This window comes from Fannyhessea sp., assembly GCF_986145555.1.
On the sequence record NZ_CFRCNA010000002.1, the window covers coordinates 1 to 57,671 of the forward strand.

45 protein-coding genes, 1 tRNA gene and 1 pseudogene (1 of these 47 running past the window's edge) are annotated in these 57,671 nt (G+C 41.6%); 20 read left to right on the forward strand and 27 right to left on the reverse strand.

Features of this window, described 5'->3' with window-relative positions:
* Positions 1–1,315: C69 family dipeptidase (locus AC5GD6_RS00625; RefSeq protein ID WP_491846009.1), on the reverse strand; the 1,315-nt coding region annotated here is incomplete at its 3' end.
* Positions 1,316–1,387: 72 nt separating this feature from the next.
* Between AC5GD6_RS00625 and AC5GD6_RS00630 the strand changes: the two genes are divergently transcribed.
* A complete protein-coding gene (locus AC5GD6_RS00630; RefSeq protein ID WP_491846010.1) occupies positions 1,388–1,759 on the forward strand; it encodes a hypothetical protein in 372 nt (123 codons plus the stop codon).
* Between the two features lie 43 nt (positions 1,760–1,802).
* Here the strand turns inward: AC5GD6_RS00630 and hisS are convergent, their stop codons facing one another.
* Positions 1,803–3,113 carry a histidine--tRNA ligase gene (gene hisS, locus AC5GD6_RS00635; RefSeq protein ID WP_491846011.1) on the reverse strand — a complete coding sequence of 437 codons (1,311 nt, stop codon included), beginning with the start codon at positions 3,111–3,113 and terminating at the stop codon, positions 1,803–1,805.
* A 50-nt stretch (positions 3,114–3,163) separates the two neighbouring features.
* Positions 3,164–4,204, reverse strand: coding sequence for a branched-chain amino acid aminotransferase (locus AC5GD6_RS00640; RefSeq protein WP_276799460.1), 1,041 nt, complete (start codon positions 4,202–4,204; stop codon positions 3,164–3,166).
* A 144-nt stretch (positions 4,205–4,348) separates the two neighbouring features.
* On the opposite strand from AC5GD6_RS00640, the gene AC5GD6_RS00645 reads away from it, so the two are divergent.
* Positions 4,349–5,881, forward strand: coding sequence for a polysaccharide deacetylase family protein (locus AC5GD6_RS00645; RefSeq protein ID WP_491846012.1), 1,533 nt, complete (start codon positions 4,349–4,351; stop codon positions 5,879–5,881).
* 594 nt (positions 5,882–6,475) lie between these two features.
* Here the strand turns inward: AC5GD6_RS00645 and AC5GD6_RS00650 are convergent.
* Positions 6,476–6,551: transfer RNA gene (locus tag AC5GD6_RS00650), tRNA-Phe, on the reverse strand.
* Between the two features lie 53 nt (positions 6,552–6,604).
* Between AC5GD6_RS00650 and AC5GD6_RS00655 the strand changes: the two genes are divergently transcribed.
* On the forward strand, positions 6,605–6,796 hold the full coding sequence (locus AC5GD6_RS00655; protein ID WP_491846013.1) for a hypothetical protein: 192 nt from the start codon (positions 6,605–6,607) through the stop codon (positions 6,794–6,796).
* On the opposite strand, the gene scrK is transcribed toward AC5GD6_RS00655, so the two are convergent.
* Together scrK and AC5GD6_RS00665 are read right to left on the reverse strand one after the other, a co-directional pair.
* On the reverse strand, positions 6,790–7,698 hold the full coding sequence (scrK, locus tag AC5GD6_RS00660) for a fructokinase ScrK (RefSeq protein ID WP_491846014.1): 909 nt from the start codon (positions 7,696–7,698) through the stop codon (positions 6,790–6,792). The two genes, AC5GD6_RS00655 and scrK, sit on opposite strands and share 7 nt — an antisense overlap.
* Before the next feature lie 100 nt (positions 7,699–7,798).
* Positions 7,799–9,688, reverse strand: coding sequence for a PTS sucrose transporter subunit IIABC (locus AC5GD6_RS00665; protein ID WP_491846015.1), 1,890 nt, complete (start codon positions 9,686–9,688; stop codon positions 7,799–7,801).
* Between the two features lie 324 nt (positions 9,689–10,012).
* On the opposite strand from AC5GD6_RS00665, the gene AC5GD6_RS00670 reads away from it, so the two are divergent.
* Both AC5GD6_RS00670 and AC5GD6_RS00675 read left to right on the forward strand, forming a co-directional pair.
* Entirely contained in the window at positions 10,013–11,464 is a 1,452-nt protein-coding gene (locus AC5GD6_RS00670; protein ID WP_311430957.1) for a sucrose-6-phosphate hydrolase, read from the forward strand.
* Positions 11,445–12,410, forward strand: coding sequence for a LacI family DNA-binding transcriptional regulator (locus AC5GD6_RS00675; protein ID WP_311430958.1), 966 nt, complete (start codon positions 11,445–11,447; stop codon positions 12,408–12,410). Before AC5GD6_RS00670 ends, AC5GD6_RS00675 begins: the two co-directional genes overlap by 20 nt.
* 276 nt (positions 12,411–12,686) lie before the next feature.
* On the opposite strand, the gene AC5GD6_RS00680 is transcribed toward AC5GD6_RS00675, so the two are convergent.
* The 11 genes from AC5GD6_RS00680 to AC5GD6_RS00730 form a co-directional block, all read right to left on the reverse strand.
* Complete coding sequence (locus AC5GD6_RS00680) at positions 12,687–14,183, reverse strand: alanine/glycine:cation symporter family protein (RefSeq protein ID WP_311430959.1); 1,497 nt, start codon at positions 14,181–14,183, stop codon at positions 12,687–12,689.
* A gap of 474 nt (positions 14,184–14,657) precedes the next feature.
* Positions 14,658–15,290 (reverse strand): DUF47 domain-containing protein, encoded by a 633-nt coding sequence (locus tag AC5GD6_RS00685; RefSeq protein ID WP_006302798.1) that lies wholly within the window; start codon positions 15,288–15,290, stop codon positions 14,658–14,660.
* A 108-nt stretch (positions 15,291–15,398) separates the two neighbouring features.
* Entirely contained in the window at positions 15,399–16,448 is a 1,050-nt protein-coding gene (locus AC5GD6_RS00690) for an inorganic phosphate transporter (protein WP_048596486.1), read from the reverse strand.
* Between the two features lie 403 nt (positions 16,449–16,851).
* Positions 16,852–17,304, reverse strand: coding sequence for a hypothetical protein (locus AC5GD6_RS00695; RefSeq protein ID WP_276769208.1), 453 nt, complete (start codon positions 17,302–17,304; stop codon positions 16,852–16,854).
* Between the two features lie 342 nt (positions 17,305–17,646).
* Positions 17,647–18,831 carry an ABC transporter ATP-binding protein gene (locus tag AC5GD6_RS00700; RefSeq protein WP_048596484.1) on the reverse strand — a complete coding sequence of 395 codons (1,185 nt, stop codon included), beginning with the start codon at positions 18,829–18,831 and terminating at the stop codon, positions 17,647–17,649.
* A 96-nt stretch (positions 18,832–18,927) separates the two neighbouring features.
* Entirely contained in the window at positions 18,928–21,189 is a 2,262-nt protein-coding gene (locus AC5GD6_RS00705) for a glycogen/starch/alpha-glucan phosphorylase (protein ID WP_491846016.1), read from the reverse strand.
* A 118-nt stretch (positions 21,190–21,307) separates the two neighbouring features.
* Positions 21,308–22,954, reverse strand: coding sequence for a 4-alpha-glucanotransferase (malQ, locus tag AC5GD6_RS00710; protein WP_491846017.1), 1,647 nt, complete (start codon positions 22,952–22,954; stop codon positions 21,308–21,310).
* Between the two features lie 57 nt (positions 22,955–23,011).
* Positions 23,012–24,034, reverse strand: a complete 1,023-nt coding sequence (locus tag AC5GD6_RS00715; protein WP_491846018.1) for a LacI family DNA-binding transcriptional regulator — start codon at positions 24,032–24,034, stop codon at positions 23,012–23,014.
* 5 nt (positions 24,035–24,039) lie between these two features.
* Complete coding sequence (locus AC5GD6_RS00720; RefSeq protein ID WP_061102802.1) at positions 24,040–24,879, reverse strand: carbohydrate ABC transporter permease; 840 nt, start codon at positions 24,877–24,879, stop codon at positions 24,040–24,042.
* Positions 24,879–25,721: a carbohydrate ABC transporter permease gene (locus tag AC5GD6_RS00725; RefSeq protein ID WP_006302790.1), complete on the reverse strand. Its 843-nt coding sequence runs from the start codon at positions 25,719–25,721 to the stop codon at positions 24,879–24,881. Before AC5GD6_RS00725 ends, AC5GD6_RS00720 begins: the two co-directional genes overlap by 1 nt.
* A gap of 124 nt (positions 25,722–25,845) precedes the next feature.
* Positions 25,846–27,189 carry an extracellular solute-binding protein gene (locus tag AC5GD6_RS00730; protein ID WP_491846019.1) on the reverse strand — a complete coding sequence of 448 codons (1,344 nt, stop codon included), beginning with the start codon at positions 27,187–27,189 and terminating at the stop codon, positions 25,846–25,848.
* A gap of 484 nt (positions 27,190–27,673) precedes the next feature.
* On the opposite strand from AC5GD6_RS00730, the gene AC5GD6_RS00735 reads away from it, so the two are divergent.
* From AC5GD6_RS00735 to AC5GD6_RS00765, 7 genes and pseudogenes are all read left to right on the forward strand, one after another.
* Complete coding sequence (locus AC5GD6_RS00735; protein ID WP_491846020.1) at positions 27,674–28,105, forward strand: hypothetical protein; 432 nt, start codon at positions 27,674–27,676, stop codon at positions 28,103–28,105.
* 13 nt (positions 28,106–28,118) lie between these two features.
* Positions 28,119–28,208 (forward strand): annotated as a pseudogene (locus AC5GD6_RS00740) (hypothetical protein); the annotation flags it as partial.
* Between the two features lie 102 nt (positions 28,209–28,310).
* Positions 28,311–29,210, forward strand: coding sequence for an SHIRT domain-containing protein (locus tag AC5GD6_RS00745; RefSeq protein WP_491846021.1), 900 nt, complete (start codon positions 28,311–28,313; stop codon positions 29,208–29,210).
* Positions 29,211–29,379: 169 nt separating this feature from the next.
* Complete coding sequence (locus AC5GD6_RS00750) at positions 29,380–29,982, forward strand: ECF transporter S component (RefSeq protein WP_006302786.1); 603 nt, start codon at positions 29,380–29,382, stop codon at positions 29,980–29,982.
* Positions 29,983–30,015: 33 nt separating this feature from the next.
* Positions 30,016–32,517: an ATP-binding cassette domain-containing protein gene (locus tag AC5GD6_RS00755; protein ID WP_491846022.1), complete on the forward strand. Its 2,502-nt coding sequence runs from the start codon at positions 30,016–30,018 to the stop codon at positions 32,515–32,517.
* A gap of 329 nt (positions 32,518–32,846) precedes the next feature.
* The gene (locus tag AC5GD6_RS00760) at positions 32,847–33,155 is read left to right on the forward strand and encodes a PTS fructose transporter subunit IIB (protein ID WP_311430967.1); all 309 of its coding nucleotides are present in this window, start codon (positions 32,847–32,849) and stop codon (positions 33,153–33,155) included.
* Between the two features lie 82 nt (positions 33,156–33,237).
* Positions 33,238–34,317, forward strand: a complete 1,080-nt coding sequence (locus AC5GD6_RS00765) for a PTS fructose transporter subunit IIC (RefSeq protein WP_311430968.1) — start codon at positions 33,238–33,240, stop codon at positions 34,315–34,317.
* A gap of 126 nt (positions 34,318–34,443) precedes the next feature.
* On the opposite strand, the gene AC5GD6_RS00770 is transcribed toward AC5GD6_RS00765, so the two are convergent.
* The 4 genes from AC5GD6_RS00770 to AC5GD6_RS00785 form a co-directional block, all read right to left on the reverse strand.
* Positions 34,444–35,277: an energy-coupling factor ABC transporter ATP-binding protein gene (locus AC5GD6_RS00770; RefSeq protein WP_491846023.1), complete on the reverse strand. Its 834-nt coding sequence runs from the start codon at positions 35,275–35,277 to the stop codon at positions 34,444–34,446.
* A complete protein-coding gene (locus tag AC5GD6_RS00775; protein ID WP_311439316.1) occupies positions 35,274–36,128 on the reverse strand; it encodes an energy-coupling factor ABC transporter ATP-binding protein in 855 nt (284 codons plus the stop codon). Before AC5GD6_RS00775 ends, AC5GD6_RS00770 begins: the two co-directional genes overlap by 4 nt.
* A complete protein-coding gene (locus AC5GD6_RS00780; RefSeq protein ID WP_491846024.1) occupies positions 36,122–36,910 on the reverse strand; it encodes an energy-coupling factor transporter transmembrane component T family protein in 789 nt (262 codons plus the stop codon). Before AC5GD6_RS00780 ends, AC5GD6_RS00775 begins: the two co-directional genes overlap by 7 nt.
* A gap of 71 nt (positions 36,911–36,981) precedes the next feature.
* A complete protein-coding gene (locus tag AC5GD6_RS00785; RefSeq protein ID WP_276769183.1) occupies positions 36,982–37,584 on the reverse strand; it encodes an ECF transporter S component in 603 nt (200 codons plus the stop codon).
* Between the two features lie 120 nt (positions 37,585–37,704).
* On the opposite strand from AC5GD6_RS00785, the gene AC5GD6_RS00790 reads away from it, so the two are divergent.
* Positions 37,705–38,268, forward strand: a complete 564-nt coding sequence (locus tag AC5GD6_RS00790; RefSeq protein ID WP_311430971.1) for a Maf family protein — start codon at positions 37,705–37,707, stop codon at positions 38,266–38,268.
* An 80-nt stretch (positions 38,269–38,348) separates the two neighbouring features.
* Here the strand turns inward: AC5GD6_RS00790 and AC5GD6_RS00795 are convergent, their stop codons facing one another.
* Positions 38,349–39,383 carry a glycosyltransferase family 2 protein gene (locus AC5GD6_RS00795; protein ID WP_006302777.1) on the reverse strand — a complete coding sequence of 345 codons (1,035 nt, stop codon included), beginning with the start codon at positions 39,381–39,383 and terminating at the stop codon, positions 38,349–38,351.
* Positions 39,384–39,500: 117 nt separating this feature from the next.
* On the reverse strand, positions 39,501–40,703 hold the full coding sequence (gene glf, locus AC5GD6_RS00800; RefSeq protein WP_311444473.1) for a UDP-galactopyranose mutase: 1,203 nt from the start codon (positions 40,701–40,703) through the stop codon (positions 39,501–39,503).
* A gap of 452 nt (positions 40,704–41,155) precedes the next feature.
* Here glf and pta point away from each other — a divergent pair, with 452 nt between their 5' ends.
* Positions 41,156–42,130: a phosphate acetyltransferase gene (gene pta / locus AC5GD6_RS00805; RefSeq protein ID WP_048596470.1), complete on the forward strand. Its 975-nt coding sequence runs from the start codon at positions 41,156–41,158 to the stop codon at positions 42,128–42,130.
* A gap of 165 nt (positions 42,131–42,295) precedes the next feature.
* Here the strand turns inward: pta and rnhA are convergent, their stop codons facing one another.
* Both rnhA and polA read right to left on the reverse strand, forming a co-directional pair.
* Positions 42,296–42,847 (reverse strand): ribonuclease HI, encoded by a 552-nt coding sequence (gene rnhA / locus AC5GD6_RS00810; protein WP_491846025.1) that lies wholly within the window; start codon positions 42,845–42,847, stop codon positions 42,296–42,298.
* A 9-nt stretch (positions 42,848–42,856) separates the two neighbouring features.
* Entirely contained in the window at positions 42,857–45,937 is a 3,081-nt protein-coding gene (gene polA, locus AC5GD6_RS00815; RefSeq protein ID WP_491846026.1) for a DNA polymerase I, read from the reverse strand.
* Positions 45,938–46,198: 261 nt separating this feature from the next.
* On the opposite strand from polA, the gene AC5GD6_RS00820 reads away from it, so the two are divergent.
* A complete protein-coding gene (locus AC5GD6_RS00820) occupies positions 46,199–48,289 on the forward strand; it encodes a glutamine synthetase III family protein (protein WP_311430975.1) in 2,091 nt (696 codons plus the stop codon).
* Between the two features lie 247 nt (positions 48,290–48,536).
* Positions 48,537–50,141: an MATE family efflux transporter gene (locus tag AC5GD6_RS00825; protein ID WP_311430976.1), complete on the forward strand. Its 1,605-nt coding sequence runs from the start codon at positions 48,537–48,539 to the stop codon at positions 50,139–50,141.
* A gap of 137 nt (positions 50,142–50,278) precedes the next feature.
* On the opposite strand, the gene AC5GD6_RS00830 is transcribed toward AC5GD6_RS00825, so the two are convergent.
* Both AC5GD6_RS00830 and aspS read right to left on the reverse strand, forming a co-directional pair.
* The gene (locus tag AC5GD6_RS00830; RefSeq protein WP_491846027.1) at positions 50,279–51,220 is read right to left on the reverse strand and encodes a hypothetical protein; all 942 of its coding nucleotides are present in this window, start codon (positions 51,218–51,220) and stop codon (positions 50,279–50,281) included.
* A gap of 248 nt (positions 51,221–51,468) precedes the next feature.
* Positions 51,469–53,250, reverse strand: a complete 1,782-nt coding sequence (aspS, locus tag AC5GD6_RS00835; RefSeq protein WP_491846028.1) for an aspartate--tRNA ligase — start codon at positions 53,248–53,250, stop codon at positions 51,469–51,471.
* A 456-nt stretch (positions 53,251–53,706) separates the two neighbouring features.
* On the opposite strand from aspS, the gene AC5GD6_RS00840 reads away from it, so the two are divergent.
* The 4 genes from AC5GD6_RS00840 to AC5GD6_RS00855 all read left to right on the forward strand — a co-directional run.
* Complete coding sequence (locus tag AC5GD6_RS00840; RefSeq protein WP_006302767.1) at positions 53,707–55,068, forward strand: efflux RND transporter periplasmic adaptor subunit; 1,362 nt, start codon at positions 53,707–53,709, stop codon at positions 55,066–55,068.
* A gap of 11 nt (positions 55,069–55,079) precedes the next feature.
* Positions 55,080–55,811: an ABC transporter ATP-binding protein gene (locus AC5GD6_RS00845; protein ID WP_491846029.1), complete on the forward strand. Its 732-nt coding sequence runs from the start codon at positions 55,080–55,082 to the stop codon at positions 55,809–55,811.
* Positions 55,808–57,160 (forward strand): ABC transporter permease, encoded by a 1,353-nt coding sequence (locus AC5GD6_RS00850; protein WP_480018812.1) that lies wholly within the window; start codon positions 55,808–55,810, stop codon positions 57,158–57,160. The genes AC5GD6_RS00845 and AC5GD6_RS00850 overlap by 4 nt, the downstream gene beginning before the upstream one ends.
* Positions 57,161–57,367: 207 nt before the next feature.
* Positions 57,368–57,671 carry the start of an HAD family hydrolase gene (locus AC5GD6_RS00855; protein WP_480018811.1) on the forward strand. It continues 518 nt past the right edge of the window, so only the first 304 of its 822 coding nucleotides appear in the window; its start codon is at positions 57,368–57,370; its stop codon lies beyond the right edge, outside the window.

The following is a 57,671-nucleotide window of genomic DNA, read 5'->3' on the forward strand; positions in this document are numbered from 1 at the left end:
GATTCTCTTTTGTCAAAAACGCTGTTAACTCATCACCCGTAAGATTACGGCTTTGCTCAATAATTTCTTCAACACGCGCACGGTACCAACGATTAAGCTCATCAAGATACGCGGCATTTGGCAACGCAAAGTGAGCATAGTGACTCTCTACAAGCGCGGCAAGCGATTTGTAATACCACCATGCGTCACGCGCGTTATACGTCATACTGGTGTTTTTAAACGAAGCATCGGTATCATTCATATTGGTGAAAAATGGAATAAACGGTGTAAAGGTAGGGCCTCCAATACAAAGCCACATAATTGCCGCTCTATCGTCTGCAACATCGTTTCTAATCTGCAAGATATGAGCATTTTGAGTTCTGTTAAGGCCAATGGGACGAAACTTATGTTTGTCGGCATCCTGGCCATGACCTAGTGGGTCGTATGGAGTGTTTTGATAATGCGAGCCCAACAAAAATTGGATGTCCTCACGCGTAATAAGCTTTTGCGCACGAGAAATAAACGGAAGATCAAAATCTTCAGGATCTTGGGCACGCTCGGGATTGAAATATTTTTGAACATACCACGTACGAGAGGTATTGTAATGCCTGTCCTCATCGGTTGCGGTACCAAAAATATGGCGCACGTTCCAACAGCTACGATCAGGATTAAGACGATGTGTATCCACAAATTCGCGAATCCCTTCGCTGTACATAAAGTTGTCGGGATCGTCAAAATCAACGCATTCAATAGAAACGCAGTTAGGAGCAACAGCATAGCAATCGTCAGGAATACGCTGTGCAACCCAATGATGGCCTGTTACAATTTCCATGTACCAGATATCATCTTTATCACTGAATAACACCGAGTTACCTGCAGGACTACCATACTTTTTTATAAGCGAACCTAAATATTCAACACCGTGGCGAGCCGAGGTAATATAAGGAAGCACGGCGGTTTGCATGCAGTCTTCATCTAAACCATCGCGAACAAGAGGATCAAATGCAAGCGTTAAAGAATTACCATAAGTAGACTCGGTACATGACATGCAAACATTATGCTGGTTGATTCCGCTTTCATCGTAATAACCGCATTTTTTATAATCAACATTAGGAACTGCAGGAACTCTATCAGCATCAGGTGGAAGCTCCATGCTAAATTTATTAAGCCAAGATTTTAAAATTTTTCCTTTATCGTTTGTGCGCGCGGGTTCAATAATAAACTTTTGCGGCGTAATAGGTCTAAATGTATCATCGTTACGCGCGATCATGGTTGAACCGTCAATAGAAGCTTTCTTCCCTACTAAAATGGTGGTACAGGCACTATGGTGTCTCATAGCCGCTCCTCTCATGTAACAATTTAGCTATAGTATACTGTACATGTATCAAAAGACATAGAAAGGTCAGAGATGAAAAATCTTACACGCATATCGCAAGTCTTACATGCTCTATCTCTTATCTTAATGCTTGCAGTAATCTCTTTTAAATTTTTACCGTTTTCACTAGCTCTACCAACATTCGACGTACTCTATGTTATTATTGGCGTTAACTGTGTTGCGTATATCTTGCTTGCAATTTCGATAGGAATCAAAGTTTATCAAAACCTAGCTCAAAAAGACGATACACAAAACCATAAACCAACGAGCACGCAACAACGCATAGTAACTATCGTATGGAAGACGATATACTTTGCAATAACGGTAATGACGCTTGTTTATTCGGCGCTCATAACAATCGTGTCAATATTTATGGTTCTGTACTTAGGCTATGCATTTGAATAATGCATAGCCATTCAACACGCACATATTGCAGCACGCGCACTTGTTAGAGTTTTGCCATAAGCTCTGAAACAAGATTGGCTAATGGAATTTCTGTTTGCTCATGCGTTTGCATATCGCGCACGGTAACCGATTGATTTTGAGTTTCATGCTCGCCGATGACTACACATAAACGAGCACCTAATTTATCGGCTTGCTTAAACTGACTCTTAAGGGAACGCCCCTGATAATTGGATTCGGTACGAATACCTGCTTTTCGCAGCTGTGCACAGACGTTAAACGCATACATGCGCTCGGCATCAGACGTAAATGCAACATACACACAAGCAGGTGCAGTCTTCCATGGCTGTGTGCCAAATGCTTGGAGTGCCAAAATCATACGCTCAAAGCCAAGCGCCCAGCCTAAACCACAGGTAGGACGGCCTCCTTCGAGCTCAACCAGTCCATCATAGCGACCGCCGCCACCAATGGAACCAACGTGTGCTTGCGGACATTCAATTTCAAAGACAGTGCGCGTGTAATAATCAAGTCCACGCACAAGCGTTGGATCCTCAACGTAGGTAACACGTGCTTCATCAAGAAATGCTTTAACACGTTCATAATGAGTTTTACACTCAGCACAAAGATTATCTTTTGCAAGAGGAGCATCAGACATGATCTCATGACAATGCTCATTTTTACAATCAAACGCGCGCAAAGGATTGATAGTTGCGCGCTCAAGACAATCTGGGCACATCTCGTCTTGGTGATCATTGATAAAAGCACGAACAGATTCACGATAAGCTGGTCTACAAGCTTGATCGCCCATAGAGTTGATATGTAAAACAAGCTGGTTGGACTCAAAACCCATCCGCGTGTAAAATTCCATAAGCATCATAATGCACTCGGCATCAGCACATGGATCATCAGCACCCAACCATTCGCAACCTATTTGATGAAACTGACGAAGACGACCTTTTTGAGGACGTTCTCCACGAAACATTGCTTCACCATACCAAACTTTAAGCGGAGAAGCACCTTGTGGAATAAGATTGTGTTCAACCACAGCACGCACAACGCCTGCGGTTCCTTCGGGACGAAGTGCCATACGCTGTTTAGGTTTAAGATGTTGTTCAGATTGAGAACTTAAAAGGTTTTCTAACAAAGCGCCAGAAAAAACTCTGAACATTTCTTTACGCACAACGTCTGAAGATTCGCCAATACCATGAACAAACGTATCAACTTGCTCAAGCGCAGGAGTTTCTATCATGTCAAACGCATGCGTATTAAAAAGCTCAGCCGCACAGGTAAGCGCAAAGTTCCATGCACGCATGTTGTCGCCGTACAAATCCTCTGTTCCTTGAATCCTTTGTGCCACAATCATCATCCTTTTACCATCAGTATATGGACAAACTATAACGTTCCTTATTATACCTCAAGAGTAATTTCGTGAACCCAACCAAAGGTATCTTCACGCTCTGATGACTGAATGTCGGTAAGCGTTTTACGAAGAAGCTTCATAACAGGTCCAACTTCTTTCATGCCAGCGCCAAATACGATGGTTTCTTCCCCATTTTGCACTTCACCAACAGGTGATATAACAGCTGCTGTACCGCACATACCGCATTCAACAAAATTGTGAACTTCATCAAAGCGCACCGGACGCTCTTCAACGGTGATGTTAAGAAGTTTTTCTGCAACATCAACTAATGATCTACGGGTAATAGAAGGCAAAATAGAATCAGTTGCCGATTGAGGAACAATAAGATGTCCTTGCGCATCAACAAACAGGAAGTTTGCGCCGCCTGACTCCTCTACAAAGGTATGTGTTTGAGGATCAAGGTACATGTTATCGGCAAAACCTAAGCTATGAGCCTCAACTGATGGATACATGCTCATAGCATAGTTAAGACCTGCTTTAATGTTTCCGGTACCATGAGGTGCTGCACGATCATATTTTGGCACGCGTACGCGAACTGGCTTAACGCCACCTTGATAGTATGGACCTACTGGCGTTACTAAAATACGGAATTGGTATTCATCTGCAGGCTTAACACCTATTACGTCACCAGTTGCGATCATAAATGGACGAATATAAAGCGTAGCCCCAGATCCAAAAGGTGGAATCCAAGCAGCATTTGCACGAACAACTTCCTCAACTGCTGCTACAAAACGCTCCTGAGGAAATGAAGGCATGCACAGACGCTTTGCAGAATCACTCATGCGTTGTGCATTTTGATCGGGTCTAAAGCAAACAACGCGGCCATCCTTTGTTGAATAAGCTTTGAGCCCTTCAAAAACCTCTTGACAATAATGAAAAATACCAGCACATTCAGAGATAGTAAGGCTGTGTTGTGTTGTAAGACAACCCTCGTCCCATGCTCCATCTTTATAGTTTGATACATAACTATAATCGCAGGGTTTGTATGCAAATGTGAGCGCAGACCAATCCAAATTTTTCTTATGCATTTTATATAAACTCCTATTCTATATATCAATACAACGCTAAACTTACGGGTAGTAATATAAGAGGTGTATATCCTCTATTTGACTTACTATAGTACCTTTTAGATACTATATTGTTTGTAACTATATTGTAAGAAGTGTGTAAAAATGTCCATTGGAAAACGTATGCAGAGTAAACATTCACACCCTCGTCATGCAGCATCTTTTGTCAAACAGGAAGAGCAAAAAGAGTTGCAGCAGCAAGCTTATCATCAAGATACAATTCATGAAAAGCCTACAGATGTAGTAGATAATAGCGGTGAACCAGCATCTTATACTAATCAGGATACACAGACTACCTTTGGCTCTTTTTCTAATCATGTTGAAGCGCCACTTGATGTAATGAGCCACTATAAAAGAAATTCTGTTGATAGCGATCGCGGTGTACTTACCGAGCTTGTAGAACCAAGCGCTGCGTATGCAGCACAAGCGTACAAAAAAGCTCCCGTAACCAGAAGACGCTTTATCTGGGGATGTATTGGCACTGCTGCTGTTGGAGCTGGCTTATTTGCATGGTTGCAGCGTAAAGTTGACGTCTATGTTAACGACCAAAAGATATCGGTTCGTCCAGGTACAACGCTTGACGATCTCTATAAGCAGGCTGGTCTTTCTGTGGAGCCAGGTAACTACATTGCAGTTGACGGTAGTGTTTTGCAAGATGCGCAAGGTTATCCCTATAGTGTTTCTATAGATGACAGTGACCTTGAAGAAAAAGAGTTTGCCAATTGGCGCGCTGCTGGTGGTGAGCATGTAAACTTCGCTAACGGTAACAATCGCATGGAAGACTACGACGTACAAATTGAAGAAACCCAACCAAAGCTTGCAACAACCGGTGTAGCATGGGCAACGGTGCGCTATGTTGCACAATGGGGCAAAGTCGGTAAAAAAGAAATCCGAACTGGTAAAGAATCTGGTATCACCGCAGATGGCGATGTAATTCAAGAGGTACAAAATTGTATCATTCACGGACAAAATATTAAGCCCGATAATGGCGAAAAACTCATTTCTGTTACGTTTGATGATGGCCCAAGCATTTATACCGATCGATACCTTAAAATTTTGTCAGACAGAGGTATCAAAACTACATTCTTTAACATTGGTCAAAATGTTGACAACATGAAAGAGCAGCCTAAGAAGGTACTGGACGAAGGCCACTATATTGCGGGGCATAGTTATACGCATCCACTTTTATCGAAGAAAAAGCCCGATCAGCTACGTGAAGAACTTAGTAAGGTGAAAGAATCGCTTTCAGAGGCAACTGGCATTACAACTACAATGTTTAGACCACCTTATGGCGATTTTACAACTAAGACATGGCTCGATAGCCAAGGCATTGTATCATCCGAGATTTTATGGACACAAGATACACTTGATTGGAAACAGCCTGGCGTGAACAAAATTATTGATGGCGCGTTAAAAAATGTTACTCCTGGTAGCGTAGTCTTGATGCATGACGGTGGCGGAAAGCGCGATCAAGACCTAGAAGCTCTTCCTCAAATCTTGGATAAGCTTATTGCAGATGGATTTAAGATTGTAAGTATCCAAGAACTTATGAAGTCGGATAGCTCAATTCCTTCTGATATTGCCGATGGGTCTGCAACCATGCCCGACGATTGTGTATGGCCAACAGAGCTTGCATAGGTAGTCTAGACCGTTTGTGTTGACTGTGGCACAGGCGGGTGTACCATGAAATTAATAATGCCCACGCTGACTCACTCGAGACACCGTGGGCTTATTTTTCACGATTTGTTTGCTTGCTGCCATGCATGTGTTTGCATGTATACCTATTTGTAGTATATTAAGAGCGATAGGTGTTCGGTGGACTGAGTCCGCTTTTTCGCCTATTTTTTAACGAAACGAGCTCCCCCCGTGGCAACGCTGCGGCGTGGGGCTCTTTTTTATATAGATTCTCCTGAATGTTTTGTCTTGAAGCACAAAAGTTATATCAAGGATATCTAGATAAAACTTTAAAAAATGCCTCATACACATCCAGCGAATATATGTAAAACGGCAAATATAGTTGATAAAGTTAGTGATTTATAGGCTGTTTATGCATATAAAAAATTGTCACATGTTTTGTCACATGAGGATTTTTTGGTGTATCGAGCGCAACCTGTCACACCAGTTAAACACAGTAATTCACACTTTTTAACACTGAGCGCAATTGAGGAATATTTACGTATTAAACTGTTTGCGTTTGCGATGGTAGATTATGTAAAAAGGGAAGAAAAAAACTGGTGGCTGGGAAGGGAATTGAACCCCTGACACGGGGATTTTCAGTCCCCTGCTCTACCAACTGAGCTACCCAGCCACGTTGCTACTTCCAAAAAAGCAAGCTTGTTTACTATAACAAAAATAGAAGGAATGTCAAAGTGTAATTTGAATATTTCTTATAAATATGTGCAAACAGTAGTTAAACTCCACAATTTAAAAATTGAAATGCAGACCAAGCTAGAAGAAGCTATCAAAACACCTGCTAATCCTAGAAATAGCATAGGCGCAACCATTGACTCATCTGCTAATAGACAGTCCATAAAAGACAACACGTATCAGTAACGGTCATGACTACAAGAACTGAATATGTTTTGCGCGAGTATAAAATTACCTAAAGTAGCGGATCCATTTTCTTTTACATACGGTACATCAATATAATCATGATTAGCTGGAATAGAGATATATCCATTCAAAAGCTTTAGGAATTCTCTGTTTACGCGACTAAGCATATGAGGCTGAGCCATAACTCCACCACCGAAAACAATCATGTCTGGGCGGAATGAAACTGTTGCAAGAACTGCCGCCTGTGCAAGATAATATGCCTCTATATCCCATACGGGATTATCTTCGCTTAAATTCTCTCCGGCTACACCACAACGAGCCTCAAGGCTTGGTCCACAACAAAGGCCTTCAAGACAACCAGTATGAAAGGGACAAACACCCTTGAAGTCATTTTGTATATCAGTTGGATGCTTTGCAACATATACATGTCCCATTTCTGGATGGCCAACTCCACCAATAAACGCGCCTCGTTGAAGAATGCCGGCACCAACACCTGTCCCAACGGTATAGTAAACAAGGTTTTCTATAAATTGCCCTGCCCTATTGCGGGCAAAAACCTCACCATATGCAGAACTATTAACGTCTGTTGTAAAGTAAATGGGTACATGTAACACATCTTTAAGCAAACCAACAAGATTAACGTTTTTCCAACCTTGCTTTGGGGTATTAGTTATAAAACCATATGTTTCTGACGCTGTGTCAAGATCAATAGGACCAAACGAGCCTATAGCTATACTCTTTAAATCTTTAAACTTTGCAAAAAAGACAATGACACTTTCAATAGTCTCCTTAGGTGTTGTGGTGGGGATCTTTTCTTGTTCAATGATATCTCCTTGTTTGTTGCCAATAGCCACCACAAACTTGGTTCCACCTGCTTCAAGACTCCCGTAAAATTCTGTCATAAGACACCTCGTAATGCTAAATTTACCAAAACTTTAGTTAGAGTACTACATATATTGTACTGTAACATGCAACTATCGTGAGTAAGTATGGTCACACTGATTACTGTTTTATTTCTATGATGTTGTCATTTTTCCCAATAGTGCCGTTCGCTAACACGGTAAAAGCATGATAACTATCCATGTTCGTAATAATGACCATCGTAGTGTTATCTAACCCGCAAGATACAATTTTTTGTGAATCAAATGTTCCTAATACATCACCTGCACAAACCTTATCGCCTTGAGAAACTCTTGAGTTAAAGCCTTCGCCATTCATTGAAACCGTATCTATACCAATATGTATGAGAATTTCAACTCCTTGAGTTGTCTTTATTCCATAGCAATGCCCCGTGTCAGAAACAACAGTCACTACCCCATCAGATGGTGCATAAACGGTATCGTCTGATGGTGCAATAGCCACACCTGGGCCCATAAGACCCTTTGAAAAACAAGGATCGGCTACATCTTCAAGATTTATCACTTTACCACTAACAGGTGTTTTAAGAATTTGTATATTGGACTTCGTCTGTTTTTGTATTTTATTACATGTGTTGTTATCGTCAGATACATGATCGTCCGTTGAGTTGGTATTATTTTCATCTTCATACCCAAATAGATACGTTAATATGAAACCTAGCACGAAAGACACAAAAACTAAGAAAATATATTGAAGCAATTGTCCATTACCAATGTACAACATTGCACCAGGGATAATAGTGATTCCGTTTCCAGTTCCAGCCAAGCCAAGATTTGATGCTAAACAACCACCTAACGCTCCCGCGATCAATGAAAGGAAAAACGGTTTACGAAAACGAAGATTCACGCCAAAAATAGCGGGTTCTGTAATTCCTAAAAACGCCGAAAGCGCTGCTGGGAAAGCCAGAGTCTTTAATTTAGGATTATGTGTTTTAACACCTACAGCCACGGTAGCAGCGCCTTGGGCGGTCATTGCAGCTGTAATAATCGCATTAAAAGGGTTTGCATGATCAGCTGCTAATAATTGGACCTCTAAAAGATTAAAAATATGATGAACCCCAGACACCACGATTAATTGATGAACACCACCGATTAATAGTCCTCCTAAGCCCAACGGTAAATTAAGCACAGTTTTTGTAAAAACAAGTATATATGTCTCAACAAGATGAAAAACAGGACCGATTATAAACAACCCTAATATAGACATAACTAACAGCGTAGTAAAAGGAGTGATCAAAAGATCAAGCACATCGGGTACCATTTTTCGAATAAATTTCTCGAAATGGGCACCAATAACACCAATGATAAAAGCAGGCAATACTGAGCCCTGTAAACCAACAACAGGAATACATCCAAAAAATTGCATAGCATGTACTTCACCGCCAGAAGCGACCGCCCATGCGTTAGGCAAAGATCCTGAAACAAGCATCATACCCAGAACAATGCCAACAGACGGACTTGCCCCAAAAACACAAAATGTTGACCATACAACCAATCCAGGTAAAATAACAAATGCTGTATCGGTTAAGATCTGAGTATAGGTGTTAATGTCTGCGGGAAGTAATAATCCAAGTGCGTTGAGCAATCCACGAACACCCATAAAGAGGCCAGTTGCAACAATAACTGGAATGATAGGGACAAATACATCTCCAAAAGTACGTATACCTCGTTGAATCGGATTAGCGTGCTTTTTTGTCAATGCTTTCATATCTTTTTCTGATGTAGTTGGCAATCCAAGTGACACAACTTCGTCGTAAATTTTATTAACAGTACCAGTGCCAAAAATTATTTGATATTGCCCTGAGTTGAAAAAAGAGCCCTGAACCTTTTCTATACATTCAAGCTTGGATTGATCTATTATGTCAGCATTATGCACCATAACCCTTAGGCGCGTTGCGCAATGTGTTACACACTCAATATTATTTGGTCCTCCAAGGGCACTAACAACCTGCTTTGCAATTTCATGATTGTTCATGGCAAAGATCACCTCGTATTCAGCAGCATGACAAAAGCTCTTAAGTACTACATTTACGTATGGTAGCGTTTTATAAAATATATGTCAAACGTTTGGTATATTTATATTGGTTTGTGAACTTAGATTCATAATCTATCGAGACGTATCTGTTTTTGTGCGCTATAGTTGCATGTCGTATGGCTATCAATCCCTAGCCAAAAGGGTTATGTTTAGAAGTTATATCTGATAAGCGTATATCATTTTTTGTAGTTTTAATAGTAATTCTTTATTGACCTTTAAAAAATTTTATGATGTTACATACATAAAGAATTGGAGGATAAGAACATGAAATGGACACGCGAACTTTGCTATAAACGCTATGAGCAATGGTCCCATGAAGAACTTTGCGAAATAAAAAAACGTGTCAATCAATCACCATGGCGTGTTAATTACCATATTGAACCGCAAACAGGGCTCCTCAACGATCCTAATGGTTTTTGCTATTTTAATGACACATGGATTGTCTTTTTTCAACATTTTCCATTTGGAGCAGCCCATGGTTTGAAATCCTGGGTACAACTTAAAAGCGATGATCTTGTCCATTTTTCACCAACAGGTTTAAAGATTTTACCTGACACAAGATTTGATAGCCATGGTGCATATTCAGGATCTGCGCTTCAAATAAAAGATAATCTTTTTATTTTTTATACGGGAAATGTGCGCGATTGCCAGTGGAAGCGCCATACCTATCAATTAGGTGCTCTCATAGATAAACAAGGCCATCTGAAAAAATTGAAAACCCCACTTATTAACCAGCCTATGGATACTACGGATCATTTTCGTGACCCACAAATATTTATGTACCATAACCAATATTATGCAGTTATTGGTGCACAAACAATAAAGCGTCAAGGAACTATACAGTTATATAAATCTCATGAAAATGATTATGGTACCTGGGAAAAGGTCGGCGAACTTGATTTTTCCAATGACTATACCTCATATATGATTGAATGTCCTAATTTGGTTTTTGTAGATCAAGTCCCTGTGCTTATATATTGCCCACAAGGATTAGATAAAGATGTGTGTTCATACAAAAATATCTATCCGAATGTATATAAAATAGGGTCATCATTTATACCAGAAAAGTCTTGTATAACTTCTATCTCTCAGCCTCAACTCCTTGATTGGGGATTTGATATATATGCTACGCAAGCATTTAATACAGAAGATAATCGCGTCCTTGCAATAAGTTGGATAGGCTTACCAGACACTTCATATCCAACTGATCGCTATAATTATCAAGGAGTCTTATCACTAGTAAAAGAACTTAGGATCAAAGACGGGAAATTGTATCAGTATCCAGTTTCTTCTATTAAAGAATTACGCATATCACAAAAACCTCTTTGTAATATTGCACAGACAAACAACTGCTATGAATTAGAGGTTCATTTACAAGCCAACAGTACGAACGTAATTACACTTTTTGCTGATGGAGATGGAAAAGGTCTTACCCTAACTTTTGACATAAAGCATAATAGCGTTAAGGTTGACCGTAGCGGTGTTGGAGAAGAATTTGCAAAAGAATATGGCAGCACCCGAACATGTTTTATTGACAACCAAGCGACGACTGTTAATATTTTTATTGATAATTCCGTTTTTGAAATGTTTATTAATAAAGGAGAAAAGGTATTTTCTGGACGTGTGTTTCCATATTCACGCCACAACGGAATTACAGTTAACGGAAACATCACAGGAACATACTACGAATTAGATTATGGCTACAAAACTTACTGATGTTGCAAAAATTGCTGGTGTAAGTGCAACAACCGTTTCTCGTGTAATCAATAAAAAAGGTTATCTTTCAGAAAAGACTATTCGCAAAGTTAATGAAGCGATGCGAACTCTAGGCTATAAGCCAAACAATCTTGCACGAAGCCTACAAGGCAAATCAACCAAACTAGTAGGTCTTATTTTTCCAAAGATTGGCCATATATTTTATGCTGAACTCATTGATCTTATTGAGCAAGAACTGTTCACCAATGGCTATAAATGCATAATTTGTAATAGCGAGCACGATCCGCAAAAAGAACGAGAATACTTAGAAATGCTCGAAGCAAATCAAGTTGATGGCATTATTTCGGGGAGCCATAACCTGGGTATAAAAGATTACAATCGAGTCTCTGCACCTATTATTTCTTTTGATCGTAATCTATCGCCTAATATACCTGTTGTATCCTCCGATAATTATGCGGGTGGCGTTCTTGCTGCGCAGACTCTTAAAAAAACTGGCGCGAGTTCATTTGTTATGATTACAGGAAATGATAATTCAAACTCACCAACAGGTTTGCGTCATGCTGGATTTGCTTCTATCCTTCCACATGCACACATTGTTAATATACCAAGTGATTTATCTTCCGTGCGAAAAGAAATGGAGATTAAAACAACCTTATCGCAGTTAAAACCAGATGCTATTTTTACATCAGATGATTTGACAGCTATTCTGGTTATTAAAATTGCACAACAGCTCAATATTTCAATTCCCAATGATCTAAAAATCATCGGTTATGATGGCACGTCATTTATCCAGCAATACTACCCATACCTTACAACCATAAAACAGCCATTACCCGAAATTGCCCAAGTTCTCGTTGATTTATTGATTAAAAAAATACATGGGGAAAGCGTCTCGCCAGATGGATATTTTCTTCCAGTTTGTTTGCTTTCAGGCGAGAGTGCTTAATAAATTCTATTACACATAATAAGTCTTTGTCTGTAAGCAAACATGCTATTATTACTGGATTTTTTACACAATTAATGATAAGCATATATGTTTATTTGTAATGTTGTAGCGTCTAGGATGTTGTACACGTGGTACTAATAGAGTTATATCCCAAAAACACGCGCAAAAGTGCTCTTTTGCGCGTGATATTATACGGGTATGCGGCTAGCGTTTTGCGCGTGCGCCTGTTCCTACTGCAAGCGGCCACATGCGTGACACGTTTCGCGCAGCCCTTTGTTAATCGCGAAGCAATTCATCGGAGAGCTGCTTGCATGATTCTTTTGCTTGAGTATGCTCCATATGCTCAATTTTTTCGCGCGGTGTATTCCAACACTCACATGCTGGCAAACCAGGAATATTACTCGCCACAAATACTGGATCGAGTCCTTTTTTCTTCTGTTCTTGGTAGTCCACAAGTACCGCTATAGCCCATTTACCCAAGAGAAGGATCGCGATGATGTTGATCATAGCTTCGATGCCCATGAGAATGTCCGAGACGTTCCATGCGAGATCAAAACTCGACTGTGCACCCATAAACACAGCAATACAACAAAGAATGCGGAATACAAAGAGCACAACTTTATTATTTTTGATGAACTTGATGTTGCTTTCCGCGTAGAAATAATTACCAATAATACTCGAGAAGGCAAACGCAACGATAGCGAAGGTTATCACATAAATGCCTACTTCTCCTACCGCTGCTTGGACGGCTGCCTGCACAAGCGGCATGCCATTGAGCTTCTCTGGCGATCCGCTGACATAAAAGAGAAGAATGATCATAGCACTGCAGGTACAAATTGCAATTGTATCGATAAAAACCGAAAGGGTTTGCGCGAGACCTTGCTTTGCGGGATGTGATACCGAAGCCGCTGCTGCAGCATTTGGCGCTGACCCCATACCCGCTTCGTTCGAAAAAAGACCACGCTTAATACCAATAACAACGGTTGACCCCATGAACCCACCAAAAATCGATTGCCAATCGAACGCCGACGCAAAAATAAGCGAAAAGACGCGCGGCAAATCACTAAAACGAAACACTGTCAAGACAACGGCAAAGCCTAGGTACACAAGTGCCATAAGCGGCACAATGATGGAAGACAACATACCAATCCGTCTGCCTCCACCAAAAATAATCATCGCTGTGGTAACCGTAAGCAATGTTGCAATCGCAAAATCAGCGTGGGATTCCCTAAATTGGGGAATGAAGTACTCAAAAGACGAGCTCAAATTGTATGCCTGAAGCCCGTTAAACCCTACGGCAAAACAAAGGATAAGCGAAATTGCAAAAATAACGCCAAGCCAGTGAATTCCAAGCCCTTGACTAATGTAGTACGCAGGGCCTCCGCGAAACTCTCCCTCGTCGCCGCGCACTTTCCACACCTGCGCTAACGTAGACTCGATGAACGCAGACGCGGCGCCAATACACGACATGATCCACATCCAAAATACAGCGCCTGGACCACCTGTGGCAATGGCTGTAGCAACGCCTGCAATATTTCCCGTACCCACGCGAGACGCTGTGGAGACCATAAGCGCTTGAAAGGAAGATACCGCTTCTTGACCGTCGACGTGGCGCTTTTCCAGCAACACAGAAAACATATCGCCAAGCAATCTAAACTGTACAAAACGCGTACGAATCGAAAAATACACCCCAGACAAGATCAAAAGAAATACTAAAAGATACGAGTACATGTACGAATCTATAGCATCGGTAAGTGCAATGAGTGAGTTCATAGTCTACCTCGTCTCTAAAAGTCTACAGGAACTAAACGCTATGAATGAGCTTGGTACAAACGACGGTCATACGTGAAAACATTGCGTGCGTGGAAAGCTTTTCTTACATTTCAACCAAAAAGCTTTGCGCGCTTGGAACGGTTTACACGCTCGAAGCTCTATAAAACTTGATGGGTATTGTATCATCTATGAACAACAATCCGAGATTGTTCGAGATAATTAATAAGAAAGTAACCTTGAAACAATGTCGCGCAAGCACCCCTGCCCGCGCGCATGCACTCCTGCCCCCCATCTGCGTCTGCATAGACGTCTGCATCTACACCCGTACACAAGTGTCTACACGCCAGCATAGCGGAGTATAGGACAAAAAGTTCCATAAAGCATAAGAGCTTTATGGAACTTTTTTACGTGTAAATTCTAAACGAATAGCAAGATTCTTTATACGACCAAAAAGCATCGATTGCTTTCATGCAATTACGCGCTTTTCATGATAACGTTTCTTACCACACCAGCCGCTCTATCGCACGCATTGAGCGTGTTCTCCATACGATCAAAAAGACGAAGCCAGGAAACAACATGTCCACGGCGCGCGTCAGGAAGATCTTCGTCGTGGAACAGACGATACAAAGCACTTTCATAAACAGTATCGCCCTCATCTTCTATATGACCAACCTCAATAGAATGGGTTAAAGCTTGTTTATCCTTTTTATAGTCGGGCAAACAAGTGATCATCTTTTCGATCTCTTTTGCTGCACAAACAGTTAAATCAGCAAGCTGAGTTGCTTCTGTTCGACTTCCAGACGTATTAAAAAGTTCAAGACGAATCGCAACGCCTTCCATTGAGTCTACAATATCGTCCATACGAAGAGCCAAATCAGAGATATCATCACGATCAAAAGGTGTAATAAACGAAGAATATAACTCTGCCATAATCTTCTTAACATGTTCATCGCAATGGACCTCATGTAGTTTCATCAAAGGAATAAGATTAACTGTTGTAGGATAGTCATGTAACAACTTTGCATAATCCTCTGCAGCTTTAGTGATGTCTTTTGCAAAATCTTTAAACAAGGTATAAAAAACGTCCTCTTTTTTTATGCGACCCATAATATGAGCTCCTTTACATACGTAGTAAACCAAATTACATAATCAGATACCAACATAGACAATACGAGATAAACTTTGTGCCAAACTTCATGCACAATCGCGAAACACTTAGAAAACCAGTAAAAATAGTTTAGCAAGAACAAATCCAATAATGCCGCAACCAGGAAATGTAAACACCCAGGTGTAAACCATTTCTTTTGCAACAGCCCAGTTAACGCTGCGCACATCTTTAGCGGCACCAGCACCCATGATTGCAGCAGTTTTTGCATGAGTTGTGGAAACTGGAAGCCCCGTAAGCGTTGCGACAAATAAGGATACCGTAGCCGAAACCGAAGAGGCAAAACCTTGGTACTTTTCCATCTGTACCATTTCCATGCCAACTTTTTTAATAATGCGTTTACCTCCAACTGCAGTACCTATAGCCATCGTCAAAGCACACAGAACTTCAATCCATAATGGAAATCCATTGAGGTCACTAGCCTGCATCCCTGCCGATAGGGCAATTGCCAACATTGCAGTAGACATAAATTTTTGACCGTCTTGAGCACCATGCATAAGAGCCACGCCAGCAGCACCTATTACTTGTAGACGACCAAAAATTTCGTCGGCTCGTCTTCTATCCACATTGCGACACGCATTGCGAATAATCTTGACAACAACCCAACCAGCAGCATAACCAGCGATTGAAGAAAAAATGAGGCCGTAGACTACTTTCATCCACTCCCCCATATTAACGCCGCTTAAATCTCCTGAGACTGCCAATGCAGCACCAGTTAGACCAGCAATTAAAGCGTGAGACTCAGACGTTGGTATACCAAAAACCCAGGCTCCCACTCCCCAAGCCACAATGCCTACGGTTGCAGCCGCTAAAGCAATAAGAGCTGCGTGGGTATCCCCACCAAAATTGACCATACCGCTCATGGTGTCTGCAACAGCAGTGGAGATAAAGCTCATAACAACAAGTCCAACAAAGTTACACACAACACTCATAAAAATAGCGGCATTAACGCTGATAGACCGCGTGCCTATAGGCTCTGCGATAGCGTTTGCCGCATCCGTTGCTCCATTAACAAAAATTGTTCCTAAAACAAGTACAACAACAATTGCTAAAAAGGGGTTAACCTGAAGCATTCCAATAAATTGTTGGAAACTAATCACGAAGTTGATTCCTTTCCCTCGTTGTGTTGCCTGTTTCAGCAAGATCTATACAACTAAGCATGTCCCAATATCTTGCAGAATGCGCTCAAGACAAAAATCAATAGAGGCAACATCCTTGAAACAAGCACGGTACACTTAGAGATACCATATGACTCTATTGAGTAGCTTCATACGCAACTGCGATAAAGACATACAAAGATCTATAAGCAAATCTATTTTCACATGTATTTACCGAAAAATGCGACCGTTCACCGATTAATAAAACTATACATTTTCTACATCTAAAAACCTAGCATAGATTAAATCGGAGTAGACAATGATACTTGCTTAAGTAAGCTATGTTTGAAGCACAGCACGTTATAGGTGTTGAAGTACAGCACCATATAGGTGCCAAACATAACCCTTATAGGTGTATATCAGCAGTTATTATATTTCCTGAGATAACGTATGCAAGCTGTTCTTGCGGTTGCACCCACTGGATATCAAACCCTTCCTGCGATAATATCTGCGCAAGTGCAACTAAACGCGCGTTTGCGATGCGATAATCACAAGGTTGTGTATCCTTATGCAAACTATCATATTTTCTCTGGTTTGCCCAATACGGAAGTTTAATTGTCTTTCCATGAGCAATGCCATTTGTTTTTTGATGGATAAGAGCAAGCGCAGACTTAATAACCTGAAAATGTATCTGTTCTGCTTTAGTAAGCGTAAAGACAGCAGTTGCAGGAACTTCAGCATTCCAATTCATATCAAACCAAGGACGAGTTTTATCAACCGAGAGCGACATCTGCTTTGCAAGAACATATGCATCAAACCCAATACAGTTGCAACGTGCAGAAAACTCTAAACGCTCCATCGTATGCTCCCCTTTTTGCCTTGCCAATTTATATATGCTTTAAAAATAATTCATTAAAAAGATTGTATACATTAAATATAGCATGAATTAGCAAGTATATAGACATATTTTTTAAATAAATGAAGCGCAATGAAGCAAACTTTTATTGCAACTTAGAGGGATTTAGCATTGAAAACTTTATAAAAATACAAAAAATAATCTTTTGTTTGTGAACAGAATTTTGTATTCATAAAAATAAATATTCTGCGATTTAGACAATAAGAGTAAAAGTCTGATATCAAAAATAGAACCCACGATGCATACGAGACACATCGTGGGTACGCAGAGTCTAGAAAAGAGAATTTATGCACCAAATTCCAGGTTCTTTTCGTTCTCTTTACTGAACAAGTGCATAACGTTACCACCAAAGGTAAACTGAATGGGGCTACCAATTGGCAAGCTCGCAGGATTCTCGCCTTCAAGTTTTGCGGTTTGCGCAATGATAATGGTATCAGAACCACAAGCCTTAACATGAAGGTGTACCGTTGAACCCATAGGCTCGGTAACTTCGATCTTACCTTCAATCATATCGCTGCCTTCACCGTAGAGACCGATATGCTCGGGACGAACACCCAACGTAATATCTTGAGGTTTAACATTATGTTTCTTAAGATTCTCTTGTTTATCAGGTGAGCAAACAACTTTATGACCAGCAAGGTCAACAACATACTTACCTTCATCATCAAGACCTAAGTGAGCATCATAGAAGTTCATTTGAGGTACACCAATAAAGCCTGCTACGAAGAGATTTGCAGGATGGTCAAAGACCTCTTGAGGAGCACCAACCTGTTGAACCATACCATCCTTCATAATTACAATACGGTCACCAAGCGTCATAGCTTCGGTTTGGTCGTGTGTAACATAAATAAAGGTTGTGTCAATACGTTGGCGCAATTTAATGATCTCGGCACGCATTTGGTTTCTAAGCTTTGCATCCAGGTTTGAAAGCGGCTCATCCATCAGCAGAACTTTAGGCTCACGCACAATAGCGCGTCCAATAGCAACACGCTGACGTTGACCACCCGAAAGAGCTTTTGGCTTACGATCAAGATACTCGGTAATACCTAAAATTTCTGCAGCTTGATCAACACGTTGCTTAATTTGATCCTTATCCATCTTGCGAAGCTTTAAAGGATATTCCATGTTCGCACGAACAGTCATATGAGGGTAAAGAGCATAGTTTTGAAATACCATAGCGATATCACGCTCACGAGGAGGAATATCGTTCATACGTTTGCCACCAATGAGGAGATCACCACGGGTGATTTCTTCCAAACCAGCAACCATACGTAAGGTAGTAGATTTACCACAACCAGAAGGACCTACGAGTACGATAAATTCCTTATCAGCAATGTCAAGATTAAAATCCTCTACCGCTACAACACCCTCGTCGGTTACTTTGAGGTTATGTTTATGCTTTTTAGCACCCTTTTGTTTCTCGGTATTAGGATAAATTTTCTCGATATGCTGAAGCTTTACCTCTGCCATGATTAATCCTTTCTATCAACACACCTTATATGTTCGGCGTAATGCCATTATCCCCTCAATTACCTGCATTTAAGTGTATCACGAAGTTCGTGAACACTAAACTAAATGCCAAATGTCACGGTTGTACTCTGCAATTGTTCTATCAGACGAGAAGAACCCTGCATGAGCAATATTAATAAGCGTTTTCTTAATCCAAGCGTGACGATCTTCAAAGTCTGCAAGACATTGTTCCTTAGTCTTGATGTAATCTTCGATATCAAGCAAAGTCATAAACCAGTCGTGCGACAAAAGATCCTTGTAAACACGCGTTAAGCTCTCTGACTTACCAATTGCAAGCATCTCAGGCGAAACGATAAAGTCGATCAAACGCTCAATGTCGCTTCCCTTCCAGAAGTCGGTAGGATGATAACCATTAGTTGCGTAAAGCTCAATAACCTCTTCAGAGGTGCGACCAAACTCATACGCGTTCTCTTTGCCAACAAGATTTACAATTTCTACATTGGCTCCGTCTTGCGTACCCAAGGTAAGCGCACCATTTGCCATCATCTTCATATTACCTGTACCGCTAGCCTCTTTAGAAGCAAGTGAAATCTGCTCAGAGATATTAGCCGCAGGAATAAGATGTTCAGCAACGGTTACATTATAGTTTTCAATGACAACAATCTTAAGCCAAGGAGAAACGGCTGGATCATTTGCAATGAGTTTTGAAAGGCAAAGCAACACATGGATAATGTCCTTTGCAAGGATATATGCAGGAGCAGCTTTTGCGGCAAAAAACATTACCAACGGACGAGAAGGAATGTGTCCATTTTTAATATCAAGGTATTTCCAAATAGCATACAAAGCATTCATTTGCTGACGCTTGTACTGATGAAGACGTTTAATTTGTACGTCAAAAACAGCGTTAGTGTCAATTTGAACGCCCTCTTTTTTCTCAAGCCATGCGGCAAGACGTTTTTTATTAGAAGTCTTAATAGCATCAAGCGCGTTCAGAAGATTTTCATCGTTAACATGATCAAGAAGATGCTCTAACTGTGAAGCATCCTTAATCCAGGCATCACCAATAGTTTGGGTAATCAAATTGGCAAGGTCGGGGTTGCATCCCATAAGCCAACGTCTAAAAGTTATACCGTTAGTCTTGTTGTTAAACTTATCGGGATAAAGCTGGTAGAAGCCGTGCATTTCCGACTCTTCCAAAATCTTGGTGTGAAGTGCGGCAACTCCATTAACTTTGCAACAAAAATGAACATCCATATGAGCCATGTGAACAACATTATTCTTGTCCAAAATAGCAAGCTTTTCGTTTTGTGTACGAAGGCGTGCACGACGATCAAGATCTTGAATAATAGGTACAAGCTGAGGTGCAACACGAGAAATAAAGTCAATTGGCCATGTTTCGAGAGCTTCTGCCAAAATAGTGTGATTGGTATATGCACAAGTATTTTCTACAATTTCTACAGCTCTATCAACCGAAACACCTCGTGCAACAAGCTGACGAATAAGTTCGGGGATAACCATAGAAGGATGCGTATCGTTAATGTGGACAGCTACAAACTTATCAAGCTGGTCAAGTGGATGACCTGCTTCGTCCATCTCATGAAGAATAAGTTGAGCACCTGCACAAACCATGAAATATTCCTGATATACGCGCAAAAGACGTCCAGCTTCATCAGAGTCGTCAGGATACAAAAATGAAGTGAGGCAGTGCTCGATATCATTCTTATTAAACGAAATACCATGTTCGGGTGCAGGCGCTGGATTTTCGACATCAAAAAGATGTAGACGATTTACCACACCATTTTTATAACCTGGTACCTCAATGTCAAAAAGCTTGGCGCGTAAATTACCAAATGCAAAAGGAACATCAAAGGTAAATGGAGTAGAACAAAGCCAAGATTCACGCTCGATCCAAGGATTAGGCTCTTCAAGCTGATAGCCTTGGGAAAGATCTTGACGGAACAGGCCGTAGTGATAGTTAAGACCAACACCATCTCCAGGCAATCCAAGTGAAGCAATTGAATCCATAAAACAAGCTGCAAGACGACCTAAACCACCGTTACCTAATGAAGGCTCGGGCTCACAATCCTCAACCTCGGCCAAGGTAGTGCCCCAACTTTGAAGAAGAGCTTCTGCTCTATCCACCAAACCTAAATTAATAAGATTGGCACGAAGCAGACGACCTACCAAAAACTCAGCAGAAAAGTAATACAGTTTACGCTTACCTTGAGTTTTTGGCGCGTCAAACTGCATTTGGCGAAGAGCGCTTGTCAATGCTTGCATAAGCTGTTCACCAGTTGCTGCCTCGGGAGCCACATTATGTTGGCTTAAAAATTCGCGAACTCTATCTTCAAAGTTCATCTACTACAACCTCCTATAATTATTTCATCGAACATACACTGGTAGAACATATAAGACATGCAAATGCAAAACAACATTGCCCAGTAATTCTGCCCACGTGTAAACCGATGTTCATAACCTACTTTTTACCTCGAGATCCACACTTACATTGTTTTTTAGAATCATCGCGAGTATCTAAAACAACTTTTGGTGTTTTAGATACCGACGAATCTTTTAAAGCTTTCTTAGCTTCATGAGCTTTGCGCGCAGCCTCGGCTTCTTCAAGTTCTTGAACATCACCTTGGCTTAAACGCTCATATAAGAACATTTGATCTTTAAGGCGTTTTGCAAGTTTGTCAGAAAGATCACATGCTTTATAGCGCCATGTCCAGTTAGAGCCCAAGGTAGAAGGAACATTAATACGCGCAGAATCATCAAGTTCCAAAACGTCCTGCATTTGCACGATTGCAGTGTCGGCCACAGATGACCAAATACCACGCATAGCAGCCCATGCAACACTTTCGCCGTCTGCTATATGCAAATATTTGCGTGCATAATCAGCGTCTTTTTTATCAACACTTTCAAACCAACCAAGTGCCGTGCTGTTATCATGAGTTCCAACATAGGCAACACAATTTTTTGGATAATTATGCGGTTGATAGGTTCTACCACCAGAATCACGACTATCAAAGCCAAATTCAAGTACTTTCATACCAGGGTAGGTAGAATCTTTAAGAAGTTTAATAACTGATGGAGTAAGAAACCCTAAATCTTCAGCAATAATATTGCGTTTACCAAGCTTCTTATTAAGTTGATTAAAGAACGCAATACCTGGACCTTTTCGCCATCTACCACCGGATGCATCTTGAGCGCCGTAAGGAATTGCATAATATGAATCAAACCCACGGAAATGATCTATACGCAAAACATCAAAAAGTCTAAACTGCGCTGAAATTCGTGTAAGCCACCATGAATATCCATCTTTTTTCATAACATCCCAGTTGAAAAGAGGATTTCCCCAGAGTTGACCAGTTGCAGAAAAACCATCGGGAGGACACCCCGCAACTTCTGTAGGCAATCTAAACTCATCGAGTTGAAATTGCTCTGGATGAGACCAGGTGTCAACACTGTCTGCTGCAACATAGATTGGCAAATCACCGATAATCTGAACACCGTTGTCATGAGCATACGAGTGAAGTTCACCCCACTGCTTATAAAAGAAATACTGGACACCTTGCCAAAATTTGATATCAGCTGATAACGTTTTACGAGCTTGCTCTAAAGCTTGAGGCTCACGCAGACGAACAGGTTCTGGCCAAGAAGTCCAAGGCTTTGAGTCATTTGCATCCTTTAAGGACATATAAAGCGCATAGTCATCTAACCAGGAATGTTCAAGCTTACAAAATTGAGAAACTTCAAAGGTATGATCATCCCATAATTTTTTAACTGCTTTACGTAATACATTAAAGCGAGTTTTATAAAGTAGACCGTAATCAACCTTTTGAGGATCGGCACCCCATTTCACCGAATCAACGTCATTTTGAGTTAAAAGACCTTCAGCAATAAGGGTATCCAAATCAATTAGATAAGGATTACCTGCAAAGGTAGAAAAACTCTGATATGGTGAATCACCAAAACTCGTAGGACCAATAGGGAGAACCTGCCAGTACGTTTGAGACGAATCGTGCAAAAAATCAATAAAGTCACGAGCTGATTGACCCATTGTACCCACACCATAAGGAGAAGGCAAAGCGGTTATAGGCAGTAAAATTCCTGCAGAACGCATAAAGACTTCTCTCCTTTCAAGCAAACATCCAACAATAAACAAATGTCTATCATAACGCTAGTTATCTAATTCAGACAGATTTTTAACAGTTTCACCTTTTAACACAGTATGGTCAACAATTTCACAGACACTACCTCGAGATGTACCTTCGATCATAGACAGTAAAATTGCTGCCCCCCTCTCAGCTAAACGTGTTGTATCCTGTCTGACTGTTGTAAGGCGTGGAATACAAAATTGAGAAGATTCAATACCGTCAAAACCAACAAGGGAAATATCTTGGGGAACAGACTTTCCAATATCACGCAAAGCTCTCATAACTCCAATTGCAATCACATCACCCAACGCAAAAATCGCAGTTGTTTGGGGCACACGTTTTAGAACACGAAGCAAGGCATCGTACCCTTCTCGCATTGAAAAATGGCAAGGTTCATACTGCAAACTCATATCGAAAGGTATTTTTGCTTGTGCACATCTTCTAATAGCTCCCGAAAGTCTTCTCAAACTAATTTGTCCCTGAGAAAGATTTCCTCCAATAACTGCAATTTTTGAATGATGTGCCTGAATCAAAATGTCAACGATATCCGAAGACGCTTGCCCATCGTTTGTTAAAACACACGATAAATTAGTAAAAGGCAATGTTTGTGTTGAATTGGTAATTACGACACACGGACACACAATTTGACAAAAATCTTGCTTGAAATACTCAAGCTCACCGCCAAGAAAAACTATACCGCGCGGATTATGGGCTTTCTGGTACCGAAGCGCAAATTGCACTTCGTTTTCGTCTTCGTCCAAATATGCAACATATACATCTTCACCGCGCATGTCAAGGTACGTATGAAGCTTTTCAAGAATATTGGCGAATAAAGGATTGTAGCGACCTTTAACCATAACCGCGATGGAATGGGTATCGGTTCTCTTTAAACTACGTGCATTAGCATTAGGTTCAAAATGATACTTATCTACCACACCCATAACTTGATCGTGTGCTTTTTGGCTCACATTTGAACTGCTGTTTAATACACGCGACACCGTTCCTACGCTATAACCCGATATCCGCGCAATATCCTTAATGTTCATAGAAACTAACCTTTAACAGCACCAGCTGCAACGCCTTTGATAATGTACTTCTGGCATGCAAGATAGAAGACAATAACAGGAATAACAGCCAATACAAGTGCCGCCATGATAGCACCCATGTCTACACGACCATAACTACCCTTCATAAACTGGATAACAATAGAGATAGTCTTGTATTTATTGGTGTCCAAAACAAGATATGGAAGGAGGAAGTCGTTCCAGATCCACATGGTTTCAAGAATACCAACAGAAATGTAGGTTGGTTTCATAATAGGTAATACAATCGTAAAGAATGCGCGAAGAGGGCTTGCACCATCAATAAGTGCTGCTTCTTCGATCTCTACAGGAATGCTCTTTACAAAACCGCAGAACATAAATACGGCAAGTCCAGCACCAAACCCGAGATATACAACGATAATGCCCCAAGGCGTGTTAAGGTGTAGACGGTCTGCAGTAAAGGAAAGCGTAAACATAACCATTTGGAAAGGAACAACCATTGAAAATACGCAGAGCAAATAGATAAATTTACTTACCTTGCTTTTAACACGGGTAATATACCATGCACACATTGACGTACAAATGAGGATAACAATTACCGAACCAACAGTTATCAACACTGTCCAACCAACCGCATCCAGTAAGTGGTATTTTCTAAGTGCAGCCGTATAGTTAGCAAATTTGGCAAATGTTTCAGGAGTAACCCAATCAAAAGGTATGGATTGAATGAAGCTCTTTTTCTTAAAGGAGTTCATTACAATAATTACGATAGGTATGAGCCACGCAATACTGAAAATCGAAAAGACAACTGTTCCTATAATCGATAAAAGTCTTTTTCTTTCTTTCATTATTGTTGCACCTCCCTCTTACGAGTAATTTGGAGCTGAATAAGACCCAAAATGGTAACAAGGAAGAAGAACACAACGGCTTTAGCCTGTCCGACACCTTCCCAGCCCGTTCTGCCATAGAACGTATCAAAAATATTAAGTGCAAGCATTTCGGACATATGAGCCGGCTCGCCTGCCGTAAGGGAAAGGTTTTGGTCAAAGAGTTTGAAACCGCCTGTTAATGACAAGAACAAGCAAATGGTAATGGAGGGCATCATCATTGGAATAGTAACATTCCACAAACGCTGCCATGCATTGGCACCGTCAATTTGTGCAGCTTCCAAAACATCGGTTGGAATTGATTGTAAACCGGCAACATAAATAATCATCATGTAACCAATTTGTTGCCAGGAAACTAAGATAACCAGACCTACAAAACCGTACCATTCATTCAAACTGATTGTCTGTTGGTATTGTTGTAAAACACCGTTAAAGATAAGCTGCCAGATATAACCTAAAACGATACCACCAATTAGGTTAGGCATAAAAAATGATGTACGGAAAATATTGGTTCCTTTAAGTTTTCCTGTTAACGCCATAGCAATCGCAAACGCAACAACATTAATAACGATGACAGAAACAACCGCAAACGCTGCAGTGTACCAAAATGCATGTTGGAATAAATTATCACTGAACGCATCAATATAGTTTTCAAAGCCATTAAAAGTTGCATCGGTTACAGTCGTAAAGTGGGTAAAGGAAAGAACCAATCCCATAATAAACGGAAAAACAAAACCAATAGCAAAAGAAGCAAGAGTTGGTACCAAAAAGATAAGCCAGTACTTCTTTATAGACTTTTCCATGCTAACAAACCTCCTTTACATGTAATAAACGCGGAGAACAACGTGCTATGTCCTCCGCGAACCCTTACATCTCTATCACAATTAAAACGTGATAAATGCCACATTTACGAGCTTTAAGGACTTATTAGTTCTTAGCCTTTTCAGCTTCTGTCTTCCAGCCGTCAACAAATGCTTTAACAACTGCGCCCCAGTTGCTGTCATCTTGAGCTGCAGCATATGCAACCAATGCAGAACCTACGCCGTTCTTCCACTCTTCAGATGGCATAGTTGCAAAGCACCAGTCAACAGGAGTTTTACCATCAGCAACATATTTGTTAGCAATATTAACAAGTGGGTTAGCACTTTCAAGATTCTTCTTAAATGGAATGGTAAAGCCACAACCGTTAGCACCAGAAGGAAGAGCTTCCTTACCACCACAAAGGCATTTAACACCCTTATCAGAGTTGGTGCACCAATTCATAAAGTCAAGAGTTGCTTGAACGTCTTCAGGTTTAGCTTTTTTGTTAACACACCAGTAGTTCTCAGAACCAGTGCAAAGTCCTTGGTTCTCTTCACCTTCAACACCAATGTAAATTGGAAGCATGCCCAAGTTCTCATCGCCGAGGTCTTGAATTTTCTCGTACTCCCAGGTACCGTTTTGATAAAATACTGCTTTACCTGTTACAAATTCATTGGTGCAGTCATCAGCGGTTTTTGTGGTAAGAAGGCTTGGATCTGTAGTTGAGTTGTTAATGTAGAGATCCCAAATCTTACGATAGTTGTCAAGGTAAGTACCCTTAATAGCCTTAGTAGATTGGATATTATCCTTCTTGTATTCATAGTAAATAGGAAGGTTTGCAAGGTGAGTCTTAAAACGCCAGTCGGAAGATTTATCCATACCAGGTGCGTTAAATGCACTAAATCCAAGCTCGCCCTTACGCTTAGTAATGTCTTCAACAACCTTCTTGAAGCTCTCAAAGTTGGTGATTTCATCAGCACTGTGGCCAGACTTCTCAAGAAGTTTCTTGTTGTAGATAATACCGTAGCTCTCAATTACGTAAGCGATACCTTTAATCTTGCCGTCGTCACCTTTAAGCTTAAATGCATCGTTGGTGCAGTTCTTAACGATTTCTGAGTCGTCCAAGTCAGCACAATAATCAATAGAGCCTGCTAAGCCTACAGGACCATTGGTTTGGAAAAGCGTAGGCATTTCGCTCTTACCCATTTCAGACTTTAAGGTAGAAGCATATTGTCCTGCAGCTGCTGTTTTAACAGTAACTTCAACGCCAGTTTCTTCTTTGTAAATCTCGGCGATCTCTTTCCACTGCTCGTCAGATTCTGGTTTAAAGTTAAGGTAGTATACGTGACCTTTAGCCTCACCTTTTTTGCCTGAAGAAGCCTTATCATCTTGGCAACCTGCAGCAAACGGAACAAGCATACCTGCGCTTAAACCGAGACCCGCCTTAATGAAGTTCCTACGATTGAGCATGTCTCACAACTCCTCTCGCCCAAGGGCATCTAATATTTTGGAAACGTTTCCAAAGTGTTACCTATAGTTTACGTGGTCGAGATAAGAATTAGCTTGAAAATCTTTTTTATACCGCTTACCGCTAAACTTATACCGCTTACCGCGTATGAATAGTTTCGTTACCCATACACATTTGTGACGCATGTTACCTGCAAGAATACACTGGGGAGCCGCATAAAATTTGTTTTGAACAGTTTATAGCCCTTAGTTTAGGTTGCGTCTCATAAGCGCTCCCTTGATTTGAAAATACAATTTTAACAAGGTGTCTGACTATCACCGACGACAGCTGGAGGCTTAACAAAATGCTTACTGGAATATTTCCCTCGTTGTAAAAGACATTGATTTTACGTTAATAATCTTTTAATTATGTATACATTTCTTAAGGATACGACTACTATAAATAAAGCATTATTTCGCGATAATTAGATACGAAAGGTTGTATACCATGAATTTAGTATTACAAAAATCATGTGTTATCGCTGCTATTACGTGTGGTCTGTGCATTGCGCCATCTACACTTGCGCTTGCTACTGAAACAACCCCCCCCCAGCAGATATCTAAGCAAGAATTGCGTAGTCAAAAACAAGATCCAATAGTATGGACAAAAAATGACTTCTACCTCGATGAGCACGATGACACAAAAATTGTTGATAGAAGATCAACTGATGGTACAGCTCCAGGAGGTCTGTTGGCATCAGGTATCGAGAAGCTCAAAAAATCGGGCGGCAAACTTGTTATTCCTGAAGGTATCACTGAAATTGATGGGCAAGCATTTTCTAATTCGAGTAAGCGATACGATGGACTTATTAAAAGCGTAACGTTTCCTTCAACACTGAAAAAAAATCGGGTACGCTGCATTTTGGTGGAACAGCATTAGTGGCGAAGTTACTATTCCCGAGGGAGTAACAGAAATTGATGCTGTTGCGTTCAGAGAAAACAACATTAGCTCTGTTACGCTTCCCTCTACGCTGAAAACTATTGGCTCTCAAGCCTTTGGGTGGAATAAGATAACAAAAATTGTTGATAATGGTGACCTGAGTAAGCTCGACTTGAAAAAGTACTGGAGCATTTTACCTAAAAACATGCAAGATATTCAACATGCCACACCTTTTGTTGCACAGCATTTGCCTGATGTTGTGCTCGTTCCTGATAAAGACAATCCCCAAAAATCAAAATCTCAGCCAATCCCCTATCGTTTTACCCAGGTTGTGGCAAAGCGTGGTCAAGACGCGTCTAAGCCATTGTATTTTGACATTTATAACGATACCGAAGGTAACGGCGCATATCTGAACAGCGTTGGAACTGTTGACCATAAGAATAATACCTTTACCTTTGTGAACACCAAAGACGGAAAAGTATGGTCGGTATTGTATTACGCCAATCCTAATGGCGATAATCTTATGTGGGGCGATAAAGGATATGTCCTAGGTGATGTCTCATTCAATATCTGTGGTGCAAAGGAATTTAACGTAACTTATTCATTTGTAAATGGAACAGACGCAAAACAGGCTTTGCCTAAGAGTGTAACTAAGCTTTTGCCAACTGCAACAAAAGCATACGAAAGCACGAGTGTTAATGCAGATAAATTGGCTACAACAACCGTTAAAGACAAAGACGCACAAGGAACTTGGACTTTTACGGGTTGGAACACATCAAATGTTTCTCATATATCCAGCGATGTAACATTTGTAGGAACGTGGACCTTTAAGAAAGATCCCACGCCGCAACCACCAACTCCGCCAACTCCACCAACTCCACACCATAATCCTGGACAACCCACGGACGGTCAAAACGATCAAGACGGGCAAAACAATCAACAACAAGGTAACCATAACCAAGACAATATCAAAGATAATAACAAACACATGACGCCTCAAACTTCTGATGCAGGTGCAGCATCGCAAGTTGTAGGATCGTTGTCGGTATTAGGCTTCTTAACAAGCTTATGTGGACTCAAAAAACACTCAAAACCACGTAAGTAATATTTTCATATGTAGAACATGAAAAATATTTTTAATTACCGCCGCATAGCGTACAAAGCGCTATGCGGTGTTGTATACTCACCTCGGATAAATGAGTGCAGCAAAAGATCTGTGAATACCATGCTCTCAAGCCGCACCCTCATATAAACTTTATGAGAAAGGCAGTTGTATGTCACAAGAAACATCTAATTTACGCTGGCGTGTTGTTGATATTACCGTTGCTTCGGTTATTGGCGTTGTTTCCGCTCTTATTTACTGGCTTATTGCTATTGGCTGGTCAATTCCAAGCCATCTTCTTAATGGTATGCTCCCTGGTCTTAACGGCCTGCTTAATGGCTTATTCTTGTTTGCCGCGCCTCTTGGTGCTGTTATCGTAAGAAAACCTGGCGCAGCAATCTACGCCGAACTTGTAGCAGGCGTTTTGGAAGCATTGCTTGGTAATCAATGGGGCGGTGCTCCGACTATTATTATTGCCCTCATTCAAGGCGTGGGCGCAGAATTGGCATTTGCTATATTTTGCTATAAGCGCTGGTCTTTAGATACCATGCTTTTATCGGGCGCTCTTACAGGTGTGGCTGCTTGGGGATATAGCTTTATCAAACACTTTCAAGGTATTGATATTTTGGGTAAGTATGGCGTTACCTACCTTGTATCGTCAGTTGTATCTGGTATTGTCATTGCAGGACTGCTTATGTGGTTCCTTTACCTCAAACTCGCCCAAACTGGCGCATTAGATTCCTTTGCTTCGGGTCGCGAAGTACGCAAACATTAGCATCGTAACAAGAATTTTTACACACTCATCAACATGAATGACACTCGTGCTACATTACGTTTTTCTAAATGGGGTTATGCTCATGCATGCAGAAACAATTTTGCCGTACGAAATTTGGATTTAACCATTCATGCTGGTGAGCGTGTTTTGTTATTAGGCGCATCAGGAATTGGAAAATCAACCATTCTTGAAGGCGCAGCAGGGCTTATTGGCAATACAAGTGGATCCGCAAAAACACAAGACGATGACGGCGGCATATGTGAAGGCTCCATTTATATAGACAATAAACCTCTCGCCCAAGCACGAGGCGATGTAGCTCTTGTTATGCAAGACCCTAACGCTCAGATGATCTTTGAGAAATTAGGTGACAACGTCGCTTTTGGATGCGAAAACCTAGGCGTTCAAAAACCAGAAATTTGGAAACGTGTACACACATGCTTACAAGAAGTGGGGCTTCAGGATATCCAACTTCATCGCAATACCGGGCATTTAAGTGGAGGTCAAATGCAACGGCTTGCGCTTGCAGGAGCGCTTGCTATGCGACCTCGAATACTTTTGTTGGATGAACCAACAGCAAATCTAGACCCAGTTGGCACAAAGCAAATAGTTGCAGCAACACACCACGTTCTTAAAACTACCAATGCAACCATGATGCTCGTGGAACATCATATCCAACCTTGGCTTGATATCGTTAATAGGGTTATTATTCTAGGGCAAAAAAGTTATCTTACCCATGATGAAAAAACACGCGAACGCTTATACACGACGACATCTACCAACTTATGCTCAAAAGATGATAACCAAACCATTATCGTGGCAGATGGAACGCCTGATGAAGTGTTTTCTAGAACAGACTTACCCTGGAAAGATTTAGGAATTTGGGTACCACGTGTATATCAACAAAAACAATCGTTTTATAAACAAAAGCAATCGTTTCCTTTAGATTTGTTTGAGAGCAACTCAACGACATCAATAGCACCCCACTTACAAAGCACGCCAAGCAAGACATGCCCTGCAAACACAACACATCCGCTTTTACTAAGCGCACATAATCTAGCTATCGGGCGTACAGATACACCGATTGCAACGCATATCAATATGGACTTCCACGCAGGTGAAGCTTATGCTTTTATAGGAGAAAACGGAACGGGCAAAACAACACTTGCGCTTACAATCGCAGGTCTTCTAAATCCTATTTGCGGAGAACTCCATGCGTACACATCATTATGTGCAGGTCTTGACACAACAAATCCCCTGACATGGAATTCAAAGGATTTAGCTCAGCGTATATCGTATGTATTTCAAAATCCGGAGCATCAGTTTGCGCGTTCAACAGTTTTAGATGAAGTTATGCTTGGCGTGTCGTTAAGCTCTCCCACGTTAGATATATACAACCAACGCGAACAAGCGCGGACACTTTTAAAGACGTTTGGATTGGATTCCTATGAACAAGCAAATCCATACACATTATCTGGTGGAGAAAAAAGACGTCTTACCGTAGCTGCAGCTCTTGCGGCACAACCAAAAATTTTAATATTGGACGAGCCAACGTATGGACAAGATTATAAGTGCTGGACAGAAATTGTGAAATTGCTTAAGAAACTCAAATCACAAGGAATATGCATTGTAGTTGTAACCCACGATAAACTCTTAATCAAAAAATTGCACGCGCACACAATTCTATTAACACAAAAGAAGTCGCGTATTCCGCAGTCGATACAGGTAACTAACGTCAACGAGCGCGCCGAAGAAATAACAACCTCAAGCGTTTCTCCTTTTCTTGCCTCGCTTAATCCTGCAACTCGCATGTTTGGTGCGCTCATTTTTGCAATCCCTTTACTTTTTACCCTGGACTGGGTATCTGCAACTTGTGCGCTTATACTTGACTTTATTGCATGCGCGTGTATCAACATAAAACCTTGTAAAGTAATAAAACTCTCTTGGCCTGTTTGGATAGGTGCACCTAGTTCTGCATTAGCAGTGTGGCTTTATGGTAAAAGTGGAGGTGCAATTTGGTTTGATTGGGGCTTTATTCACATCAGCGATCTATCAAGTTCGCTTGCACTTGCAACTGCAATCCGTATTCTTGCAATAGGCGTTCCATCCATTGTTACGGTTATAGGTATTGACGCAACAGCATTAGCAGATGCTTGGACGCAACTTGTTCATTTACCTGACCGTTTTGTATATGGAGGACTTGCAGGTATGCGCTTATTGGGCGTACTGCAAGAAGACTGGACGGCTTTATGTGCAGCCCGTCGTTCGCGAGGGATTGGTGATAAAAGTCCTGTTAAAGCATTCTTTCCTCAAGCATTTGCCCTTTTTGTTCTATCGATCAGAAGATCGGTTAACTTAGCAAAAGCAATGCAAGCGCGAGGATTTGGAGGCTCGTGTAAAAGGACGCATGCACGGACAAGTACCACATCTATAAATGATCGTATATTTATTGCTTTCTGTTTTATCATTCCCCTATGTGCGATTATGATCTCTGTGTATGCTGGGACATTCTTGCTTTTTGGCAGCGCGCCAAAATAACTTCTGACTGAAATATGTAGTAAGCGACAATACACACAAACAAAATGGGGTATTATAATACTCCAAAATTTTTCCTAAAATTTATTGCAAAAAACCCCTCCCCGAGCCCCCCCCCCCCCGCTCACGAAAAAACGCACGCCTTTCGAGCTTTAATAAATTATCACTTCTTATTATTTTGTACATAAGGCTTACATGACAGTCGTACGATACGAGGTTAAACGTTTGTATCTGCGGCTCGGATGTAAAGAAACTGTGCTCTGAATCATCATGTATTCGAGCATATAAGAATGTAAAGATACATATACGTATCTTACTGTAAAGGAGCTCAGATGAAAATTCTTGGAATTACTGCCTGTACAGCAGGCGTTGCGCATACATATATGGCACAAGACGCTATTATCCAAGAGGCAAAGCGTCGTGGCTTTGATGTTAAAGTGGAAACACAAGGCATGATGGGCATCGAAAATGAAATTGAATCCGAAGACCTGGAAGGTGCGCAATTACTTATTGTAGCGGCTGATATTGGCGTTGAGAATATGGACAGGTTTACTGATATTCCTATTTATGAATGCGGAACTAATGACGTTATCGCACATATTACAGATATTTTTAATGCGGCCCTTAAGCTTGTGAATTAGTACGCTATCTGTATAAACCACTTAATTTATCGCATATCTTTATCAAAAGCGTAATGAGCTAATACCAAAAAAGAGGTGTTTTATGCTTAAACAATTTTCATTTAAAAAATTTGGAGCTGATTTATTTAAAGCTCTCAACACTGGTATTTCATACTTTTTGCCAGTTATTATTGGCGGAGGTTTCCTCTTTGCAATTGCAATTGGCACAGGAACAGTTACCGATCACGGAATAGTTGCTAGTAACGAATTTTTTAGAATTGTTTTAACTATCGGTACGTCAGGCTTTGCTATGATGGTGCCTGTGCTGTGTGGTTATATTGCCTATGCAATTGCGGGAAAACCGGCACTAGCACCTGGACTTATCTTAGGTTTTGTAGTTAACAATCCTATTGGTGACGCAAAATATCAAACAGGCTTCATCGGCGCAATGATTGTAGGTATCATTGTAGGCTACTTTACTAAATGGATGAAAACATGGAAGCTTCCTGCTCCAGTTATGACTGTTATGCCACTTATGATTATGCCTACCGTTACAGCACTGGTTATCGGTTCGTTTTATGCATATGTTCTTGCTTATCCTCTAGTTCAACTTACCGAACTGCTTAAAGCTATTTTAAACGGTATGAATGCTTATGGTGCAGGTGCTCTCGGTATTGCGATTGGTATCATGGCTGCAATCGATATGGGAGGCCCTGCATCTAAAGCTGCAACTGGTTTTACCCTTGCGTTGATGGACGTGGGTTCTTTTGCACCAAACGGTGCATTCCGTTTATGCTGCGCTGTACCACCTTTAGGACTTGCACTTGCAACTTTTATTGCCGCTCGTTTGTTTAGCGAAGAAGAGCGCAAAATGGGTATATCAGCATTCTTCCTTTCGATGGCAGGAATTACCGAAGGAGCAATACCATTTGCAGTAAAAGATTTTAAACACGTTATGCCATCAATTTGTATCGGAACAGCTGTGGCGGGTGCACTAGGAATGATGCACAATATAACCAACATTGTTGCATTTGGTGGTTTGGCTGCACTACCTGCAGTAACAGATGGAAAACTTTGGTACGTGGTTGACATGTTTATCGGTGCTTTTATAGTTGCTGGTCTTATGATATTCTTCCGTATTCGTGAACAAACAAAACAAAAACAAGAAGGGGCAAAATCCTAGTTTTTTTGAGATTGTTCTTGTGCAGAACTAGAGGAACCTCGACGATCCTCTAGTTCTGCCTTTATTCAGTATATGCTCGAACACATAGCATGAAATGAAACAGTTTTTAACATACTAGCTTGAAATTTAAATCTTTGAATAGCTTGCTATAAATTCATCTGCAGTAAGCAGTGTTTTTGAATAACCAAGTGCTTCGCACAACTTAACAACAGGCGGCTGATCAAGGCTTGCCCGAGAAAGCACGTCTTTACGCGCAAAAACATCACGCGGCGAACCATCAAAAATGGGGTGACCATTGTCTATAACTACCACGCGATCAAACACCTGCGCTACAAAGTTCATGTCGTGAAGAACGGCTATAACAGTTTTATTTTTCAAAACGAGCTGCTTAATAATTGATGCAAGAAGCTTTTTACCATTACTATCCTGCGCAATTGTTGGCTCATCTAAAAGAACGACCGATGGATCCATGGCTAAAATAGACGCCAAACACACAAGTTTTCGCGCACAAAGCCCTAAATCATACGGATTAACGTCAGCTTTATCCCCAAGCCCTACAAGCTCTAAGCTTTTTCGCGCCTGCGTTTGTGCAGAAACCTCAGAGATACCCAAACGCATAAGACCATACATAACTTCGCGCAAGACGCTTGATTCAAAGATTTGATCATCAGGATTTTGAAAGACAAAACCAATATCTCCTGCTAGTTGAGCAACGCTACGTTGTGAAATGTCTTTGCCTTTATAACAAACGCTTCCTGATTGGGGAACCAAAAGGCCGCGTAGCAACTTAAGAATAGTTGTTTTACCCGCACCATTTTGACCGATAAGCGCACACGCACCAGGCGCAAATGACAGGTGTAAATGCTTGCACACCTCTTGTTTTGCAACGTGGGAAAACGAAACATCACGCATTTCAAGCACGGGCTGTGCCTGCACATTATCTGCTATATTTTGGCTCATTGCGTATTCCCCTTTTGATTGCGTTGCAAAAGCTGATATGCGCGTTCAAATGTTACGGGATACAAACCGTCCGATTCGCACAATGAAAGCTGCTTGCAAATCTGAGTGTAAACAGGTGCCTCTACGTCATACTGGGAAAGATCGTCGCGCGAAAAAATTTTACGTGGAGAATCAAATGCAATAAGGTTACCCGCGTGAAAGAGCATAACACGATCGCTATACTGTGCAATTTTTTCTATGGCATGCTCAACCATAATAATGGTTTTACCTTGAGCTTTGAGCGCTTCAACCGCCTTAAATACTTCTTCGGAACCTTTTGGATCAAGCTGAGACGTTGGCTCGTCAAGCACAATGATGCTAGGCTGCATAACTAAAACGCCTGCCAAAGCCATGCGTTGCATTTGACCACCAGACAGATCATAAGGATACCGATTGGCAAGCGAGGAAATATCAAGCAAATCCATCACATGTTCAACACGGTGCCGCATTTGTTCCAGAGGCACTCCCATGTTTTCTAATCCAAAAGCGATTTCCTCATAAACACTGAGTTTTGAGCCTGTAATTTGATTAAATGGATTTTGAAAAACCAAACCTACTTTTTTGCATAACACATCAATGGGCGTAGTTTGAACATCTAAGCCTTCAACTTCAACCGTACCAGCATAAGCACCATGATACAAATTGGGAACCAAACCTAAAAGAGCCTGAGAAAACGTGGATTTACCTGCGCCATTAGCACCAATAACGCCAATAAATTCACCACGATTAATCTCGCAAGAAATGTCATTAAGTGCTGGCGTTTTTGTATAAGGATAGCGATATTTTAGATGTTGAATACGAATAGCTACCATACTACATACCCCATACTGTGTAAAAGCGCATATACGGCTGCCGCAACCAGCAAAAGAATGCATGTACCTAAACAAAGCCTATCATATGCATGAGGTACAAATGGACTGATAAAGGTCTTTTTGTTTGGACACGAAAAACCGCGCACTTCTAATGCTATGGTACGCTCGCCAGTACCCATAAAAGACGATATGATAATAGGTGTTAACAGCGGAATGAACGCCTTAAATCTGGTGACGAGCGATCCTTGCGTTTGAAGGCCGCGACTGCGTTGTGCATCAATAATCGTAGATGTTCGCTCGGTCATCTGCGGAATTATCTGAAAGAGTGACACAAAAACGTATCCAAGTTTTGGTGACAGACCTGCTTTAACCAGCTCTTGCATCATGTCAGAAGGTTTAGTAGTAAGCGTGAGGACACAAAACGCGCAGGATATATTAAAAATATTCAGTACAATACCCAGCGCAAATTCAAATCCTTCTTTGCGCGCAACCAAAGGACCAAGCGTAAACAACACCGTATAATCGGCCGATCGAAAAAAGGTTTGGACAATAAAAATGGTTAGAATTATAAAACCAGTAACTTTGATAACAATTTTGGTTTTTGCCAACACGTGCGATGTTGCAAGCAAAATAAGACTTGCGATAATAAAGAGCAGGTACATGGGCATACCTCCAACCAAAAAAGGTACGCCCAATGCACACACTACATACGCAAGCTTAGTCTTAGGACATAAGCCATTAAGAAACGAGTGTTTATCTTCAAACAGACTAATACTTTTCATAACGTCCTATTCCAAGCAAGGCGTAAAGCGTAGTCTACTGTGTAGACTACTTGACAAAAGATAATCTCATACTAATCATCAAATTGCTCGTCATGCACCTGATATAACGCGATAAGTCCTTTGGGCAAAACCTTATAAATTCCTACCGCTATAAACAACACAACAATTTTATCAGGAATATCAACCACAAGCTCATCTACAAATGAAGCAAAAAAGCCCTTTGAGCCCATTGCAGCAAAAACAGCATCTCCCCAAACATTACCAGTTGTTCCACCCCAATAAATCATATTAAGTGGCGTAGAAATAATAACGGCAATCATAGCAACAATAAGACTAGTAACAAGAATGTGTTGCCAGGTATCAAGGAATTTAAGATGTGCAGCAATACCTACGCTTACGCCAATAGCAGCTGCGGTAATACTATAAACTGTAGAAACTGGATCAATCGTTAAGCCGTAAATGATGTTTGTTAAAAATCCCGCAATACCACCTACAATAGGTCCTGCAAGACATGCCGAAATACACGTACCAAGCGTTCCTAACCAAAGCGGCAATTTTAAGACGCTCGCAAACAGCTTGGCAACATAATTAATACCAATAGCTGCAGGAATAAGCACCAAACATGCTGTATTCAATTTGTAATTCCAAGGGTTTTTTGATTGGTGAGACGCCATAATATACTTCCTTTCACGAAGTAATCTACACAATCAAAAAATTATTATAGTCATCTCTTGTAAAAAAGTTTAGCGTAAAATAAAGCTGGAATTAACGTTATTTATCTTAATGAGGTTTGAATGATTTTAGCGTCCGCGTCACCACGTAGAAAAGAGCTCCTCAACCAAGTGGGAATATATCCAAAGATTATTCCTTCAAGTTGTGACGAGCATGCATACCCAAACGAACAGCCGCTTGATTTGGTACAGCGTTTAGCGCATATGAAGGCACATGCATGTCCTTGTACAGACACCTCAACATGTGTACTTGCTGCTGATACCATTGTATGGACGCAAACGGGCAAGATATTAGGCAAGCCACATGACAATAACGACGCAGCTTATAAACTGCGCTTACTGTCGGGCACGATGCACAACGTATCAACTGCCGTATCTATTCTATACCAGGGAAAAGAAACTGCATTTGTATCAACAACACATGTTTGGTTTTATGCACTAAGCAACGAAGAAATAAACGCATACATCCAAACGGGCGAGCCACGCGACAAAGCAGGAGCTTATGGAATACAGGGATTAGGAGCCGCGCTTGTTGAACGTATAGAAGGTGATTATTACACCGTTGTTGGTCTGCCTCTCGCTCGCGTTGTAAGGTGTTTACGACAACTTGGTGTCAAGCTTACTTAAAGCGCAAAATGCAGCTGTACAATGCGTATAACAGGTACGTATACACACATATACAGCTGCGTTGATAACAAATATGTTCTTTAGTTAAACTTAACTAATTTTTGAGCAATACGATATATACCAAGCGTTACTTTTCCACCAGCAGACGTTGGAAGATTAGTAAATGTTCCAACCAAACCATGGCGCGCATGACGATACATACGCTCGTCAAACTCCTTAAACTCACGCCAGGTGCGCTGCAACTCTTCCATAGCGTCTGGATGATCTGAAATCCTTGAAAATACCGACAAAACAGCCATAACAATAGTCAGATGATCAAGCATATATGCACGAAGACGTTGACAAGAAATATCATCGTATAAGTGATACGCATGAATCATAACGTCGGCAACACGTTGTTGATGGTCAATACGTGATGCCAATACTTTTTCGTTAACCGACTGATCATCGCGACCAATAAAATAGCGATACAAGTCAACGTCAAGATAGTACAGTGTTTTGCAACGTGGAAGTGGCACATATGCATAAATGTTATCAACATAGAATGTGTGAGCAGGCATAGGTAAGCCGCCGTCTAGCAAAACATCGCGACGATAGCACAAAGAGTGCATAAGAAGGTACTGAGTAAGATTAAATCTTCCAATTTCATCCCACGAGAAAATACGATCTTTGGGTAAAACACCTGCATAATTTATAGTGTTAAAGGTGTCGTCTTCTACGTGTTCGTACACATAATTGCTGATAACCAAATCAACACGAATATTATTGGTGATAAATGAACGAAGTAAGTTTAAAAGCTTTTTCAATGCATCGGCGTCAAGCCAGTCGTCAGAATCCACTACTTTATAATACACACCATCTGCCTGCTCAAGCCCTTTAAGCACCGCCATGCCGTGGCCACCATTTTCTTGATGAACAGCCTTTACAAGATTGGGGTACTTTTTTTGCCAATCGCACGCAATTTCAAAGGTGTTATCTTTAGTAGATCCGTCGTCGACAACAATAACTTGAACGTCATCTGCATAATCAGAGCCTTCAAGAATAGAAGAGATACAGTGATTCATGTATTCGGCAGAGTTAAAACAAGGAATACCGAAACTTAATGTCTTTTGCATAGGATAACAGCTCTTTCTCTCTCACTAGCCTAGCACTTTATGGATCATACACTCATCATGTGTGTATTAACCGCATACACAATAAATCATACACTAACTAACAGAAATCGTCACCGTTTACGAACGATGCTCGATCATTTTGTCAGAAAGCTCCAGTGCAGATGAAACAACGCCATCCATATCAAAATAACGATACTGAGCTAAACGCCCTACAACATGGAAGTTAATGATGGAATCAACGCGCGCACGGTAACGTTTATACAGCTCGATATTTTGAGGCTCATTGATTACATAATAGGGGGTCTGACCAGACAATGGCTCATATGCCTTGGGATACTCTTTAAGAATTGTTGTTTTACCTGCAAGTTTTTGACCTGTCATGTGCTTAAACTCGGTAATACGTGTAAAGTCTTCGCTCACGGTATAATTAACGGTTGTTGCAGGCTGGAATTCATCCATATCAAGCGTTTCAAACTTCATATCAACTGTTCTATAAGGCAAAGGACCTAAATCCAAATTAAACAGCTCGTCTAAAGCACCAGTATAAATAACCTCACCTGCATAAGGCTTATCTTGGACATAAATTTCGTTATCACAAACATGCATAAGATCTAAAGCGTCAACATCTACAAACACATTGATCAAATCGTGATCGAGCATGCTCTCAAACAAAGGCGTATATCCTTGAGCAGGCATACCTTGATGTGCCGCCAAAGGAAAGTAGCGATCATCATCACCAATAAATACCGGCACGCGCCCCATAACAGACGGATCAATTTGATCAGGAGTTTTGCCCCACTGCTTCATCGTATAATGCAGAAACACGTTTTCGTAGATGTAGTCTGCAACTTCGTGAAGATCCTCATCACCACGCTTACGCAGTTCCATAATGGGAACCTTTTTGTCTTTTCCGAATGTTGCTACAAGCTTTTGATAAAGTTCCTCACCGCGCACATCACCAAATGCAACTTTAAGAGACGCGTGATTAAACGGTACAGGCATAAATTTACCGTGCACATTTGCAAGAACTTTGTGCTGGTACGCAGTCCATTCGGTAAAGCGTGACAAAAAGCTGTCCACACGCTCAGAATTGGTGTGATAAATATGCGGGCCGTATTTATGGATAAGAATACCTGCATCGTCCTTACAATCATATGCATTACCTGCAATATGATCTCTTCGCTCGATAACAGCTACACGCCAACCACAAGCTTCTGCAAAACGGCGGGCGCATACAGCTCCTGCAAAACCGGCTCCAACAATTAACACGTCATAGGAAGACGCATTAAAATTTTGAGGTAAGCCTGATTGTAAATTCATAAGCTAACATCCTTTCGATCTTACAGGCGCAGATGTCGCGCACGTACTAGATAATGCATGCAAGTGATATACATTATGTAGCTAAAAAAGTACCGACCAAACATATTCATCATATATATCTACGGCAGGTAACGCTTAGCGCGCAAACCAAACCGTCTAAAGAACGCGAAACAGCAATTTTTTTATTTGCTTATCTCATTTTAGCATGGAGCTTTATAATGAGCATCACATAATGAATTTGTGTAATGTTTTACCATATTTTACGCATGTCATTATGTAATGTTTATCCTTGGTGTATCACCTAACATACCTTGTGATTGTGGTTGTGAGGCTCACTGGCTCAAAGCTGCTCATAAAAATCACAGGCTTACTTTGTGCTGATATACACGCGGAAAAACAAGACTACACGCCATATGAGCATTAGAACGCTTGATGAGGAATAAAGGAGCATTATGAGTTCGTTTTTACAAACTATTAAGCAAAGAGCACAGGCTCATAAAAAAACAATCGTATTGCCCGAAGGAGAAGATCCGCGTACCCAAGAGGCCGCAAAGAAGATTGTTGCCGAAAATCTTGCAGATCTTATTGTTTTGGGAAATCCAGACGAAATTAAACTTAACGGTGTCAGCGTTATTGATCCACATAGTGCACCAAAACACGAAGCATATGCGCAAGCATTTTATGAGCTCAGAAAAAATAAAGGTATGACCATAGAAAATGCTCGTAAACAGATGGACGATCCAACCTACTTTGCAACTATGATGGTTAAGTGCAACGACGCGGATGGCTTGGTATCAGGTGCTTGTCATTCCACCGCAAATACCCTGCGTCCAGCTTTACAAATTTTAAAAACCGCTCCTGGAACCAAGCTTGTATCTGCATTCTTTATGATGTGTACTTCTTGTCCCGAATTTGGCGAAGATGGTGTTGTTTTGTTTGCAGACTCGGGTCTCAATATTAACCCCGATGCCGATCAACTTTCTGAAATTGCTCTTTCATCTGCAAAATCATGGAAAAGCTTTATGAATGACGAAGCAAAAGTGGCAATGCTGTGCTACTCAACCAAGGGCTCGGCTGGCGGAGATTGTGCTGAAAAAGTTATAGAAGCAACAAAACTTGCTCAAGAAAAAGAACCAGATCTTCTGGTAGACGGTGAGATGCAACTTGACGCAGCCCTTGTTCCAAGTGTTGCACAATCTAAGGCTCCCAACTCAAAAGTTGCTGGTCAGGCAAATATTTTGATTTTCCCTGATTTAGCATCGGGTAATATTGGATACAAACTGGTACAGCGTTTTGCAAAAGCGGAAGCATATGGTCCGCTTCTCCAAGGAATTGCTGCCCCTGTTAACGATTTATCTCGCGGTTGCAGCGCCGATGATATCGTGGGCGTTGTTGCAATAACTGCTGTACAAGCGCAAATGATGTAACTTGTGTAAACTGCGTTTCTTAAAGACATACGTTACATGAACAAACGGGCAACCGCTACGGTTGCCCGTTTTAATTGATTCGTCTCATAGATAAGCACACTAGAGAAAAACTTGACTTTTTAGCGAAAAATAAATTCACCTTTAAGCAGAACTATCACATAAAAATTACGATAGAGTTTCAAAGCCTTCGTCAACCTGTAATTGCGATCTATCGCCATCTGCTGCCGTAGTTGCCAGTTCATCGCAGCGCTCGTTAAGCTCGGTACCTGCATGTCCTTTAACCCACACAAAGCTCATTTCATGAGGTTGCATAGCACGTAGAAGACGTTTCCATAAATCAACGTTTTTGACAGGCTGCTTGTTGGCCGTTTTCCATCCGCGCTTTTGCCAACCATCTATCCAATGCTGCTGAAAGGCATGAATTACGTATTGCGAATCGCTGTGCAATTCAACCTTACAGGGATATTTAAGTTCTTCGAGTGCGATGATGGGAGCAAGGAGCTCCATTCGGTTATTGGTAGTTTGTCTATATCCACAAGAAAGCTCTCGCTTATGTTCACGACCTGCGCGATCATAAAATAACATGACTGCACCATAGCCGCCAGGACCTGGGTTTCCACGTGAAGAACCATCAGTCCAAATAATGACCTGCGGTTTTGCGGAATTGGTACGAGCTGCGTTCGCAGCTTTTGGTTCTATGGAACTTGAGTTTTCCACGAATCTCCCCTATTTTGCATCTGCCCAGTTATCGGCATACGAAATCTCTGCAATAAGTGGAACACGTAAGGTAACAACGCCTTCCATTGCACGCTTAACAACACTGCTAACACGTTCGAGCTCTTCGGGCACAACCTCAAAATCGAGTTCGTCGTGAATTTGCAAGATCAATTTTGACGCAAGGCCAAGCTGTGCAAACTGTTTTTCAACTTCTATCATAGCAAGTTTAATAATATCTGCAGCACTTCCCTGCATCGGATGATTCATTGCAGTACGCTCGGCAAACGAACGCAGCTGAAAATTACGTGAATCAATTTGAGCTATATGGCGTTTTCTACCGTACATCGTTGGAACGTATGAATGCTCGCGCGCAAACTGAACACTTTCATCCAAAAACTTTCTGACACCTGGATATGCTTCAAAATACCTATCAATCATTTCTTGCGCTTCTTTACGCGAAATCTTAAGCGATGTTGCCAAGCCAAATGCCTGCTGACCGTACACAATACCAAAATTTACCGCCTTAGCACGGCTACGCAACGCTGGCGTTACCTCATCGGGCGACACATGAAAAATACGCGCAGCAGTAGCTGCATGAAAATCTGCACCCGTTTGAAATGCATGAATTAAGTGCTCGTCCTGGGACAAGTGCGCCAACAAACGCAATTCAATTTGCGAGTAATCGCATGCTAAAAACAGATGATTTCGAGGAAGGACAAACGCTTTACGCACACGATGACCCAATGAAGATCGCGTTGGAATGTTTTGAAGATTAGGATCGGAACTTGAAAGCCTACCAGTTGCAGCAATTGTCTGATTAAACGTTGAATGGATACGCCCGTCACTTCGAATATCATGTACCAATGCATCCAAATAGGTGTTCTTAATCTTCATGCGCTCGCGATAATCAAGGATAAGTTGAACACGCTCATCGGTCATGCTTAAGCTTGCAAGCGTTTGAGCATTGGTTGAATAATATCCACGTCTGGTTTTTTTAAGGCCTTTAGTAGGAAGACCCCAGACATCAAACAATACATGACTAAGCTGCATGGGAGAATCAATGTTAAAGTCTTGCTGCGCTAACTGGCGAAGCTTCAAAGACATTGCATTAAGTTCATGCGAAAGCGCACGGGATTGCTCGGCAAGCAGGTGCTTATCACAATAAATACCGTTACGCTCCATATGAAGTAAAACTGGAATGAGTGGCAATTCAAGTTCGTAGAATAAATCGTCAGAGTTATCTTTATGAAGAAGCTCGCGTAATACAGGATACAAGGCACGCACTGCAATTGCTTCAAGCGCATATACATTAGGTTCATCTGTATCGTCTGTGGTATCGGGATACACAAATGTTGGAAGATACGTACTGCAGAGAGTTTGCCAGGAATAATCGTTAGCATCTGAATTTAGCAAGTATGCAGCCAAGCCCACATCAAACAGCGCGGCAGTTGAAATATCTGAAAGCTCCAAAGAAGCAGGATCGCTACTCACGGGCGGATAAAGAACATGAAGAAGCGCTTTACAGTTAAGAGCTACAACGTGCCCTGACTTCACAAGTGTTTGCAAAACGCTCGATACATCTGCGCCGCTAAACTGAGCAAGCGTAGTCCCATCAGTAACCCATAAGGTGTGTGTATCTAAAAGCATTTCAAAACTAGGTTGGACGTTCGCCTGAGCGCTCTTCATAGAAGCAGGCTCATAAGCGCAGGCAACCCATGTACCGCACGCAACAACACGCTTGATAAATGCGTGCGCTTGCGCTTGCACACATGCAGGAAAAAGAGAGGAATAATCGGGCGCAGACGTATTAACTTCAGATTGCGTTTGTTCCTCTTCTGAAGCGGGTACTGTTTGCGAGCAACCCGCTCGCCTATCTAAGGTCGAAGCTTGCGATGCATGCACCTGCACAGACAACGTGGGCGAATCTGCGGACGCAGACGTATTCAGCGCGCTTGCAGGCAAAATAGCAGAATTGCGTTTGGCAGACGTTGCTGCGTCACGAATAATAGCTTTTATATCCGCACTGTTCAACGATGGCAAAAACCTCAAAAGTTTGGGAACAAGATTAGTAAATCCAAGCGCACAAAAGGCACGTGCAACTTCTGCTGGATCAAAGGTCGGAAACTCGGCAGCGGACAAATCAACTGTTATAGGGGCATCACGGCGAATAGTAGCAACGCGCTTAGAAAGGCGCGCATCATCAATATGATTACGAAGATTTTCGCCCATTTTACCGCTCACTTGATCAGCATGAGCAATAACACCTTCAAGCGAGCCATATTCAACAATCAACGCAGCTGCACGCTTAGGTCCAATGCCGGGAACTCCAGGTATATTATCTGATGTATCGCCTTTAAGTCCGTAAAAATCTGGAACCAAATTTGGCGTTATACCGTGATAGAGATCATCTACATCCTCAGGCGTCATAATACGAACATCAGACACACCCTTTTTAGTGGACACCACACTTACGTGCTGCGTTGCAAGCTGATATATATCACGATCACCAGTAAATAAAAGCATTGAGTAACCCTGAAGTTCACCTTGATGGGCAAGCGTGCCTAAAATATCGTCACCCTCCCAACCCTGAAGTTCAACTACAGGTATTTGGAGCGCGCGCAGCAAATCTTTTACCATAGGAAATTGCTCGTGCAAAGACGGATCCATGGGCGGACGTTGTGCTTTATATTGAGGCAACATGTCAATGCGAACCTGTGGTTTTCCTTTATCAAACGCGCAGATTATGCCATCGGGCGAAAATGAGCGGACAAGCTTAATGAGCATGTTAAAAAAACCAAGTAAGGCATTAGTTGATCGGCCATCGGGGGCACTCATAGGCTGCATAATTGCGTGAAAAGCACGATGCATAAGCGAATTGCCGTCTATAACAGCAATCGTTTTGGCATAACGCGAGGGTAAGCCATCTCTAGGTTTCGGAGCAGACGTGGGCGCACATGATGTTTTATTATGGTCGTCAAACGCCTGAGAAAGATCTTGCATAACCGTATTTTCGGCAGGTTGAGTGCCATTTTTTTCAGAAGAATTAGAATTTAAATCAGCATTTGAATTAGCATGTAATACGTTACTCATAGATACTCCTTATAACTTTATGTATCTATTGTACGTGACTCAAGCGTGCAGTTTATATTTCATTTCTATAAACATAATAAATCGAAAGGACAGCTCATTTTCATGAATGTGTAAAATAAAATTCTCATGCAATATAACCAAAAACATGTTTCACAATAGTTGTGTTGCCAACGCCTTGTGTATATCAACGTATACACAGGTAAAACATAGAGGTTAACGCATGGTATACCTAGAAAAACACAAAGTTTAGAAAGGTGAACGATGGCAAAAGATAAAGTGTCGCAAGAATACGGAAGTTTAGTATTTACCGATGCAGACATGCAGGATAGGCTCCCCAAGCCAACCTATAAAGCACTTCGTCGCGTAATTGATGAAGGTAAACCCATTGATCTTGATATTGCAAATGATATTGCTCACGCTATGAAAGAGTGGGCTCTTGAAAAGGGTGCAACGCACTTTACACACTGGTTTCAACCACTTACTGGTATAACGTCAGAAAAGCACGACAGCTTTTTAACGCCTAAAGGCGATACCACTATTTTGATGGCATTTTCGGGTAAAGAACTGGTTCAAGGCGAAACCGATGGATCGTCTTTTCCGTCAGGTGGGCTTCGTGCAACCTTTGAAGCACGCGGATATACCGTATGGGATCCCATGAGCCCTGCTTTTATTAAAGACGAGGTACTTTGCATACCAACTGCTTTCATCTCGTATACAGGTGAAGCATTGGATAAGAAAACACCTTTGCTTCGTTCAGAAGTTGTTGTAGAACAACAAGCAAAACGCGTTCTTAAGCTTTTTGGCAGAACTCCAAAACGCGTTGTTACTAATTGCGGTCCTGAACAAGAATATTTCTTGGTGAGCGAACAAGATTACAAAGCTCGCCCCGATTTAATCCTTACTGGTAGAACGCTTTTTGGCTGTGAGCCAGCTAAAGGCCAAGAGTTAGAAGAGCACTATTTTGGTGCAATTCGCCCCAGCGTTAATGCATTTATGAAGCAAGTTGATGATGAGCTTTGGAAACTTGGCATTCCTATGCGCACCAAACATAACGAGGTGGCACCATGCCAGCATGAAATGGCGCCTATTTATGAGCAAGGTTCATTAGCAATTGATAACAACCTGCTCACTATGGAAAAACTTAAGCTTATGGCAACTCATCATGGTCTTGCCTGCCTTGAGCACGAAAAACCATTTGATTATGTAAATGGCTCTGGTAAACATGACAACTGGTCACTTGCCGCGGATGGCGAAAACCTCCTTGAGCCCGGCGATGAACCCGATGAAAATCTCCAATTTTTGGTATTTCTTACCTGCTTAATTGCAGCAGTAGATGAGCACGCCGATCTTTTGCGCGCATCTGTTGCTTCTTGCGGTAACGACCACCGTTTAGGCGGACACGAAGCTCCACCTGCAATTGTATCGGTCTTTTTAGGAGATGAGCTCTCCCCAATTGTTCAAGCACTTATCCGTGGCAAACACGTAAGCGCTCATGGCGGTGAGGAAGTAGACTTAGGAGTTCCGGCTCTTCCTAACTTGCTTCGCGATAACACAGACCGTAACCGTACCAGCCCCTTTGCCTTTACGGGTAATAAATTTGAATTCCGTATGTGTGGCTCGCAACAAAATCTTTCTGATTCAAATGTAGTTCTTAATACGGCTGTTGCCGAGCAATGCGCAAAATTTGCTGACGACCTTGAGCATGTAAGCTCTAACAAATTTGTTGAGTCGGCCATGGCATGGGTTACAAAAACTCTTAAAGCACACGAAAGAATTCTCTTTGAAGGTAACGGTTATTCGAGCGATTGGGAACAAGAAGCAAAACGTCGCGGGCTTCCCAACAATAAAACAACGCCTGATGCTCTGCCGTGTATGATAGAACCCAAGAATTTAGAATTCTTTGAGAAATTTAATGTTTTAACAGCAAAAGAGCAGCGCGCACGCTATGTTGCGCAAGCAGAACAGTATGCAAAGCTTATGAATATTGAGGTAAACACCATGGTTTATATGGTTAAAACCATGTATTTGCCTGCGCTGTATTCATATTCTGGCAAGCTTGCACAAGGAGTTGAAACAAAGGAGCACATCGGCATTACCGACGTTGCAACTAAACAAACAGTACAAGTTCTTACCGATGGTATCGCCAGCATTGACGCGGCATGTAAAGATCTCGAAGCGGCAAATAAACACGCTCATGGCATTACAGACCCCAAGGCGCACGATGACGCATATCGTGACGAAATCATTCCGCGCATGAAGGCGCTCAGAAATGCCGTTGACAGCATGGAATGCATCTGCGATAGCAGCATGTGGCCTGTTCCAAGCTATAACTCCATGTTATTCTACGTGTAATATAGCAATTAATAACAAATTAGCTCTCTATGTACTTAATGGTTGTAACCAAACACATGTACATGGGGAGCTTTTTCATAGTGTTTATTCCTATAACATGTACATCTTGTATGCATATGCCATCGTGATTATGTGATATAAACGTTATTCTCAAACTGTTGATATATACATACCAACAGCGGTTATATACTGAACGTTTAATGTCTAAAATATCAAAACAAATAAAGGAAAGCGGTTACAAAATCGGATGGGTAAACATATCTGTAAATTCAATTTTATTGCCCGCGTGCATACGATGATTCATAGCGCGCGGTCTGTCTGCAACCCTGATACTATATCCGCTCATCCTCAAACAAAAGATGTGTCTAAACAAGCATGCACTACGCACGATAAAAACGCTTCTTCTTTGCAGGCAGAACAAACCTTGGTAGCTGCAGATAATTTGTCCACACCGTGCACAACTCAAGATACATCAGATAAAAAACTTACTAACAACGGCTCTCTTGATACAACCACGGGCGTTATCTGGAAGCAACTTATTACCTTATGTTATCCTGTTTTTTTAAGCTCCTTTTTTCAGCAGCTGCAGCTACTATGCAACGCTTGGGTTGTAGGTAAATTTGCAGGGACTAATGCATTTGCCGCACTTCAATCGTGCGGAGCCCTCTGTGACCTCGTAATTAGCTTTTCTCTTGGATTAGGAGTTGGCTGTGGTGTTATCGTAAGCCAATATTTTGGTGCAAAAGATTACAAGCGTGTCCATGACGGTGTACATACTGCCATGGGTCTTGCCGTTGTATGCGGTATTATTTTTTCGGTTATAGGAACCATATTTGCACAAACCATACTCGAAATGATGGATACACCTCAAGAAATTATTGGCGATACCTTAAACTTTGTGCATATATTTATGGCATCCATGATTTTTTCTATTATTTATAACATTGGAAGCGCGCTTCAACGTGCAGTTGGCGACACAAAAACTCCGTCAATCATCGTAGCATCAACCTGCGTTGTAAACGCCCTGTTAGATATTCTCTTTGTAGCAGGTTTTGGTCTAGGAACGCTTGGCTGTGGTTTTGCAACGCTTATTTCGCTTATTTGGGGTTCCGCTTTAACGTTATATAAATTAACACACACCAATGGGTGTTGGGCATTAGTGATTCACGATATTACTATTGATCCTACCATTGCCACTAAAATGCTTAAATGTGGTTTCCCACTTGCCATACAAGGTTCTATGTTTGGTTTTTCTAATATTATTGTACAAAGTAGCGTTAACATGTTTGGACCGCATGCAATTGCCGCTTGGGGTCTTTCATGCCGTATGACGTGCTTTGTTTGGATGCTTTCAGAGGCAATTGGATCATCCGTGACCACATTTGCAGCTCAAAACTTTGGAGCGCGTAATTACAAACGCATGCAACGCGGGCTCTATACTGCCATGGTGCTTGCACTGATTATCATCGGTAGCTTTACTGTTATTGTTATGACATTTGCACATCCATTTGCGCGCGTATTTGTAAGCGACGAAACGGTGATTGCAATTACGCTGATGATCCTTATGTTTAATACGCCGTTTTCTATTTTTTACACCATTATGGATATTTTTTCGGGAACTATACGTGGTTCGGGCGAAAGCATGGGTCCAATGATTATAACTATCATTGGTACCTGTATTCTTCGCGTTGCATGGATTATGATTCTTATGCCAATCCATCCCACCCTTGAGACGATACTGGTTGGATATCCCGTTTCGTGGGTTGCTACCGCAGCGTTCTTTGCGCTGTATTACTATAAAGGACATTGGATGCAACACGGCAGCACTAAACTCAAGCAATTGCGCGCATAACGTTATAGGAGAATACATGCTGAAAGCACCTGATGAAGATACATGCTGAAAGTGTGTGCTTGTGCAAAAAAGCTCTCTTTTCTATACGAAAGGAGAGCTTTTATAATCGCACTATATACCTAAATGTGCAAGATTACTTAAAAGCGTTTACGAGCTACAAATCCCGCTCCAAGTGTCGCTAAACCAGCAACACTGCCTAAAATGCCAGAAATGCCAAACGGATCAGATGTTTTAGGAGTTCCCTTTTGTTTTCCTCCCTGCTTGCTGTTATTCTGATCGGTGTCGGATGGCTGTTTATCAGTGTCTTTAGGATCTTCGTTTTCTAGTTTGTCGTTCTGAGAACCTTGTATAATCTCCTTATAAAGTTTGTTAGCTTCTGCCTTGGCAGATTTTAACTCTTCTGCAGATAACGTACCTGAATTTATCTTTTCAAGCAGTTGAGCATAACGCTGAATAGCACTTAACTTATGAGAGTGTTTAACAACATCGTTGTAAAGTTCGTTAGCCTCTGCCTTGGCAGATTTTAACTCTTCTGCAGATAACGTACCTGAATTTATCTTTTCAAGCAGTTGAGCATAACGTTGAATAGCCGAGGGGTTTGCAGGTGTAGTATCACCTGAGTTTGCATCGCTTGCTGAGGGGTTTGCAGGTGTATTAACCCCTGGGTTAGCAGGTGTATTATCCCCTGATTTTGCAACATCCCAAGACTTTTTTGTCTGTTGAACATGATTTTTTAATGCTTGCTGTTGATCTTTATTGAGCTTACCACTATTTGCATACTCTTGAACTGCTTCAGCATATTTTTTGAAAGGACTTTTAAGAGATTCTTTATAGTCATCTTTTGCGGCGTTTACCTCGCGTTTAAGTTGTTCGATTTGCTCGGGACTCAGGTCTTTACTTGCAGCATACTTTTTAACAAGTGCAGCATACTTTGAAAATTCGCTCTGAGGCGCATCAGCAAAAGAAACCGAAGGCAATGTAACAAGGCTACCTGCCAACATGGAAAGCGACAGTCCAGTTGCAACAGCAGCTCTACCTACGTTTGAGGCAACAAGGGCTTTTCTCTTCAAGTGTTTCATATTCATCTCCTACTCATGCCTGCTAACAGGCAAGCCTTTACCAAGATGAGAGAATTTTACCCGAAAAGAATAGGATACATAGTTAACTTTCTTATTTGAATAGTGCTTATATAATTTTTTTATATCGCTGAATCATAGCTGAATATACAATATGTATAAATCTAAAAAAGCGTACTTTACGAGGATATAATCATCGTAAAGTACGCCATAGTTAACAATTAAGCATACATCGTATTTATGTATACAGTTTATATTTGCTTGTCATCTTCCACTACACGTAAGTGTAAATCGCTCAATTGTTGCGCACTTACGACAGATGGTGCTGCGCTCATAAGATCGGACGCGGACGTTGATTTTGGAAAAGCTATCACATCTCTAATTGAATCTGCACCTGCTAAAAGCATACAAATTCTATCAAGACCTAATGCAAAGCCACCCATGGGAGGCGCACCAAAGGTAAGAGCATCCAGTAAGAAGCCAAACTGCGCACGAGCGCGTGCTTCGGTAAAGCCAAGCATTGTAAGAATGCGCATTTGAAGCTCGGCATCGTGAATACGCATACCACCACCGCCTGCTTCATATCCGTCCATAACAAAGTCATACGTGTATGAACCAACCGAAAGTGGATCAACTGAAAGCTTATCCATATCTTCTGCGCGAGGTAGTGTAAACGGCTGGTGCTCAGATGCATAGGCATTACGCTCGGGATCCCAATGGAAAAGCGGGAAATTTACCACCCATAAGAAGCTGTGACCGCATCGCTTAATAGACAGTTCATCAGCCAAATGAAGACGTAAAGCACCCATTGCTTGGTCGGCTACAAGGCGTTTATCAACAATAAAGAGCAGCAAATCTCCAGGTTGTGCTTCCATTTCGGCGCAAAGCGCGTGAATTTCGTCCTCTTGTAAAAACTTAGCAATAGGGCTTTTAATTGAGCCATCGTCGTGCAACGCTATCCACACAAGGCCTGCAGCGCCGTTTTTCTTTGCCACATCAGCCAACTTATCAATGCGAGATCTACCCCAGTTACCAGCGGTTTTAGCGCACATACCTACAACACGTTGACCATGTTGAGCTGCTTGCGAAAATACTTTAAATGCACTGTGCTCAACCAGTTTGGTAACATTGTGCATTTTCATGCCAAAGCGCGTATCAGGCTTATCGCAACCGTAGGTATCCATAGCATCCCAGTATTGCATGCGCTCAAGATGCTGAGGGAATTTTACGCCTACCTGCGTGAACGCCTTAGACAAGATTGCCTCTGCCATATCAAGTATATTTTCTTGAGTTACAAAACTCATCTCTACGTCTACTTGCGTAAACTCGGGCTGTCTATCGGCTCTAAAGTCTTCGTCTCTAAAGCATTTTACAATTTGATAGTAACGCTCAACACCACCAACCATCAGCAATTCTTTAAGCAGCTGAGGAGATTGTGGCAATGCATAAAAATGACCTGCGCGAACACGTGAAGGAACCAAAAAATCGCGCGCACCTTCTGGAGTTGACTTAAAGAGCGCAGGTGTTTCAACTTCGATAAAATCATGTTCGTGAAACGCCTGACGCAACGCATGGGCAAAGTTGCTACGTAATTTAAGATTGTTGAGCACACGTGGACGACGAATGTCCAAGTAGCGATAGGTAAGACTCATATCCTCAGATAAGTCTATTTTATCTTCGATCTGAAAGGGAGGTGTTTGTGACGTATTAAGAACTTCAATAGTATCAACCAATACCTCTACTTCGCCTGTTGGCATAGAAGTATTTGCTTGACCTTCGGGACGCAGACGAACAGTTCCCGAAACCAAAACAGGCCATTCGGGTCTTATGTCTTGCGCGGTATTAAAAGCAACGCCGTCTTTAAAGTTAGGGTCACATGCAATTTGTGTATAGCCGCTTCGATCTCGAAGATCAATAAAAATTAAGCCGCCAAGATTACGACGATGCCATACCCAACCAGTTAACGTAACCGTGCTGCCAACATCGTGTGCACGAAGTTCACCGCATGTATGCGTATGCATAGAAAACGCCATACCCCACCTCTTTGTACGTTTGTAATCCAAACTGAAAACCCAGTGTTTACATGGCTCAGTGTAGCTGTGACTAAAACGCTTGCAAACATGATTTTAGTTATGACTCTGAGCTGTATAACTTATAAAGAATATAACAAAATGTCTGAGTGTACATGCTTATTGCTCATATTCCTTTAATAATCTAAATTATCTTGGGTACGCGCCGCGCCGCATTGCCCAAGGGTTGTACGACGCACCGCGGTATTCAAGGGCACACACGACACGCTGCGGTGCCCAAGGGCTGCGCATATACACTTGAGCTTTACAATGCGCGTAAAAACTTGGACTGTATATCGCGTATATGCTTTAGCTGCATGTCTTAAAGAAATCTTACAAAAATGTAAGAAAAGAACTCCATAGACAAACAAATGTTTTGGTACAATACTGCTATAAGCAAACCCCTACAAAGGATGAGTCATGTTTAAGAAAAACACCAATACAGTGCCTCCCCTCCCTCAAAATAACCAAGTACCTGCTCAAAATATGTCAACTCTAAAAAAAGACGAAGCAGATGCCAATCAAGCACTTAACGCCATCATGGAGTTGCGCAAGAAAAAGCGCCGTAAAAATAAAATCATCGGTTTGTCTATTCTGGGTATATGTGTTTTGTTCATTATTGCAGGTGTTGTAGGATCATTTCTTTCAAAGTCTCACAATTCAGCGCAAGACGCACCTCTCGCAACGGTAGAAAAGCACGATTTTACCAGTACTATAAAAACCTCGGGTACGGCAGAGCCTGTTTCTAATACCGTAGTTACTCCCGAGGTCGATGGCATTATTGATGAAGTCCGCGTAAACCAAGGAGCCAACGTAAAAAAAGGTGACGTACTATTTACTATCAAAAACGATACACTTGATAAAGCGGTGCAAACTGCACAAAACCAGCTTAATGTTGCAAAGAAGCAGGTAAAAAGTGCACGAGATGCGTATTCACGAGCTTACGCTAGCTATCGTAAAGCACTCAATGAATACAACAGTGCACCTAGTGCAGAAGTCCAAAAAGCACTTCCAGATCCAGATACCGTTTACGAAAGTGTAGCCTCTGCTCAAAGTGCTATAGATCAGGCAAAATTAGCCGCCGATCAAGCACAGTCAGCCGTTGATGACGCCCGCGAAAAAGCAAACAAACGCACGGTTGTAGCCCCATGCGACGGTAACGTTATCACCATGAACGCAAAGCGAGGCGCAGCGGTAGGTTCACTTACTGCTGGTATGGCTGGAAGCATTGGGCAAAACCCCGAAAATGGCATACTCATCCAAATTGCCGATCTTTCAAAGATGCGCGTTCGTCTTAGCGTCAGCGAAATTGATATTTCTGCAATAAAACCTGGACAGCAAGCAAAAGTAACGTTCAGCGCGCTGCCTGGTGTTACCTGTGACGCTGTGGTAGAAAATATAGCAAGTACAGCGGAAAATGCTGCGGTATCACCAAGCCAAATGGGTGCCGCCACAAGCAATACCATGGCAAATTATGCGGTTGATGTTCTTATTGACAAGCCTCATGAATCAATCAAATGCGGTATGACTGCCGACGTAGAAATTGTTACCCAAGAAGTAAAAAATGCCCTTGTAGTACCAACTTCTTGTATCGTTGAAGAAGATGGAACATCGTATGTATATGTGTTAGACGACAATCACGATGGAAATGCAAAGAGTTTTACCAAGCAGGCTGTAAACGTAATTGCACGGAGTGGCTCACAAACAGCAATCGAAGGTGTAGCTGAAGGCACAAGCCTCAAACGCAATGCAAGCTCAGACGACTCCTCCTCACAAAATTAGGAAGGATAGGTATGAGTGCTGTTGTGGATATAAAAAATATTCATCGCGTCTATGAATCAAAAGCAGGAAGTGTTCATGCGCTTAAAGGGGTTTCTCTTTGTGTAGAACAAGGTGAATTTCTATGCATTATGGGGCCTTCGGGTTCGGGTAAATCAACGCTTATGAATATTCTTGGCTGTCTTGATACACCTACTCAAGGAAGCTATTTTCTTGAAGGAATAGATATTGCCACACTTTCTGACGACGAACTGGCAACTATTAGAGCAAAGCGCTTGGGTTTTGTTTTTCAGTCATTCAACTTGTTGCCACGTGCCACGGTACTTAAAAACGTAACGTTGCCCTTAGTCTATTCAAAATATCCAGCACACTTACGTTTTGAACGAGCGTGCAGGTGCTTAGAATCGGTTGGATTACCTGCAACGTATTACAATCACAAGTCAAATGAGCTATCGGGTGGCCAAATGCAACGTGTTGCAATCGCACGAGCATTGGTAAACAATCCAGCTGTTATTCTTGCCGATGAACCAACGGGCAACCTTGACTCCGCAACAAGTGAAATGGTGCTTAATACGTTCAAACAGCTCAAAAACCAAGGAAAAACAATTATCCTTATTACACACGATCCCGAAGTTGCAACGTGGGCAGATCGTTGTGTTCACATTCGTGACGGACATCTTTTAAGCGATGAAGAAGAAAAACAAGCTGTTTTGAAAAGTACACGCCACGGAAGAGGCCTAACATGAACGTACGTGATTTATGTTTTGAAACCTGGGAAGCGCTCAAAGCTAATAAAGGACGCTCAATTCTTACCATTTTAGGAATTGTAATTGGAATTACCGCAGTTATATCTATGACTTCCCTTATTGGTGGTATTCAAAATGCCTTATCGTCCTCACTTGGACTTGAGCGCAGTAAATTAATCTACGTTACTATGTATCAAGATAAGGATAGCTGGTCAGAAGCCGATATTGCAAAGATTAAAGGCGACATTCCCACATATCGCGATTTTATGGGAGTTGCAATGGCATCTGATACTATTTCTGTGAGCTCAGGTGTCGTCAATGCCCAAGTTACTGGCATTAGTAAAGGATACTTGTCTGCTCAAGGTATTGAGATTATTGCAGGAAGTAGCTTTGCTAATTCACAATATGCGGAAGGCTCAGATGTTATTATGCTTGATAAAACAAGTGTAAAGGAGCTTTTTGAGCTTAACTCCGAAGGCATCATTCACTCAAAAATAAGCGCGTCGGCAACCAAGCAAGAAGTACAGGAAGCAGATAGTAAGCCTAAAGGAAACTCCTCTACCCCTTCGCTTTCGGCACAAGAAGAAAAATCATTGTGTGAACAGGCAATTGGAAAAACAATACGCTTAAAAGGACGTCCCTATACCATTGTTGGAATTGCAGAAAGTGCAAACATGCCATCCCTTGGGTTTGCAGGAAAAACTGTCCAACTCTTTACACCGCTTAAAACGCTTCAGATGCGCATGAGTCACTCGATGTCGTGTACGGAACTTTTAGGTGTTGTTGACGATAAAAATAAAGTTGAAGAAACGGAAAAACGCACCAAGGAATGGATTTCTTCTCGTTTTAACTACAAAAGCGATAAAGATGCACCTAACAAAATTCCTAACTTTGCTGTTCAATCGGTTGAAGGCGCAACAAAAGGGTTTAACAGCTTTATGAGTGGTTTTCAGATGATGGTAGGCTGTATAGCAGGTATATCTTTGCTCGTCGGTGGTATTGGTATTATGAACATGATGCTTACCAATGTGTCAGAGCGTATTCGCGAAATTGGCTTAAGAAAGGCTTTAGGCGCCAAACGCCATGACATCACCAAACAATTCCTCCTTGAATCGGTTTGCCTGTGCGTTACTGGCGGCATTATTGGCATGCTCTTAGGATTTTTATGTGCACAAGGCTTAGCTGTACTGGTTTCGATGTTTATGCAAATGCATGTCAACGCGGCTATTGATGCAAAATCTGTTGCCTTAGCGGTGGGAATTTGTGTATGCATAGGTATTATATTTGGTTTTTATCCTGCAAGACGCGCTGCCATGCTTGATCCTGTGGAATCGCTGCATTATCAATAGGCTATGCGCCTACGGGTGGGACTGATGTGACATAAGTCTCTGGTGAAACCGTTATAGCAATTATCAATGGGTTCCGCGTAAGGCGGATGTGTTGAATAATACCCCATCAAGATATAAAAGATGGACGATTTAAGCATCTTATGTCACATGCATACAGGTAGACGTATACTCTTTACAGCTTAATTTTTGCACATAAGGAGTTTACGTATGCGTTTTGCTTATTCTTGCAATTCATCACTTTCGGACGCGCCTACAATAATGCACACAAACAATTCGCTTCCATCTGATAGCACATGCCATGCACAAGAATCTGCTTTAGATGCAGCACTTCAAAGAGACACTACCACTTGCGATGACGCCCCAATCAATGCTGTTATCTTTGATATGGATGGCACTATTCTAGATACACTTCATGATTTAGCTGCAGCGGTTAATTATGCACTTGTTACCAACGGATGCACGCCGTGCTCAACAAGTCAAGTTCGCGCATATCTAGGCAATGGAGCACGCA

What these genes read in the sequence shown, in the direction of transcription:
- pta (WP_048596470.1), top strand. Translation starts at nt 41,156, where the DNA reads ATGAGTTCGTTTTTACAAACTATTAAGCAAAGAGCACAGGCTCATAAA.
- AC5GD6_RS00685 (WP_006302798.1), bottom strand. Translation starts at nt 15,290, where the DNA reads ATGGGTCGCATAAAAAAAGAGGACGTTTTTTATACCTTGTTTAAAGAT.
- AC5GD6_RS00780 (WP_491846024.1), bottom strand. Translation starts at nt 36,910, where the DNA reads ATGAAAAGTATTAGTCTGTTTGAAGATAAACACTCGTTTCTTAATGGC.
- AC5GD6_RS00840 (WP_006302767.1), top strand. Translation starts at nt 53,707, where the DNA reads ATGTTTAAGAAAAACACCAATACAGTGCCTCCCCTCCCTCAAAATAAC.
- AC5GD6_RS00730 (WP_491846019.1), bottom strand. Translation starts at nt 27,189, where the DNA reads ATGCTCAATCGTAGGAACTTCATTAAGGCGGGTCTCGGTTTAAGCGCA.
- AC5GD6_RS00770 (WP_491846023.1), bottom strand. Translation starts at nt 35,277, where the DNA reads ATGAGCCAAAATATAGCAGATAATGTGCAGGCACAGCCCGTGCTTGAA.
- AC5GD6_RS00630 (WP_491846010.1), top strand. Translation starts at nt 1,388, where the DNA reads ATGAAAAATCTTACACGCATATCGCAAGTCTTACATGCTCTATCTCTT.
- AC5GD6_RS00680 (WP_311430959.1), bottom strand. Translation starts at nt 14,183, where the DNA reads ATGAACTCACTCATTGCACTTACCGATGCTATAGATTCGTACATGTAC.
- AC5GD6_RS00715 (WP_491846018.1), bottom strand. Translation starts at nt 24,034, where the DNA reads ATGAACATTAAGGATATTGCGCGGATATCGGGTTATAGCGTAGGAACG.
- AC5GD6_RS00825 (WP_311430976.1), top strand. Translation starts at nt 48,537, where the DNA reads ATGGGTAAACATATCTGTAAATTCAATTTTATTGCCCGCGTGCATACG.
- AC5GD6_RS00645 (WP_491846012.1), top strand. Translation starts at nt 4,349, where the DNA reads ATGTCCATTGGAAAACGTATGCAGAGTAAACATTCACACCCTCGTCAT.
- aspS (WP_491846028.1), bottom strand. Translation starts at nt 53,250, where the DNA reads ATGGCGTTTTCTATGCATACGCATACATGCGGTGAACTTCGTGCACAC.
- AC5GD6_RS00850 (WP_480018812.1), top strand. Translation starts at nt 55,808, where the DNA reads ATGAACGTACGTGATTTATGTTTTGAAACCTGGGAAGCGCTCAAAGCT.
- AC5GD6_RS00670 (WP_311430957.1), top strand. Translation starts at nt 10,013, where the DNA reads ATGAAATGGACACGCGAACTTTGCTATAAACGCTATGAGCAATGGTCC.
- AC5GD6_RS00655 (WP_491846013.1), top strand. Translation starts at nt 6,605, where the DNA reads ATGTCAAAGTGTAATTTGAATATTTCTTATAAATATGTGCAAACAGTA.
- glf (WP_311444473.1), bottom strand. Translation starts at nt 40,703, where the DNA reads ATGAATTTACAATCAGGCTTACCTCAAAATTTTAATGCGTCTTCCTAT.
- AC5GD6_RS00785 (WP_276769183.1), bottom strand. Translation starts at nt 37,584, where the DNA reads ATGGCGTCTCACCAATCAAAAAACCCTTGGAATTACAAATTGAATACA.
- AC5GD6_RS00700 (WP_048596484.1), bottom strand. Translation starts at nt 18,831, where the DNA reads ATGGCAGAGGTAAAGCTTCAGCATATCGAGAAAATTTATCCTAATACC.
- AC5GD6_RS00735 (WP_491846020.1), top strand. Translation starts at nt 27,674, where the DNA reads ATGAATTTAGTATTACAAAAATCATGTGTTATCGCTGCTATTACGTGT.
- AC5GD6_RS00845 (WP_491846029.1), top strand. Translation starts at nt 55,080, where the DNA reads ATGAGTGCTGTTGTGGATATAAAAAATATTCATCGCGTCTATGAATCA.
- AC5GD6_RS00820 (WP_311430975.1), top strand. Translation starts at nt 46,199, where the DNA reads ATGGCAAAAGATAAAGTGTCGCAAGAATACGGAAGTTTAGTATTTACC.
- polA (WP_491846026.1), bottom strand. Translation starts at nt 45,937, where the DNA reads ATGAGTAACGTATTACATGCTAATTCAAATGCTGATTTAAATTCTAAT.
- AC5GD6_RS00750 (WP_006302786.1), top strand. Translation starts at nt 29,380, where the DNA reads ATGTCACAAGAAACATCTAATTTACGCTGGCGTGTTGTTGATATTACC.
- AC5GD6_RS00675 (WP_311430958.1), top strand. Translation starts at nt 11,445, where the DNA reads ATGGCTACAAAACTTACTGATGTTGCAAAAATTGCTGGTGTAAGTGCA.
- AC5GD6_RS00745 (WP_491846021.1), top strand. Translation starts at nt 28,311, where the DNA reads ATGCAAGATATTCAACATGCCACACCTTTTGTTGCACAGCATTTGCCT.
- AC5GD6_RS00720 (WP_061102802.1), bottom strand. Translation starts at nt 24,879, where the DNA reads ATGAAAGAAAGAAAAAGACTTTTATCGATTATAGGAACAGTTGTCTTT.
- AC5GD6_RS00790 (WP_311430971.1), top strand. Translation starts at nt 37,705, where the DNA reads ATGATTTTAGCGTCCGCGTCACCACGTAGAAAAGAGCTCCTCAACCAA.
- AC5GD6_RS00760 (WP_311430967.1), top strand. Translation starts at nt 32,847, where the DNA reads ATGAAAATTCTTGGAATTACTGCCTGTACAGCAGGCGTTGCGCATACA.
- AC5GD6_RS00795 (WP_006302777.1), bottom strand. Translation starts at nt 39,383, where the DNA reads ATGCAAAAGACATTAAGTTTCGGTATTCCTTGTTTTAACTCTGCCGAA.
- AC5GD6_RS00830 (WP_491846027.1), bottom strand. Translation starts at nt 51,220, where the DNA reads ATGAAACACTTGAAGAGAAAAGCCCTTGTTGCCTCAAACGTAGGTAGA.
- AC5GD6_RS00755 (WP_491846022.1), top strand. Translation starts at nt 30,016, where the DNA reads ATGAATGACACTCGTGCTACATTACGTTTTTCTAAATGGGGTTATGCT.
- AC5GD6_RS00725 (WP_006302790.1), bottom strand. Translation starts at nt 25,721, where the DNA reads ATGGAAAAGTCTATAAAGAAGTACTGGCTTATCTTTTTGGTACCAACT.
- AC5GD6_RS00775 (WP_311439316.1), bottom strand. Translation starts at nt 36,128, where the DNA reads ATGGTAGCTATTCGTATTCAACATCTAAAATATCGCTATCCTTATACA.
- scrK (WP_491846014.1), bottom strand. Translation starts at nt 7,698, where the DNA reads ATGACAGAATTTTACGGGAGTCTTGAAGCAGGTGGAACCAAGTTTGTG.
- malQ (WP_491846017.1), bottom strand. Translation starts at nt 22,954, where the DNA reads ATGCGTTCTGCAGGAATTTTACTGCCTATAACCGCTTTGCCTTCTCCT.
- AC5GD6_RS00640 (WP_276799460.1), bottom strand. Translation starts at nt 4,204, where the DNA reads ATGCATAAGAAAAATTTGGATTGGTCTGCGCTCACATTTGCATACAAA.
- AC5GD6_RS00765 (WP_311430968.1), top strand. Translation starts at nt 33,238, where the DNA reads ATGCTTAAACAATTTTCATTTAAAAAATTTGGAGCTGATTTATTTAAA.
- AC5GD6_RS00695 (WP_276769208.1), bottom strand. Translation starts at nt 17,304, where the DNA reads ATGGAGCGTTTAGAGTTTTCTGCACGTTGCAACTGTATTGGGTTTGAT.
- AC5GD6_RS00665 (WP_491846015.1), bottom strand. Translation starts at nt 9,688, where the DNA reads ATGAACAATCATGAAATTGCAAAGCAGGTTGTTAGTGCCCTTGGAGGA.
- AC5GD6_RS00705 (WP_491846016.1), bottom strand. Translation starts at nt 21,189, where the DNA reads ATGAACTTTGAAGATAGAGTTCGCGAATTTTTAAGCCAACATAATGTG.